Raw genomic sequence first — 55,817 nt, 5'->3', positions numbered from 1 at the left:
CTCAAGCACTATTCCGCCCTGGCGCGCCGCATGGCCGCTCGACCGGGCGTTCAGCGCGCCATGGCGCGCGAGAAGACCCCGCCTTTTCCTGTCTGACCCCGGAGACCCGCCATGCGCCGCACCGCTATCGTCACCGGAGCGTCCGGCGCCCTGGGGCGCGCCCTCGTGGCGCGGCTCAAGGCCGCCGATATCCTTGTCGCCGCCGTGGACGCGTCGCCGTCTTTCGAGATCGAGGCGGATCTGGTGCTGCCAGGCGTCGATCTCGCCGATGCGGCCTCGGCGGAGGCGGCCATCGAGGCGGTGGTCGCCGCTTTCGGAGCGGTCGACGGGCTGGCCAATATCGCCGGGGGATTCGTCTGGCAGCCCGTGGTCGGCAGCGAGGCGGAGACCTGGGACCGGATGTACCGCACCAACCTGCTCACGGCCGCGCTCGTCAGCCGGGCGGCGGTGCCGCATCTGTTGAAGCAGGGCGGCGCGATCGTGAACGTCGGCGCGGCGGCGGCGGCCGATCCGGCGACGGGCATGGCGCCCTATGCGGCCTCCAAGGCGGGCGTGATGGCGTTGACGCGCAGTCTCGCCAATGAACTGCGCGGGCAAGGGGTGCGCGTCAACGCGGTCCTGCCGACCATTCTGGATACGCCGGCGAACCGTCGGGACATGCCGGACGTCGATCCCGCCGGATGGGTCCGGCCAGAGCATGCCGCCGAGACCATCGCCTTCCTGTTGTCGGACGCCGCCATGGCGGTCAACGGCGCAGGCCTCACGCTCGCAGCCTCCTGAGGCGATTCAGCGCCTCGCCGTCCGGGCGCCTGTGCGCGCCCCGCTCTCACCTCTGACGGCTAGGCGGCTTCTGGCGGAGACGCTTCGACGGCGCGCATTCTGGCGCGCCTGATCTGGATCTCCCGGTTCGTGATGTAGAGGGTCGAGGCCACGATCACACCCGCCCCCAGATAGGTGTAGGCGTCCGGCAGTTCGCCGAACACGACCAATCCCGCGATGATCGACAAGACCAGTCTCGCATAGTCGATGGGGGCCAGGACGGCCGCCTCGCCGACCGCCATCCCCTTGATGAACAAGACCTGGTTGGCGGCGCTGAGCAGGCCGATCAGGAAGAGGGGGATCAGGTCGCCGACACTGGGCCAGCGCCAGTCGGCCAGGGCGAACGGCAGACACAGGATCTCCCCGATAATGCTCGACCAGACCAGGATGGAGCTCGCGGACAGATCTTTTGTAAGGGACTTCACGCCTGTGATCGTGCCGGCCAGGCAAAGGGCCGAGACGAGGGCCGCGACATGCGGCCAGCCAAGCGTGACCCCCGCGCCCCAGGGACGCATGATGATCAGGACGCCGACAAAGCCGACCGCCACCGCTGCGATGCGGCTGGGGCCGATGGTTTCACGAAGGAAGACCGCGGCCAGCAGCACGACCCAGAGCGGGCGCGTGAAGGACAGGGCGTTGGCCTCGGCCATGGGCACGGCCTCGTAGGTGTAGAGCAGCAGGATCATGCCGACGGTTGCGAGCAAGGCGCGTACGAACAAGGGCGGCATCGTCGCCAGCGGCACGAACAGCACCTGCCGCGGGCTGCGCAGCATGAAGGGGACCGCGACGATCAAGGATCCCGTCTGGCGATAGAAGTTCTGGACGTGGGAGGGATAGTCGCCGGCAAGGTGCTTCACCAGGACGGTCATGGTGACAAAGGTTACGCCGGACAGCAGCACCCAGATCGCGCCCTGGGCGTTGGGCGGCAGGCGCGAGAACAGGGTCTTCAAGCCGAAGCGTCCTCATAGCCCTTGAGGACATAGGTCATGCGGCCGCCAGCCAGCATCAGGCCGCTGAACAGATGAAGCTCGACGATCTGTTCTTCGGTGAAATGCGCCCGCAGGTGCTCGTAGATCTCGTCTCCGAGCGAGAAGTAGTCCCCGGCGAACAGTTCTGCAAAGCGCAGGGCGGCCTGTTCGGGCGGGCTGAACCGGGGATCCGACCAGTCGCTGCAGGCGACGATGTCAGCCTCGCTGACGTCGTCTGACTTGCGGGCGATCTGACACACGGGGCAGGTGGTGATCGAGGCGATCTTGAGCCGCACCAGTTCGCGCAACCGTTCGGGCAGCACCCCCCGTTCGTGGATTTCAGCCATCACGCCCAACCAGGCGGTGGCCGCCGCCGGTCGTCTCGCCCAGATCTGGACCGGCAGAGTGTTGGACAGCATCCGCGTCGCCGTCCCCTGGGCGATCGCAGCGCGCAAGGGATCGGGCAGGCTGTCGAGCGGCAGAGGGGCGACGCGAGCCATCGGTCAGCCCCTGTCTTCGCAGAACTCGAAGATCGCGCCGCCGAACTCGGCGGGGTCGACGCGAAGCAGGGCGCCGTCGACCGCCTCGCTGTGCTCGATCCGTTCGAACTTCACGCCCAGGGCGCGCAGGCGCTCCGCCTTGGCGTCCAGACCGTTGACCGAGATGCGGATGTAATGCGGGCCCGGCCCCCAGTTGTGCAGATAGCGTCCCGAAGGGCTGTCCCACTGGGTCGGCTGGATGACGTCCAGCGTCGCGCTGGTCCCCAGGTTGAAGCCGATGCGGGCGACCTTGTAGCCTTCCCCCTTCAGCTGCTCGACAGCGCCGGCGGGCCGGAGGTCCAGGTTGTGGTCGAGACGGCGAAGGACGTCGTCCAGATCACGGACGAGGAAGCCGCGGCCGACCACCCGGACCATGTCGCCGGGCTGGGGGTCGCGCGGGCGGGGCGGGGGCGTGGTGAAGGCTTCGGCCGGCATCTGGATCGCGGCCAGGGGAATGACCTCGATGCACAGCCCCCCGTCGACCGAGGGCTCATAGACCGGATTTTCCGGGGTGCAGCCGACCCACAACCGGTCGAACGGCATCTCAGGCGTCAGCTGCGCCAGGCGGAAAGGCTGACCCTTGCTGAGCAGGTGCTCGACGACGCCGCCGATATTGTCCGACACCAGGACGGTGGCGTGGGTCTTGATGGGGCGGAACGGACCCTGGAAGTCCTCGAGGCTCTTGAGGAAGCCCGGGAACATGGGGTCGCCGTGGTTGGGGAAGTCCAGGTGGCCCTGGGGCTCGACGCGGGTCGGCGAGACCGCGAGGGATTTGTGCACCCTCAGGAAGTGGGCGACATAGGGGTGGCCCGGAAAGGCCTGGCGCCAGTTGGCGTGGCCGTGAATGTCCAGCTTGCTGACAATCTGTTCGGCGGTGTGGTCAGCGTCGTGGACCATCAGGTCGCCGCTCAGCAGCAGGTCGTACAGGCTCATGTCGTTCTCCTTGCGTCGGCGGCGCGCGGGCGCTCGCGGATCGTGATCTTCAGTCTTTGACGAGAAGCAGGCTGCCGGCGAGGGGGCCGCCGCCGGAGGCGCAGACCGCGACGCGAGGGTCGCGAATCTGGCGGTCGCCGCCGCGTCCCCAGAGCTGGGTGCAGGCCTCGTGAACATAGCCCATGCCATGGGTCCGCCCGCCGGACAGCTGGCCGCCGTTGGTGTTGAGCGGCAGTGCGCCGTCCAGGGCGATGCGGCCCCCGCCCTCCACGAAGGCGCCGCTGCCCCCCCTGGGGCAGAGACCCAGGCCCTCGAGCCACATCATCGTCAGGATGCTGAAGCCGTCGTACAACTGGGCGGTGTCCACATCGGACGGCTTGAAGTCGGTGCGCGCCCACATGGCGTTGCCGGCGTCCGCCGTGGCGTTGGCGGTCAGGTCGACCTGGTCCCACAGATAGGGCTGGTTCATCGCCGCGCCTATGGCTTCGATGCGGACCGGCGGATTGCGCAGGTCCCTAGCCCGGTCCCGGCGGGTCAGCACGATGGCGGTGGAGGCGTCGCAATGGACGTCGCAGTCGAACATGCGCAGCGGCGTCGAGATCATCTTCGAGTTGAAATAGTCGTCCATCGTCATGGGCTTGCGCATGACGGCCTTGGGATTGAGCAGGGCGTTGCGACGCGCGTTGAGCGCGATCTGCGCCAACTGCTCCGGCGTCGTGCCGTACTTGTCCATGTGGGCGGCGGCGTACATGGCGGTGATGTTGACCACCGACAGGACATTGAACGGGGTGCACCACTGCCACATGAAGTTCCCGTCGCGCGGACCGGACTTGGCGGCGAGGCTCTGATCCTTGCTGCCGCTCGTGCGGTTGCTGGATTCCGTGATCGTGCGGAAGACCAGGACGTTGTTCGCCATACCCGAGGCGATGGCCATGGCCCCGTTCATCACGCCCGCCAGCGGCCCGGCCGCCTCATAGCCTCCGCTGAACCAGTTGCAGTCGAGGCCGAACATGCTCAGCACCGCCAGGGGACCGACGGGCGAGAAGCTGCTTCCGTTGGAATTGTCTCCCGGCCAGGAGCAGACGCCGTCGATATCCTTGGGCTGAAGGCCGGCGTCGGCGATGGCTTCCAGCGCCGCGTCCACGGTGAGTTGCATCGCCGAGCGGGAGGAGGGGCGGCCGACCTCGGACTGGCCTATGCCGACGATGGCGACGTTCTTTTCGAGGAACCGCGCTCCGGTCATGACGTCGCCCTTTCGAACAGAGGGATCCAGACGTCCTCGACCCTTTCGAAGACCACGCTCACGGGCATGCCCATCGCCACGGCCTCGGCCGGGCAGTTCACGATGTTGGACAGGAAGCGCAGGCCTTCCTGCTCCTCCAGTTCGACGATGGCGACGACATAGGGATCCGCGAGTTCGGGCGTCCAGGCCTGGCGGTTGATGGTGAAGGTCAGTACGCGGCCGCGTCCGGAAACGGGGACTGGGCCGACCTTCAGGCTGGTGCAGTCGCGGCAGACCGGGGCGGGCGGATGGAAGTAGCGCCGGCAATCGTCGCACCGATGCATGCGAAGCTCGCCGACCTCTCCGCCGGTCCAGAACGGTCGCGTCTCCGCGTTGAGCAGGGGGAGCTTTCTCACAGACGGGCCTCCGCAGCGGGGTGATGAGAATCCATCTAGCGCCCCGTGAAGGCGGGCGGGCGCTTTTCCCTGAAGGCGGCGGCGGCCTCCCGGCGATCCTCGGTCGACATCAGCAGGACGAAGAGGTCCTTTTCGAGCTTGAGGCCCGCGCGCAGATCCATCTCGAACCCGTCGCGCGCGGCCTCCTTGACATAGGCGCTGGCCGCGGACGGCCTGGCGGCGATACGTTCCGCCAGGGCCTGGGCCTCATCGATCAGGCTGTCGCCGGAAGCGGACAGTCGCGACACCAGGCCGATGCGCAAGGCTTCGGCCGCATCGATCCGGTCGCCGGACAGCAGAAGATCCAGCGCGGGGCCCAGGCCGACAATCCGCGGCAGGCGCTGCGTGCCGCCGCCGCCAGGAATCAGCCCCAGTCCGGTCTCGGGCAGGCCGAACACGGCGTTGGGCGCGGCCATCCGGATGTCGCAGGCCATGGCGATCTCAAGGCCGCCGCCCAGACAGTAGCCGTGGACGGCGGCGATCACCGGCTTGCGGACCTGGTCCAGGATCTCGATCCAGCCCGGCGTCATGTCTGCGCGAAGCGCCGGAAGAGAGGCGGCGTCGTTCTGGGACTTGATGTCGGCGCCGGCGCAGAAGCCGCGCTCGCCGGCCCCGCGGATGACGATCGCGCCGACTTCGGGGTCGGCGTCCAGGCGCACGAGGGCCTCGGAGGCCTCGCGGCGCAGGGCGGGATTGATCGCGTTGATCTGACCCGGACGATTGAGGATGATCCAGCCCACACGATTGACGTGTTCGATCTGGACGGCGGGGGCGAAGGCCTCGTCTGCCATGGTCGTCATGCTCCGACGAAGGTTTGAGGGGCGCGGGCGGCGGCGATCATTCGGCGACCCCCTCGGCGAAACGTTGCGAACGCCGCGCGGCGAACCAGGCGGCGAGGAAGTGAAGGCCGGACCACAGGCTGAAGATCATCACAGCGGCGATGCCGAACTTGAGCGAATGGGGCCCGCCGACCCGGTCGCTGACCACGCCGACGACCAGGGGGCCGACGCCGTAGCCGATGAGATTGGTCACAGCCTGGACCGAGGAGACGACCACGCCGCGCATGCGGGGTTCGACGCCCGTGACAAGGATGGCGTAGGCCGGGGCGGTGAAGGCGCGCGAGACGATTTCGAACACGATGAAGGCCAGGGCCACGACCAGCAGCGAGCCGCTCAGGGCGAAGACCAGGCCGGAGGCGCAAGCAAGGACGCAGGCCGTCATCGGCACGGCCGGCAGGGTCTGGACCCCCCAGCGCCTGACGACGCGGTCGCCGATCGGTCCGCCCAGGAGCGATCCCAGTGCGCCGAACAGGCCGACGCCGAGGCCGGCCATCAGACCCGCTTGCGGCAGGGTGAAGCCCTGGGTCCGCACCAGGAAGGACGCCGCCCAGACCGGAACGCCCGACATGGCCAGTGAGGCCAGGCCGACGCCGATGAAGGCGTGAAACACAGTGGGATTGGCGCAGACGAAGCGCAGGGTCTGCAAGGGGGTGGGGGCGGGCTCATCGGCCCGTCCGCCGAGGTCTCGCTCGCGGGCCGGCTCGCGCACGGTCAGGAAGATCAGCACCGCCAGGATCAGGCCCGGCACGCCGGCGACGAAGAAGGCGGCCCTCCAGCCGTAGTTGGCGGCGATGACGCCGCCGAGCAGGAGACTCGTGGCCGTGCCGAAGGCCGTGCTGGTCCAGAAGATCCCCATGGCGGTCGATCGACGCTCCTTGGGAAACAGGTCGGCGATCATCGACATGGCCGTCGGCGCGGCTGCAGACTCCGAGGCTCCGACCGCCAGGCGCGCCATGACGAGCGCCGGGTAGCTCTGGGCGAAACCGCAGATCGAGGTGCAGACGCTCCAGATCGCCACGACGGCGGCCAGCAGCTTGGTCCGATTGACCCTGTCGATCAGCCAACCCATGGGCAGGCCGGCCAGGGCGTAGGTCAGGCCGAAAGCCAGTCCTGTCAGCACGCCGAGCTGGCTGTCGGAGAGCTGGAACTCGGCCTTGACCGGTTCGATCAGGATCGACATCACCGTTCGGTCGATGGAGTTCGACACATAGACCAGCGTCAGGATGATAAGCGTATACCAGGCGCCCTTGGCGAGTGGCGCGGGCTTGGCGTTCGACATGGTCAGACCCCGACCTGGCGGGCGGAATGCGATGTCGCCCAAAGGCTGAATATGACGGGCACCAGATATCCTCCGCGCGCCTGAAACGGCGTCTCTTTAGGCGAAGCTAGATCAGCGTTTGTAATTCGGCAAGCGGAACAGATTTCTCGTATCAGAATTTATTTATTGTCAGCCACGGGGTGTTTGCATAGGGGGGAATGGCGGGCCGGCTGGCGCTCGCGGATTTTTCCCGGAGCGTGTCGTGCGAGCCCTTCAGAGCCTCAAGCCGGGCGGTCCGGACACGCTGGAGATCCGCGACGTCGAAGCCCCGGTTCCGGGGCCGGGCCAGGTCGCGGTCGCCGTCCACGCCTGCGGCGTCAACTTCCCCGACAGCCTGGTGATCGAGGACTGCTACCAGCTGCGGCCGACGCGGCCCTTCTCGCCCGGCAGCGAGCTGGCGGGCGTGGTGAGCGCGACGGGGGAGGGGGTGACCTCCCCGGCGATCGGCCAGAGGGTCTCGGCCTCCCTGCCGTTCGGCGCCATGGCCGAGACGGTGGTGGTGTCGGCGGATCGTTGCATCGTCATTCCCGATACCATGCCGTTTGACGAGGCGGCCGCGCTCCAGGTCACCTACGGCACCGTCTATTACGCCCTGCGCGGTCGCGCGGCCCTGCGTCCCGGGGAGACCCTGCTCGTTCTCGGCGCGGGCGGCGGCATTGGCCTTGCTGCGGTCGAGCTGGGCAAGGCTCTGGGCGCGCGGGTCGTCGCGGCGGCGTCCTCGGCGGAAAAGCTTGAGGCGGCGACCGCCCTGGGGGCGGACGTCGGCCTTGTCTATCCGCGCGAGATGGGCCCGTCGGACTCCCGGGCCTTCGCCGAGGCGATCCGGGCGGCTTGCGGCGGGACCGGCCCTGACGTCGTCGTTGATCCGGTCGGCGGCGCCTACGCCGAGCCGGCCTTCCGCTCCATCGCATGGGAGGGCCGCTATCTGGTGGTCGGCTTTGCGGCCGGCATTCCCTCCATGCCCCTGAACCTGACCCTGCTGAAGGGCGCGCAGATCATCGGCGTCTTCTGGGGGGCCTATATGGCGCGCGATCCCCAGGCCGGAGCGGCCGACATGCGCGCATTGATGGATCTGTACGTCGCTGGCAGGATCAGGCCGCAGGTCTGGGAGCGCTATCCCCTCGAAGAGGGTGGTCGGGCGATTTCACGCCTGGCGTCGCGTCAGGCGCGCGGGAAGATCGTGGTTGAGGTGGTTTGTTCTGGAAATAGAATGAAGGCCTGATATCAGAATTCTTCTGGACCGAGCCGAGCGGCGCGGCTAGTTTCCGTCCTGGTCCGGCGATGCCTGGTCAGGACCTCTGTGAGGCGGCGCGGCCGCTGGAATGGAACAGGCGGCCCCTGACTGTCGTCGAGAGGCAGGGCTCCGCAGGCGGCGGCCAAGCGCGTCTGCACCGAGGATGAACGGATGAATGCGATGATCGGCACGATGGAACAGGGATGGCGAACCGGCCTCCGCGACACCCCGATCGCGGCCCTGAGGCGGGCGGTCGCCGCGCACCCCGACAAGGTCTTCCTGGACTTCAGCGGCGAGACCCATACCTATGCGGCGTTCGACCGCACGAGCAACCGCTTCGCTCACGTACTTGAGGACCTGGGTCTGACGGCGGGGACGCCGATCGTGTCCATGCTCGACAACAATGTCGATGCGGTCACGACCTGGATCGCCGCCAACAAGATCTCCCTGATCAGCGTGCCGCTGAACACCGCCCTGATCGGCCAGTTCCTGCGCCACCAGATCGAGGACGCCGGGGCCAGTCTGATGGTGTGCGAAGCCCGCTATCTGCCCCGCCTCCTCGAGATCGAGAACCAGCTCACGACCTTGAAGACGGTGCTGGTCCGCGGGACCTGGGAGGCTGCGCCGGATTCAGGCCTGAACATCCAGCCTCTGGACGCCTATCGTGGAACCGACGACAGCGCCTTCGAGGTCCTGCCCGATCCGGGCGCCCTGAACGCCCTGATCTACACCTCGGGCACGACGGGTCCGTCCAAGGGCTGCATGATCACCGGCAACCAGATGTGCCATTTCGCGCGGATGCTGACGCGGTCTGCGCCCTTCGGTCCGGACGACATCTACTGGACGCCCCTGCCGCTCTTCCACATGAACGCCATCGCCACCGGCGTCGTCTCGGTGATGCTGGTCGGCGCGACCATCTCCTTTGCGCCCAAGTTCTCCGTGTCCGGCTTCTGGCCGGCGATTGAAAAATCCCGGGCCACGGTGGTGTCGATCCTGGGCTCGCTGGGCACGCTGCTGGCGCGCGCTGACGATCATGAAGCCATGGCCCGCTGCTTCGGCCAGGTCCACACGGTCAAGGGCAATCCCTTCCCCGAGGAGATCAAGGCGATCTGGCGAACCCGCTTCGGCGCCAGGAAGATCGGCTCCAATGTCTATGGCCTCACCGAAGGCCTGCTGACCTCCATGCCAGCCGACGGCGCCTATGCCGAGGGCTCGTCGGGCAAGGCGGCGCCCGAGCTCGACGTCCGCATCTTCGACGACCAGGACAACGAGGTTCCCATCGGCGTCGCCGGCGAGGTCGTGTGCCGGCCGCTGATGCCGGACATCATCTTCAAGGGGTACTGGCGTCGCCCCGAGGACACCCTGAAGGTCATGGGGAACCTGTGGTTCCACACGGGCGATATCGGCAAGTTCGACGAGAACGGCTTCTTCTACTTCGTCGACCGCAAGAAGGACTACCTGCGCCGGCGGGGCGAAAACATCTCCAGCTTCGAGATGGAGAGCTCGATCCTGACCCATCCGGCGATCGAACAGGTCGCTGTTCACGCGGTGCCGTCGAATCTGCAGGAGGACGACCTCAAGGTGACGGCCAAGCTCAAGCCGGGCGCCGCGCTGTCCGAAGCGGAGCTGTGTCGCTGGTTGATCGAGCGAGTGCCCTATTATGCGGTTCCTCGCTACATCGAGTTCCGACCGGAACTGCCGGTCAACCCGCAGGGGCGGGTGCTCAAGTTCCAGCTTCGCGACGAGGGCGCGACCGCGACGACCTGGGATATCGAAACGACGGACATCAAGCCGGCCCGCTAGTCAGCCGGCGAATGGCGACGCGCCATGCGGCGCGCGCTCCGGTCCTGGCTGCGGGCGTGCGTTCCATACCTCCGGCGCGCCCTGGCGGCCGCCGGTCCTCAGGAGGCTGAGATGCGGCTCTTGTCGTTTGAACTGAATGGCGCAGCGACCGTGGGCGTGCGGGTCGGCGAAGAGGTGGTGGATCTGTCGATCGCCGCGCCGCAACTGCCGCGGGACATCCGTTCGCTGCTGGCCGCCGGGCCCGAGGCGCTCGCCGTCGCCGAGGCGGCGGCCGCGTCGGCGAATGCGACGGCGCGGCGCCCTCTCGAGGGCCTGCGCCACCTGACGCCGATCCCTCGCCCGGACAAGATCATCGGCCTGGGCAAGAACTACATGAAGCATGTCGAGGAGATGGGGGCGGATGTCCCGACCTTCCCCGGGATGTTCCTTCGCACGCCGGATTCCCTGGTCGCCCACAATCAGGCTCTCTGGCGGCCCGAGGCGTCCGACACCCTCGACTACGAGGGAGAGCTGATGGTCGTCATCGGCCGGGGAGGGCGGATGATATCGCGCGAGGAAGCCCTGTCGCATGTCGCCGGCTACGCCTGTCACAATGACGGCAGCGTCCGGGCCTACAACTACATTCCCGCAGCCGTAACCGCCGGCAAGAACTTCCTCAGGACCGGCGGATTCGGGCCTGAGATCGTCACCGCGGACGAACTGCCGCCCGGCTGCAAGGGCCTGCGGCTGTCCACCTCCGTCAACGGCGAACTGCGCCAGAGCGCCGACATCGCCGAGATGCGCTGGGACGTGGCCCACCTCATCCATCTGATGTCGACGATCTTCACCCTCTATCCCGGCGACCTGATCGCCACCGGGACGCCGTCGGGCTGCGCCGCCGGCTCGCCGGACCCGCAGTGGCTGACGCCCGGCGATGTCGTCAGGGTCGAGATCGAGGGGGTCGGCGCCCTGGTCAATCCCATCGAGGACGCCCCCAGGGTCAGGACCGACCTCGAAGTGAGGCTCTAGCGCACCATCATCAGGCCGCCGTCCACCGCCAGGGTCTGGCCGGTGATGAAGCGCGAGGCGTCGCTGGCGAGGAAGACCAGGACGGGCGCCATGTCCGCGTCCGGATCGCCCAGCCGACCGCCAAGGGGGATCATCATCGCCATGCCCCGGTCGTGCGCCTCCAGCTGTTCGGGCGTCATTCCCGCCCGGGTGGCGTCGTACATGGGGGTCCACATACCGGGGGCGATCGCATTGACAGAGATTCCGTAGGGGCCCCACTCTTGGGCGATCGTGCGGGTCCAGGCCAGGACAGCGCCCTTCGAGGCGGCGTAGTGGGCGCAGCCGCGAAGGCCGAGCGCGCCGGCGGCCGAGGCGAAGTTGACGATGCGGCCGCCCCGGTCCTTCAGGTGAGGAAAGACCGCCTGGTTGGCGATCATGGTGCCCCGGGCGTTGACGCCGACGACCAGCTCCCATTCCTCGTCGGTGATCGCCTCTGCGGGGGTGTAGCGCTGCACGCCCGCCGCGTGGATCAGGACGTCCAGCCCGCCCATGGCCGCGACCGCACGATCGACCGCCGCGCGCGTCGATGCGCGCGAGGACACGTCGCAGGTCTCGTAGGCGAAGACGCTTGAGGGCGGGCTTTCGGCCGTATCCGCCGACGGCCCCGAGAGGTCGAGGCCCGTGACCATGGCGCCGGCCGCCGCCAGGGCGCGGGTTGCACTGGCGCCTATGCCGCGTGCAGCGCCGGTGACGATGATTTTCTTGTTCGCCAGGGTGGAGGTCTCGTCCATGGTTCTCTTCCTGCGGGCGGCGCCCGATAAGTATTTAAAGTCAAACAGCTGTGGCGTTTACTTCCGCCGGTTCAGGCTTTGCGGCTCTGCGCTCGACCCCCCCGGTCCGTTCTGGATTGTGAAGGCGTCATTCTTATCTGAGACATTTATTCTTGCGACAGATTTTAAATTCTGTTTAGTTTTTCCTCAACACGACGCCTTCAGGCAGTCGTGAAACACGGGGCGATAGACCCCACCGGGGAGGTTAAAGATGTCGATCACCAACGGCCGACGTGTGTCCAGATCTCTACACCGCAGCGCTCTGGGGCTGCTGGCCTGTACGGCCCTTACCGCGCCTGCCTATGCGCAAGACGCCGCGCCCCAATCCGGCGCCACCCAGCTTGATGAAATCGTGGTCACGGCGCGCCGCACGGAAGAGAATCTGCAATCCACCCCCGTGGCGGTCACCGCCGTCGGCGCGGAAGCGCTGGAGCGGAACCAGGTCGCAGACGTCACCGACCTGCAGCGCACCGCGCCGAGCCTGAGCGTGGCCACCGGCGCTCCAAGCGCCTCCGGGTTCGCCTTTGTCGCCATTCGCGGGCAGGGCAATCTGCAGGCCCTCGTCTCCAACGACCCGGCCGTGGCCATCTATGTGGACGGGGTCTATATCCCGCGTCCTTCGCAGGGGCTGACCGACCTGCTCGACCTGCAGCGTGTCGAGGTTCTGCGCGGACCCCAGGGAACGCTCTTCGGCCGGAACACCGTCGGGGGGGCGCTGAACATCATCAGCGCCGATCCGACGGGCGAGTTCGGCGGAATGATCCGCGTCGAAGCCGGCAGCTATGACCAGATGGGCGCGAGCCTGGTGCTCAACACTCCCATCACCGAGCGCCTGTCCGGACGGTTCGTGGCCAGCACCAGGGAGCGCGACGGATACGGCAAGAGCATCCCCCTCGGCCGGGACGTCTGGGATCAGAGCAGCACCTTCTTCAGGGGCAAGCTCAAGTATGAGGATGATCGCGCCCGGGTGGTCCTGTCGGGCGACTACAACAAGATCGAGGACAACGGCCAGTTCACGGCCCTGCTCGCCTATGCGCCCCAGGTCTTCGGACCGACCGGTTCCTTCGGTCCGTTCGGCCTGGCGCCGATCCTCGACGCCTCGCTTCACCGCGACGGCAGCTTCTACACCAGCTACGCCACCGGCTATTTCAAGCCCGTGAACAACCCGAACTTCGCAACCCTGCCTGCAGAGGTGCGAGCCCTGTATGACAAACCGCTCGGCAACCAGGTCGAGGCCTACGGGTTCGGGCTGGATGCGTCGATCGACATCGGTCCGGTGACGCTGAAATCGATCACCGGCTACAGGTTCAGCGACTCGGACGGGGTCATCGACACCGACGGAACGCCGGCTCCCATTCTGACCACCTGGGCGGGCTACTCCTCGGAGCAGTGGTCGCAGGAATTCCAGATCAGCGGCGCTTTCGGCGAACGCTTCAACTATATCGCGGGCGTCTACTATTCCGACGAGACGGGCGCCGAATTCAGTCGGTCGCAGAACTTCGGCTTCCTGCCCTACAACGCCGCGACGCGCCCCTATGCCGGACTGGCCGGCCAGAACTACGCGGACGTCACCAACACCTCCCTCGGGGTCTTCGGCCAGGGCTACTACCAGCTGACCGATACCCTGCGCATGGCCGCCGGCCTGCGCTGGACCTGGGACAGCCGCGACACCGTCCTCTACAATTACAGCACCTGGGGCGTGCCGGGCACCTGCAGCGTGGCCAAGCCCGACGTCGCCGGCGTCTGCGCCCAGACCCAGGAAGTCGAGTTCGACTATCCCGCCTGGACCCTGGGTCTCGACTGGCAGATGACCCCCGACGTCTTCGCCTATATCCAGACGCGCGGCGCCTCGAAGTCGGGAGGATGGAACACCCGGGCCGGCAGTCTGCCGGCGTTCGAGCCCGAAAACGTGCGCGACGTGGAAGGCGGACTCAAGGCGACCTGGTTTGATCGACGCCTTCGCACCAACCTGGCCGTCTTCCATACATGGCAGTCGGACGTGCAGCGCCAGGCTGCGGCCCTGACGCCGGCGGGGGCGAGCACCCAGTACGTCGTCAACGCGGGCGATGCGCGCGTCTACGGGGTGGAGCTGGAAGGCGCCTACCGTCCTTGGGCGGGCATGGAGCTGGCCGGCAATATCAGCCTGATGGACGGCGAGTACGAAAGCGGCACCTTCGTGGAGCAGCAGTCCGTGCCCGGCGCCAACCTGCCGGGCTGCGTCACGGCGCCGAGCGGCACCTCGTCCATCTGTCCTGTCGATCGGAGCGGCGAGGAGCTGCCGCAATTGCCGAAGCTTCAGTTCAGCGTGGGGGCGACCCAGGTCCTTCCCACGACGTTCGGCAGCGTGACCCTGCACATGGGCTACGCCTACCTCGGCGAGCAATACTACGGGCCGGTCACCGCCTCGCCGCTGCAGCCTGCGGTGACGCAGGCCCTCTACGCCGAGACGAACAAGCTGAATCGCACGCCTGGATACGGACTGTTGAACGCCCGCTTCTCCATGCAGTTCGACGCGCAGGACGTCGAGTTCGCGATCTACGGCAAGAACATCCTGGGCGAGCAGTACAACGTGCGCCAGCTGTCCGACCTCTACTCGTCCGGTCTCGGCTTCGCCACAAGCTTCATCGGCGAGCCGACCACCTACGGCGCCTCCCTGACCAAGCGCTTCTAGCGCCTCTCTCTTTCTATCTCTCTCTCTCGAAACTCTCGCCGCCGACCGGGCTTCCGGTCGGCGGTTTTTTCATGAACGGGCCTGAGGGAGGGGCTCTTTGCAACGGCAGGGGCTGGGGCAGGGACCGCGACGGGCTGGAGCCCGCGCCCGCCGCGGCGCCCGGAGGCGGCCTTGCCGGCGAGCCCCAGCCCAAGAAAAAGGGGCCTTCACCCTGAGGTGAAGGCCCCTGCGGAGCGGTTCGCGGTGTCGCGGGTCTGGAGGCCCTAGGGGGCGTCCCAGACCACATGGACCGCGTCGGGGCCGCGCAGCGATACGCCGCGGACGACCGGACGGGGGAAGGCGGGGTCCAGCCTCAGGTTCGGCAGCAGGTCGAGCAGGAGGCCCACGGCCTCCTCGATCTCCACCTTGGCCAGCCACATGCCCACGCACATATGGGCGCCGAAGCCGAAGCCGAAGGCCGCCATCTGCTTGCGGTCGATGTCGAAGACGTCGGGGTTTTCGAACACCGTCTCGTCCCGATTGGCCGAGCCGACGCAGGCCGAGATGATGGAGCCCTTGGGGATGACCACGTCCTGCAGCGTCACGTCGGCCTGGCATTCGCGCACCTTGAAGGTGGCGACGGCGTCATGGCGGACGCTTTCGTCCAACACCTTGCGCATCAGGGTCCGGTCGGCGCGAAGACGTTCGAGCACCTCGGGATGGTCGAAGAGGTGGGTCATCATGATCGCGAAGGTGCGCGAGGTGGTCTCGGAGGCTGCAGGCAGCATCATGCGGACGAAGTTGGTGATCTGGTGATCGTCGAGCGTGCGGCCCTCGAATTCCGCCCGGATCAGGCGGCTGATGAGATCCGGACCTTCGGCGCCCGAGGCCCGCCGCGCCTGGACGGCCAGGAGGGTGGGTTCGTACAGTTCCTGGAAGGCCTCGAAGGCCGCTCGCTTCGCCTCAGGATTATTGGCCATGCCGCCCAGCACCTTGAGGGCCTTGGTGGCGAAGGTCTCGAGGGCGGCCGGGTCGTTGTCCGGAAATCCCAGGACGGCGTAGACGACGTGAATCGGGAACATGACGCCGACCGTGCTCACCAGCTCGGCCTTGCCGAGCGGGATGAGCGGCTCGATGAAGGAGCGCTGGATCAGGGGGCGGATATAGGTTTCGCGCCACTCCTCCATCACCGCGGGGGTGAAGGAGGGCTGCAGAATGCCGCGCAGCTGGCGGTGTTCGTCGCCGTCCAGACCCGTGATCATCAGGCCGTCGAGGAAGGGGCCGAGGCCCGTCTCCATCAGGATGCCGCTGGTGAAGGTCTTGGTGTCGCGCAGCACCTTCATGACGTCGGCGTGCTTGAAGATGGTGTAGATCGGCCGGCCTGTATGGCCCGCGAAGGAGGCGGAGCCGAGTTCGGCGCAGATGTCGCCTTGCATGACGGGCTTGTTGGCGCGGTGTTCGCGATAGATTCTGTCGAGATCGCCGTCGTCTCCGGCGAACAGGGCGCCGACCTGGGCGAAGCCTTCGGCGAGGGAGGCGTTGGGTGCAGGCTGGGTGTTCATCGATAGTCCTTCCTGGGGTTCGGCCCGCCTCGCGAATGCGGGCGTGCTCTGTTTTGGATAGAGAATAATATTCTGAGGGACTTGTCCATCAGGCGATCGGCGTTCTTCAGTCCTTGTCGGGCTCATGGCCGTGAATGGCGGCGATCGCGGACGGGTCCGTGTAGTCGCGCCAGCGAACAAGCTTGCCGTCGTCGTCCAGTTCAAAGACGCCCGCGATGGAAAAGGCGGCGATCTCCCGACCGTCCGCGGCGACGAGGCGGTCGATCCGCTCGGTCAGGACGATGTTGCCGCAGGCGGCGATATGGACGGTGTCGACCAGGATCTTCGCATAACCCATGGCCGCTTCGAAGCGCGCGCCCAGGGCGAGGGCCTCATCGACGCCAATGGTTTCGGACAGGCCCATATTGGTCCATCGCGTGTCGGGCCGGAACAGGGCGCGCAAGGCCTTTTCCAGCGGCTCCGGACCTTCGGACCAGGCGTCGAGGAAGGCGCTGACGATATCGACGGGCGTGCGGTTCACGGGGCGGTCGCTCCTTGTTTTTGGCCTGTGGAACGGCGTTTGCGGCAGCGGAGCCCGGGGGAATGGGCTAGGCTTGCCGGTGCGAGCCATGATCCTCGCGCGACAAGGATTGCCCCCCGATGAGCCCTGCGATCTCCGCCATTCCCCTGACCCGCATCGATGGACAGACCGACAGCCTGGCGGACCACGCCGGCCGGGTCCTGCTGATCGTCAACGTCGCCTCGAAGTGCGGCCTGACGCCTCAATACGGAGGCCTGGAAGACCTCTACCGCACCCATCAGGCGGCCGGTCTCGAGGTGCTGGCCTTTCCCGCCAACAACTTCAACGGCCAGGAGCCGGGCGCTGACGACGAGATCGCCGGCTTCTGCCGGACCAGCTACGACGTCACCTTTCCCCTCTATTCCAAGATCAGCGTGAAGGGCGACGATATCCATCCGCTCTACGCCGCGCTGACGTCGCTGCGGCCCGAGACGGTGGGCGACGGCCCGATGCGCGAACGCCTGGCCGGATATGGCGTCCCCGTCGGCGCACCGGGCGAGGTCGTATGGAATTTCGAAAAATTCCTGATCGGCCGCGACGGTCAGGTCCTCGCGCGGTTCGCGCCGGACGTCGAGGCCGCCGATCCGCGGTTGACCGCGGCCGTCGAGGGCGCGCTGGCGGCCGGCTGAGGCCGCAGGGGCTTGCGGGTCGCGGAGGCGCTCACTGTCCTCCGCGACCCGCATCAACCCACCCGGGCCGTGATCTTGGCGTGCGGGCCGCGGACCTGGGCGGCCCAGGCCTCGGCGAGGTCGGCGAACTCATGATCCGCGTAGTCGACCTCGATCGCCTGCGCCTTCTGCATCGCCAGCAGCCTGCGCCATATGGCTTCGCGGTCGGCGGGCGGCCGCTGCCCCGTGCCGATGCAGGTGAGGGTGCGAAACAGGAGGTCGCCGATGTTCAATTCGACGACCCGCCCGGCGCCGGTGCCTATGGTGATCAGCCGCGCCCCCCATTTCGTCGCCTTGACGGCGGACAGGAAGGGCTGGCCGAAGACCAGATCCAGCACGACGTCGAATCCTTCGCCGCCGGAAGCGGTCTTCAGCTTTTCGACGTCGTCGCTTCCGCCCATGGCGACGGCGGCGTCGGCCAGGCCGCGTTCCATCAGCCTGTCGAGGCCGGCCCGGCTGCGCGCGGCGGCGACGACACGGCCGGCGCCGAGATTCCGGGCGAGCTGGAGGCCGATCTGTCCCAGAACCCCGGTGGCGCCGAGGATCAGCACGCGCTCGCCGGGCTGGATGTTCGCCGCTTCCAGAGGCACCAGGACGCCGGTGCCGGCGATGCCCATGGTGATGGCGGTGCGGTCGTCGACGTCGTCGGGAACATCCCAGACCTCGGCGGCCGGAACGAGCGTCTTTTCGGCCCAGGCGCCCCAAGGCGCGACGGATCGCTCCCCGAAATAGACCCGGCGCCCGTCTTCGGCGCGGCCGACGCCTTCACCGCGGATCACGCAGGGATACTGGACCCCGAGGCGATAGGCCCCGAGGACGTCCCAGCCGCCGAGGCCGGCGGTGTCCACCGTGATCAGGACGCAGCCGTCCTGCGGGGCGGGCTCGGGAAAGTCCTGGAGGACGGGGGCGGCTCCGTCGCCCGATATGACGCCTGCGCGCATGGAAAGGCTCCTGGTTCGGGGGGGGGAGGCGCGCGCCAGCCGGCGCCGAAGGATCGGCGCCGGCGGCTCGCGGCCGTCGGTTCAGAGGAAGATGGCGAGGTTGGGGAAGCCCAGAACCGTCTGGTCGACGATGATCTCGCGGCGGGCCAGCTTGATGCCGTCGTCGTAGCGACGCAGCAGATCGTGGCGGACGCAGCTGAGGAACAGCAGGTTGGTTTCCTCGAAACGGCTGCGGCTGCAGAGCAGATAGCTCTTCACCTCGAACTCGTCGGGATCGTCGGTGGAGTCCACGAGGATGTTGGTCACCAGCCTGCGGGTGCGCGAGGGGGGGTCTTCGGCCCAGGCGCTGCGGGTGTCGGTGATGCGGCCGACGCGGCCCCGGATCGAGGCGTAGGTCTCGTCGAAATGCATCACCGTGCGCACGATGGACTGTGCGTGCTGGTGCAGGGGGCGGGTCTGGCGCACCGGGCAGGTGTAGCGCAGGTCGACATCGAGCCGGGCCACCCATTCGGCCAGACGGATCTCGTCCAGCAGCCAGGCCTCCTCGTACAGGAACTCGGTGATCTCATTATAGGCGGGAGAGCCCACCGGCACGCGGTTGGGGCGGAAGGGGGCATCCGAGGCGACGCTGACGTCGGTGGGGATGACGGCGTTCATGGTCATGGTGTTGTGATCCTGATGATGGCGGCGATGATGATGATCAAGCGGGGGCGTTCATCAGTTCGCGATAGGCCAGCCACCAGTTCCACTGGGTGTCGTCCTTGGTGAAGCCCTCATAGACCAGGGCGGGGCCCGGCCAGTCGGGGCGGGGAGGGGTGGTGCAGACCGCCTGGTACTTCATCGTGATGTTGCGGGCGGCTGCGCCCTTGGCCGTCTGGGTGATGTGCGGCCAGGTGTCGGAATCGTCCTGTTCCACCATGCCGGAGGTGCCCAGCATGCGCACCGCGAACTGCAGCGCCTTCTGCTTGTGTTCTTCGGGCGCGTCCTTTTCGGCCAGGATGTAGTTGCAGAACTCCAGTTCGTCCGGACCCTTGGGAATATAGGTGTGCAGCGACGTCAGGCCGATGATCTCGCCGTCGGGTTGCGGCACGTAGATGAAGGCGATCAGGACGTTGGGGAACATGCCTCCGACCTGGGGCGGGCTGTCGACCAGAAGGCCCAGCTGTTCCGGCGACAGGTTCCGGATCAGCTCGGGAAGCATCTCCTTGGTGATGCCGGGCGGCGGCACGATGGCCAGCTTCTCCTCCAGCGTCAGATTGCCGTCGCGGAAGCCCGCCGCCTGCTTGAACTTGTTGGCCACGGGCATGCAGCGCAGGGAGTGGCCCTGGAGCGAACTGACTTCCGTGCCGTACATGGAGGTGGTCAGGTCGCCGTCGCCGAACTTGGCGAACTCGCCGAGCCAGCGGTGCAAAGTCAGGGTGTGGAAGCCGTCGGAGGCGGATTGCTCGCAGGCCGTCTTCCAGTTGGCCTTGATCGTGAAGCGCTGCGGCGGGCCGAGGGCCTCCAGGCCCTTGTCCGTCCGGCAGAACAGCATGTCGTAATACCACTTCATCTCGCCGAGGAACTCGTCGAACGAAGGGCCTTCCAGGTTCCAGGTGGCGAAGATCAGGCCGCCGTAGAGATGGCTCCGCGCCTGGGTCAGGCCGAGCTTCTCCTTGGGCAGGATGTCGCCGTGCATCTTCTCGCCGGCCACCGGGGCGCCGATGAAGTCGCCGTCATTCTTGAAGGCCCAGCCGTGGTAGATGCAGGTGTGGACCTTGGCGTTGCCGGCGTCGGCCGTGCAGACGCGCATGCCGCGGTGGGGGCAGACGTTCAGCATCACCCGGATCGAGCCGTCCTTCTGGCGCGTGATCAGAACCGGGTCCGACCCCATCAGGCGGGTGATGAAGTCGCCGGGATTGGGAATCTCGCTTTCGTGGCCCAGCAGCAGCCAGGTCTTGCCGAAGACCTTGCGCATCTCGATGTCGTAGAGCTCGGGGTCCGAGATCGCCCTGAGCTGAACTTCCCGCGTCTCGATATTGATCAGGTCGTCGATGGTCGTCCCGTCCGAAAGTGTCGTCCGTGTCCGGTCCAGCATGTCTTTCCTCCTGGGCGCTGAGCGCCACATAATTTTGAACAGAGGTGGCATTTCTGTATAGAAAATGCAACTCATCGATTTGTTGAGGAACGACGGGCCGCAGGCCCCCGGAGAAGTCCCAAAGGGACGCCCGGCACGGAGGAAGAAGATGAGTGCAACTGCGATCGCGCATCGCGTCGTCGCCGACCGTAGCGCCTGCTGCGGCTACGGGACGTGCGTGGAAATCTGCCCCGAGATCTATCAGCTCGAGGGCGGGCTGGTGGTTCTGACCACCGAACTGGTCCCGCCCGAGCTGCTCGAGCGCGCCATTGAAGGCGCCGAATCCTGCCCGCAGGCGGCCATCGTTGTGGAACCTGTCGAAGGATGACCGCCCCGTCAGTCGCGGCGAGCCCGACGGCGCGCGTCCGCAGCGATCGCAGGCCGCCAGGCCTGCTGTCTCTGTCGCTGATGGGCATTCCTCTGACCGCCCTGTCCCTGCCGCTGGTGGTGATGATTCCCGAGCATTACGCCACGGTTCTGGGGCTGCCCCTGGCCGTCATCGGCGTCATTTTCACCAGCGTGCGCGTCTTCGACATCGTGGTCGATCCCCTGCTGGGCGCGGCGATGGACCGGACCCGAAGCCGCTGGGGCCGCTACCGGCCCTGGCTCATCTTTGGCGCGCCGGCGCTGATGCTGGCGGTCTATCTGCTCTTCATGGCCCAGCCCGGCGTGGGGCCGCTGTATCTGCTCGCGACCCTGACGGCCGCCTTCCTGGGCTGGTCCATCCTGTCGCTGGCCCAGCTGGCTTTGGCTTCCGGTCTTGCCACCAGCTACGACGAGCGATCGCGCGTTTACGCCTGGCTGCAGTTTGCTTCGCTGCTGGGCATTCTGACGGTCATGGGCTTTCCCATCCTCCTGTCGAAGCTTGGCGAAACCGGCCTGGAGCCGACGCGCCTCATGGGCTGGATCATCATCCTGCTGATGGCGCCCGCCGTGGCCCTGGCCGCCTGGCGGGTGCCCGAGGCGGCGGCCGTCACCCAGCGTCACATCGTCGGCCTCAAGGATTATCTGGCCGTGGTGGGGCGCAAGGCGGTGTTTCGCATCGCCGCCATCGACCTGTTGTTCGGGCTCGGTTTCGGTACGGCCTCGGCGATGCTGGTCTTCTTCATCACAGCGGCCAAGGGGCTGGATCGAAGCGCGGTCGGCGTCGTCCTCATCGCCCAGGTCGTCACCGCCATGATCACCGTGCCGGCCGTCGCCTGGCTGGCGCGTCGGCTCGACAAGCATTTCGTACTCGGGATTTCGGGCGTCCTCGCTGCGGTCGTCAGCGTGGTCTTTGTCTTTCTGCCTGACGGGAACCTCCTGGCCGCCTCCCTGGGCATGATGGGCTGGGGACTGTCGTTCGGCGCCTTCAACCTCCTGCCGCGGGCGATGATGGCGGACGCGGGCGACGAGCTTCGGCTGGACTCGGGCTCGGACCAGACCGGCGTCCTCTATGCTCTGCTGATCAGCAGCTGGAAGCTGGGCGGGGCGTTGGCCGTCGGCCTGTCCTTCGCGGCTCTGGCCCTGGTCGGCTACAAGCCCGCGCTGATGGCGACCAATACGCCGGAGGCCATATCCGGTCTGGAGATGGTGTTCGCCGGTCCGTCGGCGGTTCTGTTCCTGCTCGGCGCCTGGCTGGCCTTCACCTACCCCCTGACCCGTGACAAACACGCCGCCATCCGCGCGGCGCTGGACGCCCGAGACGCGCGGGCGGCACAGGAAGGAGCCCCCCTGTGACGCGCCGGCTGGAGGGACGGGTCGCCCTGATTTCCGGCACCGGCGGCGGCCAGGGGCGGGCGGCGGCCCTCAGGTTCGCCGCCGACGGCGCCGTCATCGTCGGATGCGACGTCAACGCCGAGGCCGACGCCGAGACCCTGCGGCTGGTCGCCGAGGCCGGCGGCGCCATGACGACCATGGTCTGCGATCTCGGCGATCCGGAGGGCGCGGCGGCCTGGATCGCCAGGGCCGTCGCCGAGCACGACCGCATCGACATCCTCTACAATAACGCCTCGGCCGCGCGGTTCGGCTCGATCGCCGAACTCTCCGTCGAGGACTGGCGCTTCACCATCCGCAACGAACTCGACCTGGTCTTCCTGAGCATGAAGTTCGCCTGGCCCTATCTGGCCAGGCAGGGCGGAGCGATCATCAACGTCGCTTCGACCGCCGGATGGCAGGGGTCGCGCGGTAACGGCACCGCGGCCCACAACGCCACCAAGGGCGGGGTCATCGCCCTGACGCGCCAGGCGGCGCTGGAGGGGGCCGCCCACGGCGTGCGCGCCAACAGCATCAGCCCGGGCTTCATCATCACCCCCGGCACGCGCGCCTTTGTCGAGAATCCGGCGGTGCGCGCCCAGCTGACCAGCGGAATTCCGCTCGGCCGGCCCGGCGAACCGGAAGACGTCGTCGGCATGGCCGCCTTCCTGGCCAGCGACGAGGCCGCCTTCATCACGGGCGCCGACTTCATCATCGACGGCGGCACCACCGCCTGCTGAAAAACCTGCAAGACAAGGATCAGGACAATGGATATCCGCGGCATCGGCTATCTCGGCTTTGAGAGCCCCAATATCAGCGCCTGGCGCACCTATGGCCCCGAGGTGCTCGGCCTCGCTGTCGCCCCGTCGCCTGAGGACGAGCCCGAGTCCCTCTATCTGCGCATGGACGACCGCCGCTATCGGTTCGCCTTCCAGCCCGGCCCCATCGACAAGCTGGCCTATATCGGCTGGGAATGCGTCAACCGGATCGCCTTCGAGAAGGCCGTCAAGAAGCTCGAAGACGCCGGCATAGCCGTGGAACACGGGACAGACGATCTGCGGGCGCGCCGCGCCGTGCGCGACGTGGTCCGGTTCAAGGATCCCGTGGGCTACCAGTACGAACTCTTCTACGGCCAGAAGGGCGAGCCCGACTCCTTTATCCCCGGGCGTCGCCACGGCGGCTTCAACACCCATGGCCGGGGCTTCGGCCATGTCGTGGTGATCACTCCTGAATACGGTCCGGAGCTGGATGATTTCCTGATCAACATCATGGGCTTCCAGTGGTACGGCTCGGGCGCGGGCAAGGGCAAGACCGGCTTCTACCGCGCCGGGCTCAACAACCTGACCAGTCATGACATCGGCTACGGCCATGCGCCGGGCCGGATGGGGGTCCAGCATATGGGCCTGCTGACGGGCGATCTGCGCGACGTCGGCGAGACCTGGGACATCGTCAACAAGCGCGGCATCCCGGTGCAGATGACCCTCGGCCAGCACACCCAGGATCCCCATTTCTCCTTCTATCACTTCTCGCCGTCCGGCTTCGCCGTCGAGGTGATCGCCGAAACCCATCCCTGGCCGGGCGATCCGTTCGAACTCAACGCCGAGCGTCTCAGCTACTGGGGGCATGAACTGGTCGGTCCGATTCTCGGGACGACGGTCCGTACGCCTGAGGAACTGCTCTGATGGGATTGCTCGACGGCAAGGTCGCCCTGGTCACCGGCGGCGGCGGCGGCATCGGCAGAGGCATCGCCCGCAAATTCGTCCGCGAGGGCGCCTCGGTCATGGTGGCGGAATACAACGACGACTACTGCGCGACGATCCGTCAGGAGTTGGTCGAGGAGCTCGGCGGTCAGGCCGAGGTGCTCAAGGCCGACGTCAGGGTGAAGGAACAGATCCAGGGCGCGGTCGAGGCGACCGTGGAGCGGTTCGGCGGCATCGACATCCTGATCAACAACGCCTTCACCCTGAGCCCCAAGGTCCTTCTCGAGCACAAGACAGACGAGATGCTCGACGCGACCCTGCACTCCGGCCTGTGGGCCGGCTGGTGGGCGATGCAGGCTGCACGGCCGCACATGATCGCCAGGGGCGGCGGCTCGATCGTCAACTTCTACTCGATCGACGTCGAAACCGGGGCCTGGCTGAACTCGGACTACAGCATCACCAAGTCCGCCCTGCGCGGCCTGACCCGCAGCGCGGCGCACGAGTGGGGCCGGTTCAACATCCGGGTCAACCTGCTGTCGCCGGCGGCCATGGGCACGGTGTTCCAGAAGATGGCGGCGGACTCGCCGGGGTTCGCCGAGCGGGTCGCGGCGATGAAGCCGCTTCAGCGCAATGGAGATCCCGAGGAGGATATCGCACCGGTGGCGGTCTTCCTGGCGTCGGACATGGCCCGCTTCGTCACCGGCGAACTGATCAATGTCGACGGCGGCCTGCATATGCCGGGGTATCAGTCGCGGCCTGGCAACGTGGCTGAAATGGAACAACAGGGCGGCTGAAGCCGACGACGAGAGGGAGGCGAGGGTATGGCGTTATTGGATGGGAAGGTCGCGCTGGTCACCGGCGCGGCGGGGAGCATCGGGTCAGAGACGGCCCTGGCCCTGGCCGAGCAGGGGGCGCGGGTGTTGTTGACCGATCTCCGGGCGGCCGAACTTGAGGCGGTGACCGAGCGGCTGAAAGGGCAGGGGCACGACGTCGCCTGCAAGGCCGGCGACCTTTCTAGCGAGGACGACATCCGGGCGGTGGTCGAAACCTGCGCGAAGATCTTCGGCGGCGTCGATATTCTCGACAACAACGCGGGGGCGACGGGCTTTTCCTCGCGCGACCTCGACATCCCGGACATGCCGGTCGAACTCTGGGACCAGGTCCAGGCGATCAACGCCCGCGGCCCGATGCTGTTCTGCAAATACGCCATTCCCTCCATGCTGGAGCGGGGCTCGGGATCGATCATCAACATCTCGTCGGGCCAGTCCCTGTCCGGCGACGTGAGCAATTTCGCCTACGCCGCCAGCAAGGCGGCGATCAACGCCCTGACCCGGCATATGGCCACGGCCTATAGTCCCAGGGGGGTGAGGGTGAACGCCATCGCTGCGGGTCTGATCATCCAGCCCGGTATGGAGCAGCGGCTGCCGGCCCATATCCAGGACATCTTCCTCAGTCACTGTCTGGTGCCGCGACTGGGCGTGCCGCGCGACATCGCCAACATGGTGGTCTTCCTGGCCTCCGAGCTGAGCAGCTATGTCACCGGCCAGATCCTCTCAGTCGATGGCGGCTTCACCGCCCATCTGCCCAGTGTCGCCGACATGCGTCCCACCATCGAGAGCATGAAGAAGGCGCCGGGCCAATGGACCTGAAGGGAAAGACGGTCGTTCTCACCGGCGCCTCGACCGGCATCGGCGCGGCGACGGCGCTGGAGCTCAGCCGGGCCGGCTGCAACCTGGTCCTGACCAGCCGCCGCCTGGAGAAGCTGGAGGCCCTGGCGTCGACCCTGCCTGGGCCCAGCGTCCTGCTGGCCGCCGACATCGCCGAGGCCGGGACGCCGGAGCAGTTGCTGGCCCTGGCCAAGGAAGGGTTCGGACGCGCCGACGTGGTCGTCAACAATGCCGGCGTCATGGCGGTCGGGACGATGGACACCATCGACCTGGACGCGGTCAGCTACATGATCCGTGTGAATTTCGAGGCGGTGGTGCGCAGTTCCTACGTCTTCGCCCGCGAATTCCGCAGCCAGTCGTCGGGTGCGATCATCAATGTCTCCAGCATCAGCGCCTATCTCATCTCGAGGGCGGGCGGGGTCTACGGCGGGCTCAAGCACGGGCTGGAGGCCTTCACCCAGTCGCTGCGCATCGAACTGGCGGGCACCGGCGTCAAGGTCGGCACCATCGCGCCGGGTTCGACCTCGAGCGAAATGTTCGACAAGATGATGGCCGCAGCCAAGGTCGAGAACCCGGTCGCGCTCGATCCCGAAGACATCGCTCGCGCCATCCGCTTCATGCTGGAGCAGCCGGACCGGGCGAACATCGCCCGGCTGGCGCTCTATCCCCAGGGAGAGGCCTACTAGGTCACTCGGCGGCGAGCGCGGCCTCGCGCGCTCGCCCCAGATCCTGCATCTCGCGTTTCAGCGTGGGGTAGTAGGCGATCGCGCCCTGGAGCCCGCCCGACACGTCGATCGAGGCCGCGCTGAGGAAGCTGGCCAGGTCGCTGGCCAGGAAGAGGCAGACATGGGCCACCTCCTCGGGTCGGCCGAAGCGGCCCAGCGGCACGATCTTGACCACCATCTCAAGGAACTCCTCGCGGCTGATGGTCGAGGGCATCTCCTTGTAGTGCCGATCCCACTGACCGGTGTCGATCCAGCCCATGTTCAGGCTGTTCACGAGAATATTGTCCTTGGCCAGTTGCTGTCCCAGGAGCTTGGACAGGGCGATGCCGGCCGCGCGATTGGTCACCGAGGGAATGCCGTCGGGCGTCGGCAGGGCCCCGGCCAGGGCGTTGATGTTGATGATGCGGCCCCATTTCTGCTTGCGCATGTGCGGAACCACCGCCTGCACGAAGCGGAAATGAGCGACCTGGATATTGTCGGCGTGGTCGAGGATGTCCTCGGGCTCCAGGGTCTCAAGGCTTCCGCCCTTGCCCTGGCCGGCGTTGTTGACCAGCACGTCGACCCCGCCCCAGGCCTCGGCGACCTGAGCCGTAAAGGCGCGCACCGCAGCAGTGTCGCGCACGTCCAGGGGCACCGCGATCACCTCGGCGGCCCCGAGGGCCCGCAGGTCTTCGGCGACGGCCTCCAGGGTGTCGGCGCTGCGCGAGCAGATCGCCAGGCGCACGCCTTCCCGGGCGAAGGCCGTTGCGACGGCCCGACCGATTCCGCGGCTGGCGCCGGTTACGATCACCCGTTTGGCGCTGAGATCGATATGCATGTGCGACGGTCCTCCAAGGCATGAAACAGGCGGATCTTCCTGTAATTTTCTATACAGGATTGGCTATTATGTATCGAAATATCGTCCTGACAGGCGGGCGCGGTTTGCGTGATCGGTCCCGACCGGATACGGTCCCGCCTGAACTCCCGGAGCAAGATACGTATGACCGTCAGCGCCAGAAGGGCTCGCCCGGAGGCTCCGGTCGAGCGTTCGGCCCTCACAGACGCCGCACCGCCGGGCGCGCCTGCGCGCAAGCGCCGTGCGGATCCGCGCGCCGCCAGAACGATCGAGAACATCATCACCGCGGCTCAGAACGTGATGATGAACCACGGCACGCCGCGGATCACCGCCCAGGAGGTCTGCGACGCCGCCGAGATTTCCCGCGGGACCCTCTATCGCTACTTCCCCTCGATGGAGGCGGTGCTGGAGGCCGTAGTCCTGCGTCTTCGCACCGAGACCGACGAAGAGCTCAGCCACGCCATGGCGGGCTGCAAAACGCCGGCGGAGCGGTTCGCCGCCTTTCTGAAGTACAGCGTCTCCAACAATGAAACTCACCGCGGGGCTCAGTTCCTGCATGTCGAGCCAGCCTTCGTGCTGCAGTATTTCGAGTCGAACTTCGACCATTTCATTGCGCGGGTTCTCACGGCGCTGGAGTCGGTGTTCGACGCCTGGGAGCGCGACATCGGCGTGGTGGTGGACCGGAGCGCCATCGCCGAAATGATGGTGCGGCTGGCGCTGAGCGAAACCATTGTGTCGGCGCGCGACGGCAAGCCCCTGGCGCTGCGCCTTCAGGCGACGATCGACGCCGTCCTCAGGGCTCTGAAGCCGGCCTAGGCTCTCGCCGTCACGTCCCGCGGCGGAACGCCGCCGTTCAGGTCGGGGTCTTGGGGCCGACGACATTGCGCAGGGCGCCAACGCCCTCCAGCACGACCTCGACGAGGTCGCCCGGGTTCAGATATCGCCCGGAGCCCTGACCGACGCCTTCGGGCGTGCCGGTGAACAACAGGTCGCCGACGCCGAAGCTCACCCGGGCCTGGACGAAGCGGATCAGTTCCGAAACATCCCAGGTCATGTCTGCTGTGGTTCCATCCTGACGGACTTCGCCGTTGATCGTGGTGGACAGGCGCAGGGCGGGGCTGCCGGCCGGGAACTCATCGCGCGTGACGATCCAGGGGCCGACCGGGGTGGCCCGGTCCTGGCTCTTGGCGGCGTAGAGATCCATGCCGATGCCCGGCGGGCCGCTGCGTTGCAGGTCGCGGGCGCTGACGTCATTGCCGGCGGTATAGCCGAGGACGCAGGCGAGGGGGGCGTCCAGGTCGATCTCGTCCGTGCCGATCACCACGACCAGTTCGCACTCATAGTCGAGCTGTTCGGTGAGGGGCGGGTACCGGATGGGATCGTTCGCGCCGATCAGGGCGCCGAAGGCCTTGAGAAAGGCGATCGGCTGGGCAGGCGCAGCGACGCCGAATTCGACCAGATGCTTGCTGTAGTTGGCCCCGGCGATGACGACCTTGCTGGTGCGCTCGCACGGCGCGAGCAGCCTCAGCGTCGACAGGGCGCGGGCTGGGCCCTCGAACCTCAGGGCGGCTTCGCCCTCGCCGCGCGTGACGCCGGGACCCCAGTCGGCGATCCCGCCGGAGATCGGACGGGCGGCGTCAGCCTCGGGGTCGACGACGGCCCAGAAGGGGGCGCCGCCGTCGCTGCATAGGGCCAGTTTCATGCGGTCAGTCCTGAATTCTTCAGCCCGTCGCGCAGGCGCCCGGCGACGGCGCGAGCGCGCTCGCCTTCCTTGCAGGCGAGACGGGCCATCAGCGGCGTATTGTCGAAGATGGGCGCGTCCGCCGGCTTGCGGCCCACGAGCATGAAGTGGGTATGGACGGCGTTGTCGCCGAGCGAGATCACCGAGGTCTTTTCGAAACCGGAGGCTGAGAGGCCGGCCGAGAGGGTCTTGATCAGCGGCCCGAAGCCGGCGGCGGCGGCGTCCGAGATCGAGCCGACGCCCTGGTCGTGGTCGCGGGTGAAGACCATCAGCACGCCGGCTGCCTCGCGCATGGCGACCACGCCCCAGTGTTCGCCGTCGAGCACCAGGTTCTCGGGCGGAGCCGTCTCCAGCATCGTGCAGATCTTGCAGTCGGCATGGCGGGGCATCGGAGGTCCTGACGGTTGCAAGCAGCAGCGGAGGGGGGCGGGTCGGCTGACGACGGCTCGGGGCCGCCGTCAGCCGACGGGGTCAGGCGGCGACGAGCGTCTTGGCGCGTCCCATCTTGTCGAGGTCGATGTGGAGCAGGTCGACGGCGTTCTTCCAGCGCACCTTCTCGAGGTCTTCGGCCGACATCCGCAGGCCGGTCGTCAGATCGCCGCGGATGGCGTCGGAGCCGCCGAAATTGGTGCCGTAGACCAGGCGGTCTGCGCCGATCACCTCCACCAGGGCCTGGCGCATCGGCAGTTCGTGCAGTTCGGGGTCGAACCAGAAGTTCGGCAGGTATTCCTCGAGATCCTTCTTGTTGTGGACCACGTCGAGGTTCTTGATGGTCTGCGCCAGTCGGCCCAGCTGATAGGGCACGAAGCCGCCAGCGTGGGTGATGTAGACCTTCAGGTTGGGGAAGCGGTCCAGGACCCCGCCGCAAATCAGATACCAGAAGCATTTGGTCTCGTCGTAGTTCATGCCGACGATGGCCGTGGTCTCGTACTTGTCGGTGTTGGCCTTCGGCCCCCAGGTCACCGACTGGTTGTAGCCGTGCACGAACATCGGCAGGTCAAGGTCGCACAGGACCTCCCAGATCGGGTCCATGCGCGGGTCGTCGAACTCCATGCCGCCGAAGTTGGAGCCGCCGGCGCTGAGGCCCTTGGCGCCCAGTTCCGTGCAGGCGCGACGGATCTCCTTGGCGGCGTTGACGGGGTCCTGGAGGGCGGCGGTGGCCCACATCATCAACCGGCCGTCCGAACGGTCGCAGTAGTCGGCGAGGGTGTCGTTGACCTTGGTGGAGAAGCGGTTGGCGAAGGCGGGGTCGGCCCAATACATGTAGCAGTGCGAGGGCACCGACAGGACCTGGGCGTCCTGGCCGAGGGCGTCCATCCCCGCCAGGCGGTGCTTCGGATCATTCCACTTGGACATGAATTCGGCGACTTCCATCGTCTCGCCGCGATTGACGGCGGCGCGTCGTTCCGGAGAGCCGAGGGAGAGGATCCATTCCCCCACGCGCAGGCGGATATGGCCGTCGTCGTGTTTCTCGAAGAAGGGGCCCCAGTGGGGGTCCTGATTGTAATAGCCGGGCAGCGGGGCGTGGGCGTGAAGATCGATCAGCATGTGATTTCCTCCTGTCGAGGTCCTCTGGGGCCTCGTTGAACCATTGTGCGCGTCGCGGGCGGCGCGGTATTTTTTGAACGGATCGATAAAAGATGTTCAGTCATTCTCTATCGCGAATGGCGTTTGGCCGTCAAAGCAAACCTTAAGCGGCGACCGGCGCGAAAATTCGGCCCGTCTACCTTTGAAATCATAGACTTGAAGGCGATGCGCTCATGTCGAGCTTGAGAAGTCTGATGGCGTTGCCGCTGCGAATTTTCTCTCTATCGCTGTCCGACAGATCAATCCCGTCGGTCAGGTCGCCATAGTCGTAGGCCCCGCCGAAATTGGTGCCGTAGACCAGTTGGTCGGCCCCGACGACCTCGGCGACCGCGCGGCGCAGGGCCGGATGGTGGACGTCCAGGTCGAAGTAGAAGTTCTTCATGTAGTCCATCAACGGACGCTGGTTTCGGGCGTCGGGCGCCATGACCCCGTTCAGCTCCGAGAGGCGGCCCAGCTGGAACACCGACATGCCTCCCGCATGGGTGATGTAGGTCTTCAGGGTCGGGAAGGCGTCCAGCGCTCCGCCGCAGATCAGGTACCAGAAGAACAGGGTCTCATCGACGCAGTCGCCGACGATGGAGGTGGTTTCAAACCGGTCCTCATGATGACGCTCGCCCAGATAGATCGACTGGTTGAAGCCGTGGACCATGATGGGCACGTCGAGTTCGACCAGCTTGGCCCAGACCGGAAACAGTCTTTCGTCATAGGTCTGGATGCCGTCGAAATTGGTGCCGCCCACGCACAGCCCCTTGGCCCCCAGCACCCGCACGGCGCGGTCGATCTCCTCCACCGCGGCTTCCGGATCGGCGAGATTGGCGTGGGCCCAGAAATCAAACTTGTCTGGCATGACGCGGCAGAAGGCTGAGAGTTCGTCGTTGCAGATCCGGGCGTACTCGGTCCCGAATTCGCCGGCCCAGTACATGAAGGCGTGGGAGGGGGTGGACAGCACCAGCTTGTCGACGCCGCGCTGTTCCATCACGGCCAGGCGCGCCTCATGGGTCATTCGCGCCAGGAGGTTGGCCTCGGCCTCTGCATCGGTCGCCGCCTTGGCCGGCTGTTTGGTGCCGAGCGAGAAATGCCCCACCGTCAGCCCTTGCGGCTTCATGAAAGGGCCCCAGAACGGATGCCGATTCAGCATGCCTGGGGTGAAGAGGTGCGCATGGACGTCGATCAGCATGGTCTGCCTTGCGTGTCTGTCATTGAAATCTTATTCTCACTTTCGAATGACAACTTGCAAGACGCGTGGCGATATCCTTTTGCATGTCGGGGGAGGGGCAGAGTCTGAATGATGTCCCAGTACGCGGCGGGAGGGCCCGATCGACGCCTCCTGGCGGTTGGAATCGTCGGATCCGCCTTCTGTCTGAGGCTGGTGTTCGCCAGTCTTTCTGTGCGCCTGCCCGAGGTCGCCCTGGCGACGGGTCTGGCGCCCTGGCAGGTCGGCCTGCTCACGACCCTGCCGGTTCTGTGTCTTGGCGTTTTCGCACCCCTTGCGCCGCGGCTGGCGCGACGGTGGGGCATGGAGCGCAGCCTGTTCGGCGCGCTCTTGGTGATCGCCCTGGGCACGGCGTGCCGGGCCCTCGGACCGGTCTGGGCCCTGTTTTCGTTTTCGATCCTGACCGGCGCCGCCATCGCCACGGCCAATGTGCTGTTGCCAGCGCTCGTGAAGCGCGATTTTCAGGCCCGCTCCGCCTGGCTGACGGGGGCCTATGTCACGGCCATCTCCGGCGGCGCCGCCCTGGCGGCTGCGGTCACCATTCCCGTCGAGACCGCGCTGGGCGGGGGCTGGCGAATGAGCTTGGCGATGTGGGCCGCGCCGGTCGTCGTCGTCTGCCTGGTCTGGCTGCCTCTGGCGCGGCGCGGGGCTCCAGGCGCGCGGGCTGAGGCCGCGCCGGTTCCAGGGCTTTGGCGTCACCCCCTGGCCTGGAGCGTGGCCCTCTTCATGGGGTTTCAGTCGGCCCTGGCCTTCTGTGTTCTGGGGTGGTTGGCGCCCATCCTGCGCGAGCGGGGCCTCGACGCCGAGACCGCCGGCCTGGTCCTCTCCGTTCTGATCCTGGTCCAACTGGCCACCTCCCTGACTATACCCGCGGCGGCTGCGCGGCGGCCGGACCAGCGGGGCCTGGCCCTGGTCCTGTCGCTGGCGGCGACGGGAGGGCTGCTGGGCCTGTTGCTGGCGCCCCTGTCGGGCGTCTGGGTCTGGGCAGTCGTCCAGGGACTGGCGCAGGGCGGCCTGTTCTCTCTCGCCCTGACCCTGGTGCTCCTGCGCTCGGCCGACAGCCAGACGGCGTCGCAGCTGTCCGCCATGGCCCAGGGCGTCGGCTATGTCCCGGCGGCCTTGTCGCCGCTCGGCGTCGGTCTGTTGCACCAGTGGACCGGCGGGTTCGAGGCCGTGGCCGGATTGGTGGCCGTGATCGGCCTCGGCCTTGTCGTGTCCGGCCTGATCGCAGGCCGGGATCGGGTCGTCGCGCCCGCCGCCCTGACATCACCTCGCTAGACACGGAGCTTGCATGACCCCGTCGCTTTCACCGGACCCGGCGTCCGACAGGTTCAAGGGCAGGGTGGCCGTCGTCACCGGCGCGGGCGGGGGGATAGGCCGGGCCGCGGCCCTCCTGCTGGCGCGCCAGGGCGCGCTCGTGGCGCTCAACGATCTGAACCCGGACCTGGCGGCGGCGGCCGTCTCCGGGATCGAGGCCGCAGGCGGCCGGGCTCTGGCTTTGCCGGGCGACGCCGCCGACGAGGCCTTCGCCGCCGAGGCGGTCGCCGATGTCATGCGGGTCTGCGGCCGCATCGATGTCCTGGTGAACAATGTCGGGATCTCGGTCGTGGCCCCCGCGGAGGACTTCATCGCCTGGGACCGGGTGGTGCGCACCAACCTCTATTCCCAGTTCTACTGGTCGCGGGAAGTCGCCAAGGCGGCGATGATCCCGGCCGGGCGCGGGGCGATCGTCAACGTGGCCTCCATCGCCGGCCTGGCGGCGGTGCCGAACCAGATCGGCTATGTCGTGTCCAAGCACGGCGTGGTCGGCCTGACCCGGTCGCTGGCCGTCGAGTGGGGGCGTCACGGGATCCGCGTCAACTGCGTCTGTCCCGGCATCACGGCCACGGATTTGACGACCGGGGCGAGCGGGATGGATCCAGAACGGCTCAGGGCCCGCATCGCGCGCGTGCCCCTGGGACGGATGGGCGAAGCCGAGGAGCAGGCCCAGGCCATCGCCTACCTGGCGTCGGACGAAGCTGGCTACGTTTCCGGCCTGATCATGAATGCGGACGGGGGCCAGTTGGCGCTGCATTCCGGCGTGATGACGTGACCGTGTCCCCGCAGGCCAGGTCGGCCTGAGGGGAACGGAGAACGCCGCCTCGCCGGAGCAAAGCGGCGTTTCCGCCTCAGGGGCCGGCTGCGGTCAGGTCTGCGGGGCCGCCTTGCAGCGCCAGTTCGCCGCGTCGTAGACGGCGCCTGGCGCGCCGGCCTTGGCGGAATCGAACACCGCGACTTCGGGGTAGCGGCAGAGCAGGAAGTCGCGTGAGGATCCGGTCGGCGGCGGCACGAGCACGCCCGACACCGTCTTGGTCGCAGGATCGGCGAACAGAAGCTGCAGGCGCTCGGCGCCGCGGTGCGAGACGACCGGACCGGGGGCTTCGCCCTTTTCCACCCAGTTGATCAGTTCGGTCATCAGGACGTCCGGCGCATCGCCGGGTCCGGTGCCCGACCCGCAGTGGCCCATGCCGGGGATGCGGTAGAAGCTGGCGAACTGGCGCAGGTCATCCATGCCGCCGACCGATCGGGCGGCGTCGGCGTAGTATTGCTCCATCTCCGTATCGATGCAGCAGGGATCGCTGACCCCGTTCCACATCAGCACCTTGCCGCCGCGGTCGCGGTAGGGGGCGAGGTTGGCGCTGTAGGGGGCGCCGAAATCCAGCTTGCGGGTCGCTTCCCACCAGGCGTCGATGGTCGCCTGGTCGTTCAGGTCCATGGTCATCACGTCGAAGTCGGGGCCGAACAGCACCTTGGCCAGCGAGCTGCCGATCACATAGCCAGGCGAGGAGCGGGCCATGTTCTCCACCGTGGCCGCGTCGGACCAGGGCGGGGGGACCTGACCCATGAATCCGGCCCACACACTCATGTTGGAGATGGGGAAGCCGACCTTGATGAGGCCGGAGGGGCTGCGCGGACCGGCGACGATGGCCTTGATGCTCTTGAGCTCAGGCTGGGTCAGGCAGTCGGGACGATCGCCGTCCTGGCAGGCCAAGGCGTCGAAGTCGAAGCTGCACTTGGTATGGTCCTGGATGATGTCGTCCTTGGCGCCGTCGATTTCGTCGCAGGCGGCGGTGACCTTGGCGTCGAGCATGACGAACTTGGCGGGCGAGACCCAGGACCCCGGCTCGCGCGCCATCTGCTGAGCGGCGTTGATGAAGGCGAGCATGGTCGCCGAGCTGCGTCCGCCAGGGGCGCCGAGCAGGACGCCGTCATAGTCTTCGGGGTGGCGTTCGATGGCTTCGGTCGACATGCGCCCGCCGCCGGAGCAGCCCGAGGTGTAGCGATAGAACAGCGCGCCGCCATAGTAGGCGCGCGTGATCTGCTGGGTCGCCACCGCAGTGACGTGGGCGCCCCGGTCGATATGGTCGCGCGCCTGGGCGGGATCGGACAGGAAACTCCAGTCGAGGATGTGGCCGGTATGGCCGGTGTCGGTCCCGGCGACGGCGAAGCCCTGGACGAGCGGATTGCCGGCGGGGATCTGGGAGTCCGAAGGGACGTAGCCCGCCGCGCCGCCCATGCCGATGAAGTAGTAGCGGTTGCGCCAGTTCTCATCCGGCAGCTGGAGCCGGAAATTGACCTTGTTGGGGCCCGGGTTGTCGGTGACGACATAGCCCTCGACGCGGCAGTGCGGCACGGGGGCCGCCGTCGGGGTCGCCGAGGTGATCACAGTGTCGGCCGGCGCTGCGGCCTGGATGGCCGCGGTTTCGCAGGTCCCCGCCGAGGCGGCGGAGCCATGAAACAGGACGGCGGCTCCCGCGGCGGCGCCGCAGACGAGAAGCCTGGATTTCACAGATAAGGTCACGCTAGTCCTCCCTTGGGTGTTGTGGTTCGGGCCGTCCCGGCGGTCGGGGCGGATGCGGGCGGCGGGTCGATGACGCGCCGGCCTGCGATCAGGCGACGACGACCCGGGCCGACGCCAGATTCTCGAGCTGACGCCGCGCCGTCGGATCGCCCTGGCGGTTCAGGCGCACGCGGCAGGTGACGAAATAGACGCCCGGCCGGTCGAAGCGGGTCGTGGTCCTGAGGGTCAGTTCGGTCTGTCCGGGCGGGACCTCCGCTTCGAGGGCGAAGGCGCCTGTGGCGTCCAGGTCCCATTGGGCCTGGGTGAAGGTTCCGGCGCCTTCAGGCGCCTCGGCCTGCGCGGTGAAGGTCACCGGCTGGCCGACCTTGGCGTCGAAGCGGACAGCGCCGTCGACGGTGACCGCGACGACCGGCTGGACGCCGCCGCGCGCCTTGGCTGAAGACGGCAGGCTGACCTTGCCGTCGGCGAACACATAGGCGGTCTCGGCCGGCGGGACGCCCTGTTCGACCCAGGCTGCGAGATCGACCAGGCCCTGTTCTATGATCGGCATGTAGTTGATCAGCCAGGTCGAGGTGGCGCGTTCGGCGCAGCTGGGCAGGAGCATGGGCGGAACGTGTTCGGCGTTCTGCGTCCATTGCAGGCGGAACTTCTCCCGGGCCGCCTCCGGTCCCTGGGCGTTCTCGACCGCGCGTTTGTAGATCACGCCCTGGGGCGGCCACAGCGAGGCGTCGTGGGTGTGGTGGATCCAGAGCAGCCTGCCAGAATACTGGCCGGAGTAGGGCACGCCCATGAGGGGCGACTGGGCCGGCACGCCGTGCTGCGGATAGACGGGGCGGCCGTCGACGCGAAGGAAGTCGTTCAGCGGGTCGTCCGAAATATGGTGCCGGTAGGCATAGCAGAAGGCCAGGAAGGCGTGGTTGTCGAGGCGGACCCTGTCGCCGACCTCGACCCCGCGAAAGCGCAGGATATTGGCGTCGGCGCGGCCGTCGCAGAACCAGATGTCGCCGACGGCGCGGGTGCAGAACAGTTGGCGGCCCGCCGCGTCGCCGCTCTGGATCAGGACGCCGCAGCCGGTGCTGTAGCCGCCCTTGAGGCCCTTGACCTCGATCGCCACCGGCAGGTCCCAGGCCCCGGAACTCGACGCCATCAGCAGGATCATGGCCTTTGCATCGGCGTATTCGGGCGCGCTGAATTCTTCGCCCATCAGGTCCTGGGCCGTGATGATCCGGCTGATCGGCAAGTCGACGTCGATGAGGTCTTCCGCCACCACCTCCGGGCGGTCGTGCCCCACATAGCCGGGCGTGTCCCAGAAGCGTGCGAAATAGTCGGCGTCCTCTTCCAGAAGCATGCCGGCGATCGAGCACCAGAGCCAGATCTGGCCCATGGGCTTGGCGATCATGAACTCGTCGCCGCGCGGGTAGCCGAGGCGGTAGAGGTTGGCCAGTTCCTCGCGCTCGTGCTGGGAGAGGCCGACAAAGGGGTCGCCGCTGCCTCCGGGCGCCATGGCGTCGATGACCCCGTCCAGCTTGTCGCCGCGCAAGAGGCGCTGGACGTTGAACATGCTTCCAAACGAGAAGGGCTGTTCGCTGCGGACGCGCGAATTGGTGCCGTGCGGCTCCACATTGCCGCCGCCCATGAAGGGCAGGGCGCCGTCGTAGACGCCGTCGCCGTACTCGAGGCAGAGGGGCGAGCGGCGCCCTCCGCCGCTGCCGCCCCAGACATAGCTGTAGTCGGGCTCGCGGCCGAAGACCTGGCGGCAGACGTATTTGGAAAAGCGCGCGCTCTCGACGCTGGCGCGATAGCCGTAGAGCCCGGGATCGATCCCGGCGCGGGGATCGACGTCGTCGCCGATGTGGCCCGAGTTGGATTCGACCATGTAGCCGCCGAGCTTGACCATCATGTCGAGGCCGCCGAGCAGGGCGCCCATCGCGCCGGCGAAGGCTTCTTCATGGCCGGCGTGGGCGCCTTCGAGCGGATGATACATCCGACCTCCCCATTCCTCCTCGGCGGGGAAGTAGAAGGTGAAGCGGGTGTCGGTGTTCTCGAAGCCGCCATGGATGTTGCGATGGGGATAGGGCGCCTCGCGCCATTCGTCGCGGTCGATGTAGGGCGCGCCGAAATAGGGGTCCCGGACGGCGTAGCCGCGGGTGTCCAGGGCGGGTGTTTCAGCCGGGTCCGGCATGGGCGCTCATCCTAATGTGTGACTGGTTTTGGTCCTGGCTCTCCGGCCGGTCGCCTTATCTATCCGCGTGTTCTGAAATCAGTCAATCATTCTCTCATCCGAATTCACGTCAATGCGTGACCTCAAGCCGGAACAAGTGGCTTTCGCGGTGAAACGAGCATTCTGACTTCAGACGAATGTTCTTGCCGATATTCTGCACATGTGAGACTGATTTGTTCAATGCACGGCAGGGGGATCCTCTCACCAGCGCCCAAAAATGGGCGCGGCCGGCATCGGAGGGAACGATGACGCACCACGCTTCTGGCGCTAATTCCGCGCGCCCAATTCGCAGGATCGGCCTGTCCGGCCTGCTGTTCGCGACCTGTATGACCGCGCCTACGTTCGGATTCGCGCAGTCGCCGACGCCTTTAACTAGTGACCCTAATCAGGTTTCCGCCATCGACGATGTCGTCGTCACGGCGCGTCGTCGTGAGGAGCGGCTGCAGGAGGTGCCCCTCGCCGTGACCGCCCTGAGCCAGGAGGTCCTGGAGGAGAAGGGGGTTCGCGACGCCAACGACCTCGGCCAGGTCGCGCCCGGTCTCAGCGTTCAGAACACCACCGCCAACCGCAACAACATCACCTATTCGATCCGGGGACAGGGCCAGGCGTTCGGCCAGAATTCACCGGGCGTCGTTCCCTATTTCGCGGAGGTGCCGTCCTTCGGCGACGCAATTTTCGATCTTCAGGGCATCCAGGTCTTGAAGGGGCCGCAAGGGACCCTGTTCGGACGCAACACCACCGGCGGCGCCGTCCTCTTCGCGCCTCGCGCGCCCAGCGAGGCGTTCAACGGCTATGTCCTGGGCCGTTTCGGAGACTATGAGCGTCGCGACCTCGAGTTCGGTCTCGGCGGCCCGATCCTGGGCGACAAGCTGATGTTCCGCGTAGCCGGCCAGGTGCTGCGCCGCGAGGGCTATACCGACAATGTCACGACCGGCGACAAGCTGGACGACGAGCATCGTGAGGCCTGGAGGATCAGCCTGACGGCGCGTCCGTTCGAGGGTTTCGAGAACACCTTCCTGTATCAGGACGTCAATGTGGACGAGGCCGGGTCCGGCCTCTCTCTGGCGGTCATCGCGCCCTCCTATTCGAACCAGCCCATCTACGGCCAGCTCCAGGCCGCGCTTGCGGCCCAGAAGGCGCGCGGCCCTCGTGCGATCGCCACCAACTACGAGCCCGACTACATGAAACTGGACAGTCAGGGATGGATCAACACCACCACCTGGGTGCTCAATGATCATCTGACGTTCAAGAACATCTACAGCCAGCGACGCTCCACCGCAGGTCAGTCCTACGACCTCGACGGCAGCCCGGTGACGGTCCTGCACGTGACCAATCCCCTCGGCAGCAAGTCCAAGTACACCAGCGAGGAATTCCAGGCCCAGTTCAACGTCTGGAACATCGACGGGGTGGTCGGCTATTTCACCGAGGATGCAGAAACGCCTCTCAACTACGGCTTCGACACGCGCCAGTTCGTTCGCATTCCAGGGCTGTTGCCGGACGGCGGCGTCATCCAGGCCGTCAATATCGCCCAGTCCTCGTCGGGCAGCGAAGCCATCTACGGCCAGATCGACTGGGCCGTCACCGACAGGCTGACCCTCACCGGCGGGCTGCGCAAGACGACGGACGAGAGGTCCAGCGGGCCGTCCCAGACCTTTGTCCTCTTCTCGCCGCTTCAGCCCTATCCGACCGAGCTGGACGCGGGCGCGGGCGCCAGGATGTACGTCTCCTTCGACGCCACGACCTGGAACCTGGCCGCCAACTATCAGTTCAGCCGCGACCTCAATGTCTATGCGACCGTTCGCAAGGGCTTCAAGAGCGGGGGGTTCAACGGCACCGCGATCAATCCCGCCGACCGGTTCTTCCAGCCCGAGGAGGTGACCGACTACGAGGTCGGCGTGAAGGGGCTTTCCGCCCTGGGCGGCTGGCAGGTGCGCTACGCCGTCGACGTCTTCTACGACGACTACACCAATATCCAGAGGTTCGTGAACCTGGCCACGGTGCCGGCCTCGACGGTGACCCGCAACGCCGCCGCCGGCTCCATCGCCGGGCTGGACCTTGACCTCACCGTCGCGCCGTCCGACTGGTTCAGCGCCTCGCTCCAGTACACCTATCTGGACGCCAAGTACGACAGCTACACGGACGCCCTGCTCGGCGACCTGTCGAACAGCAAATTCCCCAATACCCCGGAGCACCAGGTGAACTTCACGCCGCGGATCGAGATCCCGCTGCCGCGGGGCATGGGCGAGCTTTCGGCCCTGGCCAGCATCTACCACCAGAGCGGCATCGCCACCGATCCCGCCAATGTGCCCAACGGCAATCCTCTGGTCGCGCTGTCCAGCCAGGGCACCAATCTGGAGGGCTATACCCGCATCGATCTGCGGGCGGACTGGCGCAACATCAGGGGGACGGGCGTCAGCGCGGCCGCCTATGTCCGCAACGCCACCGACGAGACCTACGTCACGGGCACCAATAATCAGCTCACAAGCGAGTTCGGCGTCGCCACCTATCTGTACGGGCAGCCCCGCTTCTTCGGGGTGGAGCTGAGGTACGCCTTCGGCTCCTGACCGCCGGTCGGCCGCCCGGCCGAGCGCCGCCGAACGACATTCCCTTCCCGCTGGCCCAGGGATCGGATATCGATCGGCGGCGCTTGCGTCGCTTCGATCCCCCGGGGGCTCCGAAGGGACGGCGTCGTCTCCCACATGTCCGCCGACCGAGACGCCGGAACGGCGGACGGAAGTAGAGCAGGAATGGCCACCGATCCCGCCGCAGTTCAGCTTGCAGACACTCTTGCGGACATGATCCGGGGCGCCGGATTGAGGGCCGGCGCCCTGGTGGCGTCCGAGCAGGACCTGCGCGCCCGCCACGAGGTCGGGCGTTCGGTGCTGCGTCAGGCCGCCCGCATCCTCGAGGCGCGCGGCGTGGCCTTCATGAAGCGGGGAATCGGCGGAGGGCTCATCGTCGCCCCGCCGGATCCGGAGCCCGCCGGGCGGGCCCTCGCCATCCTGCTGGAAAGTCGGATGCAGGGGCCCTATGCCGCCGACCGGCTTCTGAAGGCCGTCGACACCCATGTCTTTCTGACCTCGACGCCCCGCCTCGACCCTGACGAATGCGATCAGGTGCGCCAGCTCGCCCGGCGGCTGAAGCGCGACTCCGAAACCAGCCTGCCGCCCATGGGCGAGATCCGCCAGCTGCTGAGCGCTATTCGCGGCCTCGTGAAGGACCCTCTGGCCGGCCTCGCCTACCAGACAATCGCCGAGTACGGGCAGGACATGGCGCCCTATAGCGTCCTGGCGGGCGGCCTGGCCTACCGCGGCGCCTGGTGGGGCTCCCTTCTCGAGATGATCGAGGCGCAGATCGCCGGCGACGTCGGAGCCCTGTTCGAACTCCGGGAGCGCCAGCTGGCCCTGGTTCGTGACAGCCAGGCGGCCTGGAGCGCCATCGACCGCGACCAACGGCAGGTGCCCGTGATCGAGGGCGAACTGCCCGACGGGAGCGGCCATCCGGCCGACCGCCTGGCGCGGGAGCTGCTGCGCGATGTGCGGCTTCTGGGCTGGTCGGCCGGAGCCCGGATCGGCGGCGCCGGGGATCTTGTGGCGCGATACGGCGTCACGGTGAGCACCCTGCGCCAGGCCGTCCGCATGTTGGAGCAGCATTCCGTTGTCCGCATGGAGCGCGGTCGCGCCGGCGGCCTGGTCGTGGCCGTCCCCGAGCCCGCCGCAGCGATGGGACGCGCTCTCGACTATCTGGGCCGGACGGAGATCGATCCCCAGGATGCAGCCTCCCTGCGGCGCCATCTGGGCCTCAAGGCGCTCAGCGCCATCGCCGAAATGCCGACGGAGCGTCGCGCCCTGGCGCTGGAAGGGGATGGGCCCGGCCTGTCGCTCGCCCGGTTCGGCGCGCTTTCGGGCGACGCCGCCATCGAGATCTTCAGCGCTGTCGTCGATGCGATCGCGCCGGTCGCCGACCACGACCGTCACGGCCTTGGCCCGTTGATCGCCGGAGCGCTCGTCGCCGGGGATGCGGCGCGCGCGCGGCGTCTCTTCCTGTCCCACGAGCAGCGCGTCTCGCGGAGGCGACCGTGACCTCCGCCGCCCGCGAAGAGGGCCTGCTCGCGCCCCTGCGCGTCCCTGTGTTCCGACGCATCTGGTCGGCGAGCCTGCTGTCGAACTTCGGCATCCTGATCCAGGGAGTGGGGGCCGCCTGGAGCATGAGCCGCCTGACCGACGACGCCATGATGGTGGCCCTGGTCCAGACCGCCCTGATGCTTCCCATCATGCTCTTCGCCCTGCCGGCCGGTGCGATTTCAGACATGTTCGACCGGCGCCTGGTCTGCATAGGGGCGCTGACCTTCGCGCTCGCCGGGGCGGTCGGCCTGTGCGTGGTCACGCTTCTGGGGCTCCTGACGCCGCCGATCCTGCTGGCCTTCTGTTTCGTCGTGGGCAGCGGGATGGCCGTCTTCGGTCCCGCCTGGCAGGCCTCGGTCTCCGAACAGGTGCCGGGGGAGGCCCTGCCGTCGGCCATCGCGCTCAACGGGATCAGCTATAATGTCGCCCGAAGCTTCGGGCCGGCCATCGGCGGCGTCCTCGTCGCCGCGGTGGGGGCGATCGGCGCCTTCGTGGTCAATGCCGCCTTCTATCTGCCCTTGCTGGTGGTTTTGGTGCTGTGGAAGCGTAAGCAGGAACCGGCGCGACTGGCGCCCGAAACCTTCTGGCGCGCCCTCGTGTCGGGCGTGCGCTTCATCCGCTACGCCCCGTCCCACCGGGCCTTCATTGTCCGAACCCTTTTGTTCGGCCTGATCGGCGGCGTCGTTCCCGCCCTGATGCCGCTGATCGCGCGCGAGCTTCTGCAGGGCGACGCGCCGGTCTACGGTCTGCTTCTGGGCGCCTTCGGACTAGGGGCGGTGATCGGCGCCGTCATGCTGCCGTCGATCCGCCGCCGCTTTAAGACGGAAACCTCCAGCCGCCTTTCAGCCGTCGTCATGGGGGCGGCGATCATCGTCGCCGCCGTCAGCCGCCATGAGGCTGCGACCCTGCTGGCGCTTCTGGCCGCGGGCGTGGCCTGGACCAGCGTGCTGACGCTCTACAGCATCTCCATCCAGGTCTCTGCGCCGCGTTGGGTCGCCGGGCGGGCCCTGGCCATCTTCCAGGCGACGATCGCCGGCGGCGTAGCCCTCGGCGCCTGGGGCTGGGGCCGCTGCGCCGACCAGATCGGCGTGGGCGACACGCTTCTGGTCGCGGGGCTGCTGATGACGGCCTCGGCCTTCGTCGGGTTTTGGCTGCGGCTGCCGGACATGTCCCTGCCGCTCGAAGATCGACGGCTCGATCGGGCCGGACCTGCTGTCGGCCTCGACATCACTGCGCGCAGCGGTCCCATCGTCATCGAGATCGACTATGTGGTGCCGGCGCGCAATGCGCGCGCCTTCTACGCCGTGATGCAGAAGGTGCGCCGCTACCGCTTGCGCACCGGCGGCTACGGATGGTCCATCGCCCGGGACATCACAGACGTCACGCGCTGGACCGAGCGGTTCCACGCCCCCACCTGGAACGACTACCAGCATCTGGTCCATCGCGGAGAGGGCTCGGGACGGGAGGGGCTGGACGAAAGCCGGGCGCTTCTGGATCCCGCGGCGCCGGTCCAGGTCCGGCGGCTGCTGGAGAGACCGGCGGGCTCGGTGCGGTGGCGGGACGAAACCCCGGATCTCGACGTCGGTCCTGAGTCTGCCGGGACGACGCCCTGATCCTGGTCGAGCGGGAGGGAGCCGACGCCGAGGTCGGGCCGAGGCTTCAGGCGAGCGTCAACGCAGGGGCAGGGCGGTCGTCATCTTGGCGGCGCCCAGGGACATGGTCGAGTTGATCTCCTGCACGGTGGGCAGGGTGAGCAGGCGGCCGAAGGCGAGCTCGCGATAGTCCTCCACGGTGCCGGTGATGATCCTGAGCAGGAAGTCGAACGGTCCCATGGTGGGGTGGATCTCGATGACCTCCGGCAGCCGGGAGACGGCGTCGATGAACTCCGTGAGGTTGGTCCGGCCGTGGGCCGACAGCTTGACGTTGGCGAAGATCGTGGTGTGGAGGCCGAGCTTTTCGGCGACCAGGCGCGGCCTGGCGTCCACGACATAGCCCTCGGCCTTCAAACGATTGAGGCGGCGCCAGCACGGGGACTGCGAGAGCCCGACGCGGTCCGCCAGTTCTGACGTCGTCAGGGGGAAGACCCGCTGGACCACATCAAGGATGCGTCGGTCGATTTCGTCCGGTTCAAAGGCCGTCATGGGCGCGCTCTCGAAAACAGCTGGCGAGGATTCCTAATCCATAATCTATTTCAGTAATAGATTTTCATTTCGATCTTAGAACTTTTTGGCGCGATTTCGAGAACGGGGCGCCCGGCGGGATGGGCCACTATCCCAGCTCAACCTCGGTCGAGATCATGCAAAACCGTCCTTCTCTGCGCCTTCACATTCCCGAGCCGGTCGCCCGTCCTGGCGATGCGCCCGCCTTTGACCGCTCGCTCATTCCCGAGCCGGGCGACACCCGTCGCCCCGAGACGACCTCGGCGGAGGCGGACATGCGCGACCTGCCGTTCGGCCTCGTGCGGGTGCTCGATGACAGCGGGGAGGCGTCGGGCCCCTGGAATCCCAAGCTTCCGACGGAGACGCTCCTGGCGGGCCTTCGCGCCATGCTGCTGACCCGCGCCTTCGACGAGCGCCTGTTCAGGGCGCACCGCCAGGGCAAGACGAGCTTCTACATGAAGTCGACGGGCGAGGAGGCGATCGGCGCCGCCCAATCCCTCTTCCTCGACCGCGACGACATGTGCTTCCCCACCTATCGGGTGCTGAGCTGGCTGATGGCGCGGAACTATCCGCTCATCGACCTGTGTAACCAGATCTTCTCCAACGAGAAGGACCCCCTCAAGGGGCGCCAGCTCCCCATCCTCTATTCGGCGCGCGACTACGGCTTCTATTCGCTCTCGGGCAATGTCGGCAGCCGGTTCGGCCACGCCGTCGGCTGGGCCATGGCCTCGGCCTTCAAGGGCGGGCAATCCATCGCCCTGGCCTATATCGGCGAAGGCACGACCGCGGAGGGCGACTTCCATGAGGCCCTGACCTTCGCCAGCGTCTACCGGGCGCCGGTGATCCTGTGCGTCACCAACAACCAGTGGGCCATCTCCAGCTTCTCGGGCATCGCCGGGGCTGATGAGACGACCTTCGCAGCCAAGGCCCTGGCCTACGGCCTGCCGGGTCTGCGCGTCGACGGCAACGACTTCCTGGCCGTCTGGGCGGCTACGGAATGGGCGGCGGAGCGGGCGCGGATGAACCTCGGCGCCACCCTGATCGAACTCTACACCTACCGGGCCTCGGGCCACTCCACCTCGGATGATCCGACCAAGTACAGGCCGGCCGACGAGGCCGAGGCCTGGCCCCTCGGCGATCCGGTGGAGCGGCTCAAGACCCACATGATCGGCCTGGGCCTCTGGGACGAGGACCGCCACGCCGCCCTGCAGGCCGAGCTCGACGCCGAGGTGCGCGCCGCCGTCAAGGAGGCGGAGGCCGTGGGCACCCTCGGCAAGTCCAAACCCAGCGTGAAGGAGATGTTCGAGGGCGTCTTCAAGGACCCCGACTGGCGGGTCGTCGAACAACGCCGCGAACTGGGAATCTGAACCATGCCGACGATGAACATGATCCAGGCGTTGAATTCGGCGCTCGACGTGATGCTGACCGAGGATCCCAACACGCTGATCTTTGGCGAGGACGTTGGCTATTTCGGCGGCGTCTTCCGCGTCACCGACGGCCTGCAGAAGAAACACGGCCTGACCCGCTGTTTCGACGCGCCGATCTCCGAGGGCGGGATCGTCGCCACGGCCATCGGCATGGGGGCCTTCGGGCTGCGGCCCATCCCTGAAATCCAGTTCGCCGACTATATTCTGCCGGCCTTCGACCAGTTGGTGTCGGAGGCGGCGCGCCTGCGCTATCGCTCCAACGGCGAGTTTTGGGCCCCGATCACGGTGCGCTCGCCCTATGGCGGCGGCATCTTCGGCGGCCAGACGCACAGCCAGAGCCCCGAAGCCATCTTCGCCCACATCACCGGGCTGAAGACGGTCATCCCGTCCAATCCCTATGACGCCAAGGGCCTGCTGATCGCTTCGATCGAGGACGACGATCCGGTCATCTTCCTGGAGCCCAAGCGCCTCTACAACGGTCCCTTCGACGGGCGTCACGAACAGGCGCTCAAGACCTGGGCGGGCGATCCCATGGCCGAGGTGCCGGCCGGTCGCTACACCGTGCCGCTCGGTAAGGCCGCCATCGTGCGCGAGGGGACCGAGGCGACCGTGCTGGCCTATGGCACCATGGTCCATGTCGCCCTGGCGGGGATCGAGGACAGCGGCGTGGACGCCGAACTGATCGATCTTCGCTCCATCGTGCCTCTGGACGTCGACGCCATCGTCGCCTCGGTCAAGAAGACCGGACGATGCGTCATCCTGCATGAGGCGTCGCGGTTCGGCGGCTTCGGCGGCGAGCTTTCCGCCCTGGTCCAGGAGCGCTGCTTCTATCACCTGAAGAGCGCCGTCCAGCGGGTCGCCGGCTGGGACACGCCTTATCCGCACGCCTTCGAGTGGGATTATTTCCCCGGTCCCGCCCGGCTTGCGGCGGCCCTCAAGCGCACGATGGAGGACTAGGCCATGGGGCGTTATCTGTTCCGATTGCCCGATGTCGGCGAAGGCGTCGCTGAGGCCGAGATCGTCGCCTGGCTGGTCAAGGTCGGCGACGTTGTCGAGGAAGACCAGAACCTGGCCGAGGTCATGACCGACAAGGCGACGGTCGAGATCAGCTCGCCGGTCGCGGGCGTGGTCGTCGCCGTCCACGGCGAGGTGGGCGGCATGCTGCCCGTCGGCGCCGTCCTGGTCGAATTCGAGAGCGAAGCGGGCGTGGAAGCGCCTGCCGCTGCGGCGCCTGTTCCGCCTGAAGCGACGATCGACGCCGCCTCGTCGCCAGCCCCGGTCCCGGCCCCTGCGCCGGCCCTTGCGGAAAGGACGGACGCGCCGTCCGGCGCCTTGCGTCGCAGCGCTTCATCGGGTCGTTCTGCCGGGGAGGCGCCGCTGGCTTCGCCCTCGACCCGGCGGCGCGCCCTGGATCTCGGCGTGTCCCTGATCCAGGTCCCCGGCACCGGGCCGGCGGGCCGGATCACGCCCGACGACCTCGAGGCCTATCTGGTGGCGGACGGCGAGGGCGGCGCCCGCTCGTCCCTGGTCGCTCGCACCGGAGTGAACGACACCCGTATCGTCGGCCTGAGGCGCAAGATCGCAGAGAAGATGCAGGAGGCCAAGCGCCGCATCCCGCACATCAACTATGTCGAGGAGTGCGACCTGACCGAGCTGGAGGCCCTGCGTCTCGACCTCAACCAGCACCGGACCGAAGATCAGCCCAAGCTGACCCTGCTGCCCTTCATCATGCGCGCCATGGTCAAGGCCTTGCCGGACTACCCGCAGATCAACGCCCGCTATGACGACGACGCGGGGGTGCTGCACGCCCACGAAGGCGTGCACATCGGCATCGCCACGCAGACGCCCAACGGGCTGATCGTGCCGGTCGTGCGTCACGCCGAGGCGCGCGACCTCTGGGACTGCGCCCGCGAGGTCGCGCGGCTGGCCAAGGCCGTGCGCGACGGAACAGCCGCGCGCGAGGAACTGTCCGGCTCGACCATCACCCTGACCAGCATGGGACCGCTCGGCGGGATCTCATCCTCGCCGGTGATCAATCATCCCGAGGTGGCCATCCTCAATCCCAACAAGCTGGTGGATAGGCCGATGGTGCAGGGGTCCTTCGTCACGGTGCGCAAGATGATGAACCTGTCCTCCGCCTTCGATCACCGGATTGTCGACGGCTACGACGGCGCCCTGTTCGTACAGCGGGTCAAACGCCTGCTCGAACACCCCGCCCTGATCTTCATGGACTGATGCGATGACCGAGACCCTCAGACCCAAGGTCCTCGTCGTTGGCGGGGGACCGGGCGGCTATGTGGCCGCCATTCGCGCCGGACAGCTGGGGCTCGACACGGTTCTGGTCGAGACCGGGCGTCTGGGCGGCACCTGCCTGACGCGCGGCTGCATTCCGTCCAAGGCCCTGATCCACGCCGCCGGCCTCTATGAGGAAGCCGTGGCGGCGTCGGGGGAGGCGGGGCGGTTCGGCATCCGATTGAGCCAGCCGCCGAGTCTGCGCTTCGACGAGACCATGGGCTGGAAAGACGGTGTCGTCGATCGGCTGAGCGGCGGCGTGAGCGGGCTTCTGCGCAAGGCCAAGGTGAGGGTCGTCACGGGATGGGCGAGCTTTTCCGACGCCAAGACCTGCACGGTAGAGACCACCGGCGGCGGCGTCGTGATCCAGGCTGAACACGTCGTCCTGGCGACGGGATCGACCCCGGTGGAGCTGCCCTTCCTGCCTTTCGGCGGCCGGGTGATTTCCTCGACCGACGCCCTTTCCCTGACGGAGGTTCCGACGGCCCTTGCGGTGGTCGGCGGCGGCTATATCGGGCTGGAGCTGGGGATCGCCTTCGCCAAGCTGGGGTCGAAGGTGACCATCGTCGAGGCGCAGGATCGCATCCTTCCATTGTACGACAGGCGGCTGACCGAGCCGGTGTCGCGATGGTTGACCAAGCACGGCGTCGCCGTTCACCTCGGCGCCAAGGCCTTAGGACAGGATGATGCGGGGCTGCTGATCCAGACGGCCGACGGAACTGAACCGCTCCTGGTCCCGGCCGACCGCATCCTGGTCACCGTGGGCCGCCAGCCGCTGACGAAAGGTTGGGGGCTGGAGCAGATGGGGCTGGCCGTGGAAGGCCGGTTCGTGAAGGTCGACGACCGCTGCGCGACGTCGACGACCGGGGTCTGGGCCATCGGCGATCTCGTGGGCGAGCCCATGCTGGCCCACAAGGCGTCGGCCCAGGGCGAGATGGTCGCCGAACTCATCGCCGGTCACAGGCGCCGGTTCGATCCGGTCGCCATCGCCGCCGTCTGTTTCACCGAACCCGAGATCGTCAGCGTCGGCCTGACGCCCGATCAGGCGCCCGAGGGCGTCGAGACCATCGTCGGTCAGTTCCCCTTTCAGGCCAATGGCCGGGCCCTGTCGATGGAGGCGGGCGACGACGGCGGCTTCGTGCGGGTCCTGGCGCGCAAGTCCGATCACAGGATCCTGGGGCTTCAGGCCGTCGGCCGCCATGTCTCGGAACTGGCCGGAGAGTTTTCAACCCTGATGGAGATGGGGGCTGTGCTCGAGGACGTCGCCGGCGTCATCCATGTCCATCCCACCCTGGGCGAGGCCGTCCACGAGAGCGCCCTGAAGGCGCTCGGCCACGCCCTTCACATCTGATGTCCGAGCACGCTTCATGAGTATTCCCTTCGCGCCCCAATCCATGGAATTCGGCCTCGGCGAGAACGCCGACGCCATTCGTGAAACCACCGCGCGCTGGGCCGCCGACCGGCTGGCGCCGCTCGCCGCCGAGATCGACGAGAAGAACGAGTTCAAGCGCGAGCTGTGGCCCGAGATGGGCGAGCTGGGCCTGCACGGCATCACCGTCGAAGAAGAGTTCGGCGGCTTAGGGCTGGGCTACCTCGAACACGTCGTGGCGATGGAAGAAGTGTCGCGCGCCTCGGCCTCGATCGGCCTCAGCTACGGCGCCCACTCCAACCTTTGCGTCAACCAGATCCGTCGCTGGGGCACGCCCGAGCAGAAGCAGAAATACCTGCCCAAGTTGATCAGCGGCGAGCACGTCGGCTCCCTGGCCATGTCAGAGGCCGGTTCGGGCTCTGACGTCATGTCGATGCGCACCCGCGCCGACAAGAAGGGCGACCGCTACGTCCTGAACGGCACCAAGTTCTGGATCACCAATGCCCCCTCGGCTGACACGCTTGTCGTCTACGCCAAGTCCGACCCGGAGGCCGGCTCCAAGGGCTGCACCGCCTTCATCGTCGAGCGCGGCATGAAGGGCTTCTCGGTCTCCAAGAAGCTGGACAAGATGGGTATGCGCGGCTCCGACACCGCCGAGCTGGTGTTCGAAGACTGCGAAATCCCCGAAGAGAACGTCATGGGCCCCGTCGGCGGCGGCGCCGGCGTGCTGATGAGCGGTCTGGACTATGAGCGCGCTGTCCTGTCGGGCGGGCCGCTGGGCATCATGCAGGCGGCGCTGGACGTGGTCCTGCCCTACGTCCGCGAGCGCAAGCAGTTCGGCAAGCCCATCGGCAGCTTCCAGCTGATGCAGGCCAAGGTCGCCGACATGTACGTCGCCCTGAACAGCGCCCGCGCCTATGTCTACGCCGTGGCTCGCGCCTGCGATCAGGGCAAGACCACCCGCTACGATGCTGCCGGAGCGATCCTGCTGGCCTCGGAAAACGCGGTGAAGGTGTCGCTGGAGGCCGTTCAGGCCCTGGGCGGGGCCGGCTACACCAGGGAATGGCCGGTCGAGCGTCTGGTCCGCGACGCCAAGCTCTACGACATCGGCGCCGGCACCAATGAAATCCGCCGCTTCCTGATCGGACGCGAGCTGCTGGGCTCATGAGCGCTCCGGTCCTCGTTTCGAAGCTGCTCACGAACAGCGATCAGTTTAAGAGCAATACAGCCCACAACCGCGACCTCGCCGAGACCCTCCGCCGCGCGGTGGCGAAGGCCGGCCTGGGCGGAGGGCAGGGCGCGCGCGACCGTCATGTGGCGCGCGGCAAGCTGTTGCCGCGCGACCGGGTCGAGCGCCTGCTGGACCCCGGCTCGCCCTTCCTCGAGGTCGGCCAACTGGCGGCCAACGGCATGTACCGCGATGAAGCCCCCGGCGCGGGTATGATCTGCGGCGTCGGCCGGGTGTCGGGCCGCGAAGTCATGATCGTCGCCAACGACCCGACGGTGAAGGGCGGCGCCTACTTCCCCATGACGGTGAAGAAGCATCTGCGCGCCCAGGAGATCGCCGAGCAGAACAACCTGCCGTGCGTCTATCTGGTCGATTCGGGCGGCGCCAACCTGCCGCATCAGGCCGAGGTCTTCCCCGACCGCGACCACTTCGGCCGCATCTTCTTCAATCAGGCGCGGATGAGCGCCAAGGCGATCCCGCAGATCGCCTGCGTCATGGGGTCGTGCACGGCCGGCGGCGCCTATGTCCCGGCCATGTCCGACGAGACGGTGATCGTGCGCAACCAGGGCACCATCTTCCTGGCCGGTCCGCCGCTGGTGAAGGCCGCGACCGGAGAGGTCATCTCGGCCGAAGAGCTTGGCGGGGCCGAGACCCACGGGCGCAAGTCCGGCGTGGTCGACCATGTGGCGGACAATGACGAACACGCCCTGACCATCGTGCGCGACATCGTCTCGCACCTGCCGCGGCAGGGCGGGGCGGACCTCGAGCTGGCGCCCGTTCGAGCGCCGCTCTATCCGGCTGAAGACCTCTACGGGGTTGTTCCCCAGGATGTGCGGGCCCCCTATGACGTGCGCGAGATCATCGCCCGCCTCGTCGACGGGTCGCAGTTCCACGAGTTCAAGGCCCTGTACGGCGCCACCCTGGTCTGCGGCTTCGCTCACATCTGGGGGGCGCCGGTCGCCATCTTGGCCAACAACGGCGTCCTGTTCTCGGAGAGCGCCCAGAAGGGCGCGCACTTCATCGAACTGGCCTGCAAGCGCAAGATTCCGCTGCTGTTCCTGCAGAACATCTCGGGCTTCATGGTCGGCGGCAAGTATGAGGCCGAGGGCATCGCCAAGCACGGCGCCAAGCTGGTCACGGCCGTCGCCTCGGCCGAGGTGCCCAAGTTCACCGTCCTGATCGGCGGCAGCTTCGGCGCCGGCAACTACGGCATGTGCGGCCGGGCCTACAGCCCGCGCTTTCTCTTCACCTGGCCCAACAGCCGGATCTCGGTCATGGGCGGCGAGCAGGCGGCCTCGGTCCTGGCCACCGTCCACCGCGACGCTGACACGTGGACGGCCGACGAAGCTGAGGCCTTCAAGGCCCCGATCCGCCAGAAATACGAAGACGAGGGCAATCCCTACTACGCCACCGCCCGCCTCTGGGACGACGGAATCATCGACCCGGCCCAGACCCGCGACGTCCTCGGCTTGGCCATCAGCGCCAGCCTGAACGCCCCCATCCCGGAGACGCGCTTCGGCGTGTTCCGGATGTGACGGAGAGGATGTCGTTGGAAAGCCTGGCTGGACTGGCGGATGAGGAGCTCGAGCTGGCGCGTCGTCATCTGGGCAAGCTGATCGCGGACACCAATCAGGCCATGGCCCGGTGCGGCCCGGGACCGGGTTGGGATTCCCTGCTCGAGCGTCTGGACGAGGCCATGGCCGACTATGTGGGCGAAACGCACCGCCGGGCCGGGGCGGCGTCGCACGCCGCTCCCGCAGCGGGATTGAGGTTCTGATGTTCAAATCCCTTCTGGTCGCCAATCGAGGCGAAATCGCCTGCCGCGTCTTCCGCACCGCCCACCGCATGGGCTTGCGCACGATAGCCGTCTATTCCGAGGCTGACGCGAACGCCCTGCACGTGCGCGAGGCGGACGAGGCGGTGTTGATCGGCCCGGCGGCGGCGCGCGAATCCTATCTGGATGCGGGCAAGGTGCTGGCGGCGGCCAAGGCGACTGGGGCGGAGGCCGTTCACCCCGGCTACGGTTTCCTGTCCGAGAACGCCGACTTCGCCGAGGCCGTGATCGCCGCCGGCCTGGTCTGGGTCGGGGCTCCGCCGTCCGCCATCCGCGCCATGGGTCTGAAGGACGCCGCCAAGGCCTTGATGATCGCCGCTGGGGTTCCCGTCACGCCTGGCTACATGGGAGAGGACCAGGGGCCCGAACGGCTCAGGGCCGAGGCGGACGCCATTGGCTATCCTGTCCTGATCAAGGCGGTGGCCGGTGGCGGCGGCAAGGGCATGCGCCGGGTCGACGCCGCCGAAGACTTCCTGGACGGGTTGCAGTCCTGCCGGCGCGAGGCCGCGGCCGCTTTCGGCGACGATCGCGTCCTGATCGAGAAATACATCCTGTCGCCCCGCCATATAGAGGTGCAGGTCTTCGGCGACCTCCACGGGAACGTCGTGCATCTGTTCGAGCGCGACTGTTCGCTGCAGAGGCGGCACCAGAAGGTGATCGAGGAGGCGCCGGCGCCCGGCATGACGCCCGAGGTGCGCGAGGCGGTCTGTGCGGCGGCCGTGAAGGCGGCCCAGGCCGTGGGCTATGTGGGGGCCGGCACCATCGAGTTCATCGCCGATGCGTCCGAGGGCCTGAGGGCCGACCGCATCTGGTTCATGGAGATGAACACCCGGCTTCAGGTCGAGCATCCGGTCACCGAAGCGATCACCGGCCAGGACCTGGTGGAGTGGCAGTTGCGCGTGGCCGCCGGCGAAGTCTTGCCGAAGCGACAGGAGGAGCTGGCTATCGACGGCTGGGCCATGGAGGCGCGGCTCTATGCGGAAAACCCGAGCGCCGGCTTCCTGCCTTCGATCGGCCGCCTGGACCGCCTGCGCCTGCCCGAAGGGGTGCGGGTCGACACCGGCGTCCAGGAAGGCGACGAGGTCACGGCCTTCTATGATCCCATGATAGCCAAGCTGATCGTCCACGCCCCGACGCGACAGGCCGCCGCCGTCAAGCTGGCCGAGGCGGCCGGACGCGTGGAGGTCTGGCCCGTCCGCACCAATGCGGCCTTCCTGGCGCGCGCCGCCGCCGACGAAGGCTTCGTCGCCGGACGCGTGGACACCGGCTTTATCGAGCGCGGCGTCGACGCCCTTGTCCCCGGCGTCGAGCCTTCGATCGCGGTCCAGGCCGCGGCGGCGGCGGCCCTGATCCCCAGGCCCGACGGCGGGGCCTGGACGGACCTGGCCGGTTTTCGAGCCAATGCTCCCGCCCAGGGCCTGGTTTCTGTCTCCATCGCGGGGCAGGCCTATCGGATCGAGGCGGCGCGGACTTTGCAGGGACGGGTTGCAACGGTTGGGGGGCGCGAGATTCTCTTCATTCACGGCGAGGCCTGGCCGTTCGGACCGGGCCGTGTCGAGGCCAGGGGGGAGAGCGAGCGCCTCTCGGACGGGGTCGTCCTCAGCCCGATGCCGGGCAAGGTCATTGCGATCGAGGTCGAGGCGGGCCAGAGGGTCAGCCGCGGTCAGAAGCTCCTGACCCTGGAAGCCATGAAGATGGAACATGGCATGGCGGCGCCCTTCGACGGGCGGGTGGTCGACCTGGCGGCCGTCGCCGGCGAGCAGGTCGCCGAGGGCGTCGTCCTGGTGCGCATCGAGGCGGATCCGGATTGATCCCTCGCCTTCAATCCCGCCCTCGTGGCTCGGGCCGCACGGAGCGGCGGGCGCTTCTCTAGGTCCCGAGTTCGGCCATGCGCGCCTGATGGCGTTCGAAATGGCCCGGACGAAGCTCCACCCAGACGCCCCGCGCGACGGCCAGGTCGCGGTCGCTTCCCTGCAGGCGCAGGACGCCGGTCAGATGGTTGCGGCGTCCTTCCCGCGCGGCGATTTCCAGGTGGATCTCGAGCGGCTGTTCGACGGGCACGGGCAACAGGTAATCCACGGTGAGGGTGGCCGTGACCGACTTGACGCCCGTATGAACCAGGAAGCGGCCCAGGACGTCGTCGAACACGGCGGCCGTCCATCCGCCATGCGCCACGCGCGGACCGCCTTCGAAGGCGGCGGGACAGGCGAGGCGGACGCGCGCGGCGGTTTCGCTCAGGGCGACGAAGTCGTCCGCGCCGAAGCGGCAGGGCGTCCGGCTCATCTGGCAGCCGCGGCAGGGCGAAACGAGGTCAGCGGTCATCAGGGGGTCCAGCGCAAGCTTTGATTGAGTTTACTCTATTGAGACTATTCTTCTGTCACTAGAAGAATGTGGCAAGGAAGGGTTGGTGGATTCTCGTCGTTTCGACGCGGCGCGGGTCGGGTGACGACGCTCTTCAGCGTGCATGAGGGCTTTCAGGAGAGACTATGGCGGAATCGACAACAGCAAGGGCGTTGGACGCTGACGACGAGGTCGAGACGAACCTGACGGGGGAGGCTGCGGATGCGAACGAGCGCATGGTGCTGGTCAAGCCCGTCTCGAACGCCATCCGGATTCTGAAGTATCTGGTGGAGGCTGGCGGGCCGACCCGCTCCGTCACCATCTCGCGCGCGCTCGGCATCAACGCCAGCACCTGTTTCAATATTCTTCGCACCCTCGTGGTCGAGGAGATCGTCGAATTCGATCCCGTGGCCAAGACCTATACGGTCGGCATGGGCCTCACCGCCCTGGTCGGCGAGCTTCTGACCGAAGGCCAGAGGGTCGCGGCCGCCGCGCCGCTCATGGCGGAGATCGCCGCGCGCTTCAACATCACGGTGACGCTGTGGAAGCGGCTGGGCGTTGACAAGATCGTCCTGGTGAAGAGCGTCGCCAGCCCTGCGGACGTGCGCATTGAAATGGCTGAGGGGCAGCGCCTGCCCATCCTGATGGCCGCTACCGGACGCGCCATGGCGCCCTATCTCGGCTGGACCCTCAAGGCGCTGAAGGCGTCGTTCAAGTCGCTGCGCTGGCAGGCGCCGCTGACGTTCGAGGAATACTGGGCGCAGGTCGAAGCGGCCCAGGCGCGGGGGTGGGCGGTCGATCGCGGCTATTTCACGCGCGGGGTCCAGACCGTGGCCGCGCCCGTGTTCGACCGCGCGGGCGAGGTGACCTTCACCATCGTCGGGGTCATGCTCTCCGAACAGTATGAAGACGCCGCCCTCGGCGAGATCGGCGAAGCCCTGCGGGACGTGTCGCACCGTTTGACGCGCGCTCTGACCTGATCCTCTTCGCCGATCGCAACCGGATCGCCTGAGGAAGCCCTTCCATCCTGGGAGTCACAAGCTTGCACGCTCCGGGCAGGGCAGGGGCGCCCGCTGTTGCGCCGCCATCTCCAGTGGTCCGATCGCGCCGCGGCCAGGTCAGGCGCAATCAGGCGTGGACGTGAAGATTGTTCTTCATATAGAATGCTATTCTGAAAATAGCGTCGCTGGCGGTCGGGCTCTCCCGGAGCGGCCGGCAGCGTCGAAAACGCGGAGGAGTGCGCATGACTGTCGATGACCTGATCCTTGTGAGCGTGGACGATCACGTGATTGAGCCTCCGGGGGCGTTCACGCCGCACTGGCCGGCGCACCTGAAGG

The 55,817-nt window shown here is 67.4% G+C and carries 51 protein-coding genes (1 of these 51 running past the window's edge); 29 read left to right on the top strand and 22 right to left on the bottom strand.

The features are described from left to right. A protein-coding gene (locus HNP51_RS17535) for a glutathione S-transferase family protein (protein ID WP_178828835.1) crosses the window boundary here: on the top strand, positions 1 to 96 show its 3' end. Its footprint begins 540 nt before the window's first position; 96 of the gene's 636 nt are visible here — the last part of the coding sequence; its start codon lies off the left edge, out of view; it ends in the stop codon at positions 94 to 96. Between the two features lie 15 nt (positions 97 to 111). Continuing rightward, positions 112 to 780, top strand: coding sequence for an SDR family NAD(P)-dependent oxidoreductase (locus HNP51_RS17530; RefSeq protein WP_184273750.1), 669 nt, complete (start codon positions 112 to 114; stop codon positions 778 to 780). Between the two features lie 59 nt (positions 781 to 839). Here HNP51_RS17530 and HNP51_RS17525 read toward each other — a convergent pair whose 3' ends face one another. The 7 genes from HNP51_RS17525 to HNP51_RS17495 are packed head-to-tail and all read right to left on the bottom strand — an operon-like array spanning position 840 to position 7,054. Beyond that, positions 840 to 1,769 (bottom strand): DMT family transporter, encoded by a 930-nt coding sequence (locus tag HNP51_RS17525; RefSeq protein WP_255500541.1) that lies wholly within the window; start codon positions 1,767 to 1,769, stop codon positions 840 to 842. Further along, positions 1,766 to 2,287, bottom strand: coding sequence for a carboxymuconolactone decarboxylase family protein (locus HNP51_RS17520; protein ID WP_178828837.1), 522 nt, complete (start codon positions 2,285 to 2,287; stop codon positions 1,766 to 1,768). Before HNP51_RS17520 ends, HNP51_RS17525 begins: the two co-directional genes overlap by 4 nt. A gap of 3 nt (positions 2,288 to 2,290) precedes the next feature. Beyond that, complete coding sequence (locus tag HNP51_RS17515; RefSeq protein ID WP_221415995.1) at positions 2,291 to 3,259, bottom strand: lactoylglutathione lyase; 969 nt, start codon at positions 3,257 to 3,259, stop codon at positions 2,291 to 2,293. Between the two features lie 49 nt (positions 3,260 to 3,308). Next, on the bottom strand, positions 3,309 to 4,502 hold the full coding sequence (locus HNP51_RS17510) for a thiolase family protein (protein WP_184273747.1): 1,194 nt from the start codon (positions 4,500 to 4,502) through the stop codon (positions 3,309 to 3,311). Continuing rightward, a complete protein-coding gene (locus tag HNP51_RS17505; protein WP_184273745.1) occupies positions 4,499 to 4,897 on the bottom strand; it encodes an OB-fold domain-containing protein in 399 nt (132 codons plus the stop codon). Before HNP51_RS17505 ends, HNP51_RS17510 begins: the two co-directional genes overlap by 4 nt. Positions 4,898 to 4,932: 35 nt before the next feature. Continuing rightward, entirely contained in the window at positions 4,933 to 5,736 is an 804-nt protein-coding gene (locus tag HNP51_RS17500; protein WP_260398578.1) for an enoyl-CoA hydratase/isomerase family protein, read from the bottom strand. 37 nt (positions 5,737 to 5,773) lie between these two features. Then, on the bottom strand, positions 5,774 to 7,054 hold the full coding sequence (locus HNP51_RS17495; protein WP_184273742.1) for an MFS transporter: 1,281 nt from the start codon (positions 7,052 to 7,054) through the stop codon (positions 5,774 to 5,776). Positions 7,055 to 7,295: 241 nt separating this feature from the next. Here HNP51_RS17495 and HNP51_RS17490 point away from each other — a divergent pair, with 241 nt between their 5' ends. The 3 genes from HNP51_RS17490 to HNP51_RS17480 all read left to right on the top strand — a co-directional run bounded on the left by HNP51_RS17490 (position 7,296) and on the right by HNP51_RS17480 (position 11,138). Then, positions 7,296 to 8,315, top strand: a complete 1,020-nt coding sequence (locus HNP51_RS17490; protein ID WP_184273739.1) for an NADPH:quinone oxidoreductase family protein — start codon at positions 7,296 to 7,298, stop codon at positions 8,313 to 8,315. Between the two features lie 183 nt (positions 8,316 to 8,498). Further along, positions 8,499 to 10,130 (top strand): AMP-binding protein, encoded by a 1,632-nt coding sequence (locus HNP51_RS17485; protein ID WP_184273736.1) that lies wholly within the window; start codon positions 8,499 to 8,501, stop codon positions 10,128 to 10,130. 111 nt (positions 10,131 to 10,241) lie between these two features. Then, positions 10,242 to 11,138: a fumarylacetoacetate hydrolase family protein gene (locus HNP51_RS17480; RefSeq protein ID WP_184273733.1), complete on the top strand. Its 897-nt coding sequence runs from the start codon at positions 10,242 to 10,244 to the stop codon at positions 11,136 to 11,138. Here the strand turns inward: HNP51_RS17480 and HNP51_RS17475 are convergent. Beyond that, entirely contained in the window at positions 11,135 to 11,908 is a 774-nt protein-coding gene (locus tag HNP51_RS17475; protein WP_178828817.1) for an SDR family NAD(P)-dependent oxidoreductase, read from the bottom strand. The two genes, HNP51_RS17480 and HNP51_RS17475, sit on opposite strands and share 4 nt — an antisense overlap. Positions 11,909 to 12,158: 250 nt before the next feature. Here HNP51_RS17475 and HNP51_RS17470 point away from each other — a divergent pair, with 250 nt between their 5' ends. Continuing rightward, entirely contained in the window at positions 12,159 to 14,618 is a 2,460-nt protein-coding gene (locus HNP51_RS17470) for a TonB-dependent receptor (protein WP_184273730.1), read from the top strand. Positions 14,619 to 14,881: 263 nt separating this feature from the next. Here HNP51_RS17470 and HNP51_RS17465 read toward each other — a convergent pair whose 3' ends face one another. Together HNP51_RS17465 and HNP51_RS17460 are read right to left on the bottom strand one after the other, a co-directional pair. Then, complete coding sequence (locus HNP51_RS17465) at positions 14,882 to 16,159, bottom strand: cytochrome P450 (RefSeq protein ID WP_184273727.1); 1,278 nt, start codon at positions 16,157 to 16,159, stop codon at positions 14,882 to 14,884. A 106-nt stretch (positions 16,160 to 16,265) separates the two neighbouring features. Continuing rightward, on the bottom strand, positions 16,266 to 16,679 hold the full coding sequence (locus HNP51_RS17460; protein WP_178828814.1) for a limonene-1,2-epoxide hydrolase family protein: 414 nt from the start codon (positions 16,677 to 16,679) through the stop codon (positions 16,266 to 16,268). Positions 16,680 to 16,798: 119 nt separating this feature from the next. On the opposite strand from HNP51_RS17460, the gene HNP51_RS17455 reads away from it, so the two are divergent. After that, a complete protein-coding gene (locus HNP51_RS17455; protein ID WP_184273724.1) occupies positions 16,799 to 17,347 on the top strand; it encodes a glutathione peroxidase in 549 nt (182 codons plus the stop codon). 53 nt (positions 17,348 to 17,400) lie between these two features. On the opposite strand, the gene HNP51_RS17450 is transcribed toward HNP51_RS17455, so the two are convergent. The 3 genes from HNP51_RS17450 to HNP51_RS17440 form a co-directional block, all read right to left on the bottom strand. Then, positions 17,401 to 18,327 carry a zinc-binding alcohol dehydrogenase family protein gene (locus HNP51_RS17450; protein ID WP_184273721.1) on the bottom strand — a complete coding sequence of 309 codons (927 nt, stop codon included), beginning with the start codon at positions 18,325 to 18,327 and terminating at the stop codon, positions 17,401 to 17,403. 81 nt (positions 18,328 to 18,408) lie between these two features. Continuing rightward, a complete protein-coding gene (locus HNP51_RS17445; RefSeq protein ID WP_218650511.1) occupies positions 18,409 to 18,990 on the bottom strand; it encodes a 3-phenylpropionate/cinnamic acid dioxygenase subunit beta in 582 nt (193 codons plus the stop codon). Positions 18,991 to 19,027: 37 nt separating this feature from the next. Next, entirely contained in the window at positions 19,028 to 20,404 is a 1,377-nt protein-coding gene (locus HNP51_RS17440) for an aromatic ring-hydroxylating dioxygenase subunit alpha (protein ID WP_184273718.1), read from the bottom strand. A gap of 148 nt (positions 20,405 to 20,552) precedes the next feature. On the opposite strand from HNP51_RS17440, the gene HNP51_RS17435 reads away from it, so the two are divergent. From HNP51_RS17435 to HNP51_RS17405, 7 genes are read left to right on the top strand one after another with little or no spacing between them, the layout of a single operon-like run. After that, positions 20,553 to 20,771 carry a ferredoxin gene (locus HNP51_RS17435; protein ID WP_178828810.1) on the top strand — a complete coding sequence of 73 codons (219 nt, stop codon included), beginning with the start codon at positions 20,553 to 20,555 and terminating at the stop codon, positions 20,769 to 20,771. Further along, the gene (locus HNP51_RS17430) at positions 20,768 to 22,162 is read left to right on the top strand and encodes an MFS transporter (protein WP_184273715.1); all 1,395 of its coding nucleotides are present in this window, start codon (positions 20,768 to 20,770) and stop codon (positions 22,160 to 22,162) included. The genes HNP51_RS17435 and HNP51_RS17430 overlap by 4 nt, the downstream gene beginning before the upstream one ends. After that, the gene (locus tag HNP51_RS17425; RefSeq protein ID WP_184273712.1) at positions 22,159 to 22,917 is read left to right on the top strand and encodes an SDR family NAD(P)-dependent oxidoreductase; all 759 of its coding nucleotides are present in this window, start codon (positions 22,159 to 22,161) and stop codon (positions 22,915 to 22,917) included. The genes HNP51_RS17430 and HNP51_RS17425 overlap by 4 nt, the downstream gene beginning before the upstream one ends. A 27-nt stretch (positions 22,918 to 22,944) precedes the next feature. Then, positions 22,945 to 23,859, top strand: a complete 915-nt coding sequence (locus HNP51_RS17420; RefSeq protein ID WP_184273709.1) for a VOC family protein — start codon at positions 22,945 to 22,947, stop codon at positions 23,857 to 23,859. Then, positions 23,859 to 24,671, top strand: a complete 813-nt coding sequence (locus tag HNP51_RS17415; protein ID WP_184273706.1) for an SDR family NAD(P)-dependent oxidoreductase — start codon at positions 23,859 to 23,861, stop codon at positions 24,669 to 24,671. Before HNP51_RS17420 ends, HNP51_RS17415 begins: the two co-directional genes overlap by 1 nt. Positions 24,672 to 24,698: 27 nt before the next feature. Next, the gene (locus tag HNP51_RS17410; RefSeq protein ID WP_184273703.1) at positions 24,699 to 25,526 is read left to right on the top strand and encodes an SDR family NAD(P)-dependent oxidoreductase; all 828 of its coding nucleotides are present in this window, start codon (positions 24,699 to 24,701) and stop codon (positions 25,524 to 25,526) included. Then, on the top strand, positions 25,517 to 26,230 hold the full coding sequence (locus HNP51_RS17405) for an SDR family oxidoreductase (protein WP_178828804.1): 714 nt from the start codon (positions 25,517 to 25,519) through the stop codon (positions 26,228 to 26,230). Before HNP51_RS17410 ends, HNP51_RS17405 begins: the two co-directional genes overlap by 10 nt. A gap of 1 nt (position 26,231) precedes the next feature. Here the strand turns inward: HNP51_RS17405 and HNP51_RS17400 are convergent, their stop codons facing one another. After that, positions 26,232 to 27,086 carry an SDR family oxidoreductase gene (locus HNP51_RS17400; RefSeq protein WP_184273700.1) on the bottom strand — a complete coding sequence of 285 codons (855 nt, stop codon included), beginning with the start codon at positions 27,084 to 27,086 and terminating at the stop codon, positions 26,232 to 26,234. A 162-nt stretch (positions 27,087 to 27,248) separates the two neighbouring features. Between HNP51_RS17400 and HNP51_RS17395 the strand changes: the two genes are divergently transcribed. Beyond that, on the top strand, positions 27,249 to 27,920 hold the full coding sequence (locus HNP51_RS17395) for a TetR/AcrR family transcriptional regulator (protein ID WP_184273697.1): 672 nt from the start codon (positions 27,249 to 27,251) through the stop codon (positions 27,918 to 27,920). A gap of 37 nt (positions 27,921 to 27,957) precedes the next feature. Here the strand turns inward: HNP51_RS17395 and HNP51_RS17390 are convergent, their stop codons facing one another. The 4 genes from HNP51_RS17390 to HNP51_RS17375 all read right to left on the bottom strand — a co-directional run bounded on the left by HNP51_RS17390 (position 27,958) and on the right by HNP51_RS17375 (position 31,609). After that, positions 27,958 to 28,806: a fumarylacetoacetate hydrolase family protein gene (locus tag HNP51_RS17390; RefSeq protein WP_184273694.1), complete on the bottom strand. Its 849-nt coding sequence runs from the start codon at positions 28,804 to 28,806 to the stop codon at positions 27,958 to 27,960. Continuing rightward, positions 28,803 to 29,234: a hypothetical protein gene (locus tag HNP51_RS17385; protein WP_184273691.1), complete on the bottom strand. Its 432-nt coding sequence runs from the start codon at positions 29,232 to 29,234 to the stop codon at positions 28,803 to 28,805. The genes HNP51_RS17390 and HNP51_RS17385 overlap by 4 nt, the downstream gene beginning before the upstream one ends. An 82-nt stretch (positions 29,235 to 29,316) precedes the next feature. Beyond that, positions 29,317 to 30,393 carry an amidohydrolase family protein gene (locus HNP51_RS17380; RefSeq protein ID WP_184273688.1) on the bottom strand — a complete coding sequence of 359 codons (1,077 nt, stop codon included), beginning with the start codon at positions 30,391 to 30,393 and terminating at the stop codon, positions 29,317 to 29,319. 187 nt (positions 30,394 to 30,580) lie between these two features. Then, positions 30,581 to 31,609 carry an amidohydrolase family protein gene (locus HNP51_RS17375; protein WP_184273685.1) on the bottom strand — a complete coding sequence of 343 codons (1,029 nt, stop codon included), beginning with the start codon at positions 31,607 to 31,609 and terminating at the stop codon, positions 30,581 to 30,583. 111 nt (positions 31,610 to 31,720) lie between these two features. Here HNP51_RS17375 and HNP51_RS17370 point away from each other — a divergent pair, with 111 nt between their 5' ends. After that, positions 31,721 to 32,923 carry an MFS transporter gene (locus HNP51_RS17370; protein WP_184273777.1) on the top strand — a complete coding sequence of 401 codons (1,203 nt, stop codon included), beginning with the start codon at positions 31,721 to 31,723 and terminating at the stop codon, positions 32,921 to 32,923. A 13-nt stretch (positions 32,924 to 32,936) separates the two neighbouring features. Continuing rightward, complete coding sequence (locus HNP51_RS17365; protein WP_184273682.1) at positions 32,937 to 33,737, top strand: SDR family NAD(P)-dependent oxidoreductase; 801 nt, start codon at positions 32,937 to 32,939, stop codon at positions 33,735 to 33,737. Between the two features lie 93 nt (positions 33,738 to 33,830). Here the strand turns inward: HNP51_RS17365 and HNP51_RS17360 are convergent, their stop codons facing one another. Beyond that, positions 33,831 to 35,486, bottom strand: coding sequence for a tannase/feruloyl esterase family alpha/beta hydrolase (locus tag HNP51_RS17360; protein ID WP_184273679.1), 1,656 nt, complete (start codon positions 35,484 to 35,486; stop codon positions 33,831 to 33,833). Between the two features lie 88 nt (positions 35,487 to 35,574). Continuing rightward, positions 35,575 to 37,668 carry a tannase/feruloyl esterase family alpha/beta hydrolase gene (locus tag HNP51_RS17355; protein ID WP_184273676.1) on the bottom strand — a complete coding sequence of 698 codons (2,094 nt, stop codon included), beginning with the start codon at positions 37,666 to 37,668 and terminating at the stop codon, positions 35,575 to 35,577. Between the two features lie 365 nt (positions 37,669 to 38,033). On the opposite strand from HNP51_RS17355, the gene HNP51_RS17350 reads away from it, so the two are divergent. From HNP51_RS17350 to HNP51_RS17340, 3 genes are all read left to right on the top strand, one after another. Next, positions 38,034 to 40,271 (top strand): TonB-dependent receptor, encoded by a 2,238-nt coding sequence (locus HNP51_RS17350; protein WP_184273672.1) that lies wholly within the window; start codon positions 38,034 to 38,036, stop codon positions 40,269 to 40,271. A 135-nt stretch (positions 40,272 to 40,406) separates the two neighbouring features. After that, on the top strand, positions 40,407 to 41,789 hold the full coding sequence (locus HNP51_RS17345; RefSeq protein WP_184751205.1) for a GntR family transcriptional regulator: 1,383 nt from the start codon (positions 40,407 to 40,409) through the stop codon (positions 41,787 to 41,789). Then, the gene (locus HNP51_RS17340) at positions 41,786 to 43,444 is read left to right on the top strand and encodes an MFS transporter (protein ID WP_184273665.1); all 1,659 of its coding nucleotides are present in this window, start codon (positions 41,786 to 41,788) and stop codon (positions 43,442 to 43,444) included. The genes HNP51_RS17345 and HNP51_RS17340 overlap by 4 nt, the downstream gene beginning before the upstream one ends. 57 nt (positions 43,445 to 43,501) lie before the next feature. Here HNP51_RS17340 and HNP51_RS17335 read toward each other — a convergent pair whose 3' ends face one another. Beyond that, on the bottom strand, positions 43,502 to 43,972 hold the full coding sequence (locus HNP51_RS17335; protein WP_178828594.1) for an Lrp/AsnC family transcriptional regulator: 471 nt from the start codon (positions 43,970 to 43,972) through the stop codon (positions 43,502 to 43,504). A gap of 155 nt (positions 43,973 to 44,127) precedes the next feature. On the opposite strand from HNP51_RS17335, the gene HNP51_RS17330 reads away from it, so the two are divergent. From HNP51_RS17330 to HNP51_RS17295, 8 genes are read left to right on the top strand one after another with little or no spacing between them, the layout of a single operon-like run. Next, positions 44,128 to 45,357: a thiamine pyrophosphate-dependent enzyme gene (locus HNP51_RS17330; RefSeq protein WP_184273662.1), complete on the top strand. Its 1,230-nt coding sequence runs from the start codon at positions 44,128 to 44,130 to the stop codon at positions 45,355 to 45,357. A gap of 3 nt (positions 45,358 to 45,360) precedes the next feature. Beyond that, on the top strand, positions 45,361 to 46,374 hold the full coding sequence (locus tag HNP51_RS17325) for an alpha-ketoacid dehydrogenase subunit beta (protein WP_184273659.1): 1,014 nt from the start codon (positions 45,361 to 45,363) through the stop codon (positions 46,372 to 46,374). Between the two features lie 3 nt (positions 46,375 to 46,377). Beyond that, the gene (locus HNP51_RS17320) at positions 46,378 to 47,652 is read left to right on the top strand and encodes a dihydrolipoamide acetyltransferase family protein (protein ID WP_184273657.1); all 1,275 of its coding nucleotides are present in this window, start codon (positions 46,378 to 46,380) and stop codon (positions 47,650 to 47,652) included. Between the two features lie 4 nt (positions 47,653 to 47,656). Next, on the top strand, positions 47,657 to 49,060 hold the full coding sequence (gene lpdA / locus HNP51_RS17315; RefSeq protein ID WP_184273654.1) for a dihydrolipoyl dehydrogenase: 1,404 nt from the start codon (positions 47,657 to 47,659) through the stop codon (positions 49,058 to 49,060). A 16-nt stretch (positions 49,061 to 49,076) separates the two neighbouring features. After that, entirely contained in the window at positions 49,077 to 50,246 is a 1,170-nt protein-coding gene (locus HNP51_RS17310) for an isovaleryl-CoA dehydrogenase (RefSeq protein ID WP_184273651.1), read from the top strand. Beyond that, on the top strand, positions 50,243 to 51,841 hold the full coding sequence (locus tag HNP51_RS17305; protein WP_184273648.1) for a carboxyl transferase domain-containing protein: 1,599 nt from the start codon (positions 50,243 to 50,245) through the stop codon (positions 51,839 to 51,841). Before HNP51_RS17310 ends, HNP51_RS17305 begins: the two co-directional genes overlap by 4 nt. An 8-nt stretch (positions 51,842 to 51,849) precedes the next feature. Then, the gene (locus HNP51_RS17300; protein WP_184273645.1) at positions 51,850 to 52,083 is read left to right on the top strand and encodes a hypothetical protein; all 234 of its coding nucleotides are present in this window, start codon (positions 51,850 to 51,852) and stop codon (positions 52,081 to 52,083) included. After that, positions 52,083 to 53,951 carry a biotin carboxylase N-terminal domain-containing protein gene (locus tag HNP51_RS17295; RefSeq protein ID WP_184273642.1) on the top strand — a complete coding sequence of 623 codons (1,869 nt, stop codon included), beginning with the start codon at positions 52,083 to 52,085 and terminating at the stop codon, positions 53,949 to 53,951. Before HNP51_RS17300 ends, HNP51_RS17295 begins: the two co-directional genes overlap by 1 nt. 58 nt (positions 53,952 to 54,009) lie before the next feature. Here HNP51_RS17295 and HNP51_RS17290 read toward each other — a convergent pair whose 3' ends face one another. After that, positions 54,010 to 54,462, bottom strand: coding sequence for a PaaI family thioesterase (locus HNP51_RS17290; RefSeq protein ID WP_184273639.1), 453 nt, complete (start codon positions 54,460 to 54,462; stop codon positions 54,010 to 54,012). Positions 54,463 to 54,626: 164 nt separating this feature from the next. Between HNP51_RS17290 and HNP51_RS17285 the strand changes: the two genes are divergently transcribed. Then, positions 54,627 to 55,460: an IclR family transcriptional regulator gene (locus HNP51_RS17285; RefSeq protein ID WP_184273636.1), complete on the top strand. Its 834-nt coding sequence runs from the start codon at positions 54,627 to 54,629 to the stop codon at positions 55,458 to 55,460. Positions 55,461 to 55,817 lie beyond the last annotated feature (357 nt).

The organism is Brevundimonas bullata (genome assembly GCF_014207965.1).
Lineage (GTDB): Bacteria > Pseudomonadota > Alphaproteobacteria > Caulobacterales > Caulobacteraceae > Brevundimonas > Brevundimonas bullata_A.
The sequence above is the reverse complement of the archived record's forward strand: the minus strand, read 5'-3'. Positions and strand labels throughout refer to the sequence as shown.

What these genes read in the sequence shown, in the direction of transcription:
- HNP51_RS17480 (WP_184273733.1), top strand. Translation starts at nt 10,242, where the DNA reads ATGCGGCTCTTGTCGTTTGAACTGAATGGCGCAGCGACCGTGGGCGTG.
- HNP51_RS17305 (WP_184273648.1), top strand. Translation starts at nt 50,243, where the DNA reads ATGAGCGCTCCGGTCCTCGTTTCGAAGCTGCTCACGAACAGCGATCAG.
- HNP51_RS17430 (WP_184273715.1), top strand. Translation starts at nt 20,768, where the DNA reads ATGACCGCCCCGTCAGTCGCGGCGAGCCCGACGGCGCGCGTCCGCAGC.
- HNP51_RS17475 (WP_178828817.1), bottom strand. Translation starts at nt 11,908, where the DNA reads ATGGACGAGACCTCCACCCTGGCGAACAAGAAAATCATCGTCACCGGC.
- HNP51_RS17375 (WP_184273685.1), bottom strand. Translation starts at nt 31,609, where the DNA reads ATGCTGATCGACGTCCATGCGCACCTCTTCACCCCAGGCATGCTGAAT.
- HNP51_RS17355 (WP_184273676.1), bottom strand. Translation starts at nt 37,668, where the DNA reads ATGCCGGACCCGGCTGAAACACCCGCCCTGGACACCCGCGGCTACGCC.
- HNP51_RS17330 (WP_184273662.1), top strand. Translation starts at nt 44,128, where the DNA reads ATGCAAAACCGTCCTTCTCTGCGCCTTCACATTCCCGAGCCGGTCGCC.
- HNP51_RS17450 (WP_184273721.1), bottom strand. Translation starts at nt 18,327, where the DNA reads ATGCGCGCAGGCGTCATATCGGGCGACGGAGCCGCCCCCGTCCTCCAG.
- HNP51_RS17380 (WP_184273688.1), bottom strand. Translation starts at nt 30,393, where the DNA reads ATGCTGATCGATCTTCACGCCCACGCCCCGCTGCCCGGCTATTACAAT.
- HNP51_RS17530 (WP_184273750.1), top strand. Translation starts at nt 112, where the DNA reads ATGCGCCGCACCGCTATCGTCACCGGAGCGTCCGGCGCCCTGGGGCGC.
- HNP51_RS17385 (WP_184273691.1), bottom strand. Translation starts at nt 29,234, where the DNA reads ATGCCCCGCCATGCCGACTGCAAGATCTGCACGATGCTGGAGACGGCT.
- HNP51_RS17470 (WP_184273730.1), top strand. Translation starts at nt 12,159, where the DNA reads ATGTCGATCACCAACGGCCGACGTGTGTCCAGATCTCTACACCGCAGC.
- HNP51_RS17395 (WP_184273697.1), top strand. Translation starts at nt 27,249, where the DNA reads ATGACCGTCAGCGCCAGAAGGGCTCGCCCGGAGGCTCCGGTCGAGCGT.
- HNP51_RS17495 (WP_184273742.1), bottom strand. Translation starts at nt 7,054, where the DNA reads ATGTCGAACGCCAAGCCCGCGCCACTCGCCAAGGGCGCCTGGTATACG.
- HNP51_RS17290 (WP_184273639.1), bottom strand. Translation starts at nt 54,462, where the DNA reads ATGACCGCTGACCTCGTTTCGCCCTGCCGCGGCTGCCAGATGAGCCGG.
- HNP51_RS17400 (WP_184273700.1), bottom strand. Translation starts at nt 27,086, where the DNA reads ATGCATATCGATCTCAGCGCCAAACGGGTGATCGTAACCGGCGCCAGC.
- HNP51_RS17455 (WP_184273724.1), top strand. Translation starts at nt 16,799, where the DNA reads ATGAGCCCTGCGATCTCCGCCATTCCCCTGACCCGCATCGATGGACAG.
- HNP51_RS17390 (WP_184273694.1), bottom strand. Translation starts at nt 28,806, where the DNA reads ATGAAACTGGCCCTATGCAGCGACGGCGGCGCCCCCTTCTGGGCCGTC.
- HNP51_RS17295 (WP_184273642.1), top strand. Translation starts at nt 52,083, where the DNA reads ATGTTCAAATCCCTTCTGGTCGCCAATCGAGGCGAAATCGCCTGCCGC.
- HNP51_RS17405 (WP_178828804.1), top strand. Translation starts at nt 25,517, where the DNA reads ATGGACCTGAAGGGAAAGACGGTCGTTCTCACCGGCGCCTCGACCGGC.
- HNP51_RS17285 (WP_184273636.1), top strand. Translation starts at nt 54,627, where the DNA reads ATGGCGGAATCGACAACAGCAAGGGCGTTGGACGCTGACGACGAGGTC.
- HNP51_RS17435 (WP_178828810.1), top strand. Translation starts at nt 20,553, where the DNA reads ATGAGTGCAACTGCGATCGCGCATCGCGTCGTCGCCGACCGTAGCGCC.
- HNP51_RS17465 (WP_184273727.1), bottom strand. Translation starts at nt 16,159, where the DNA reads ATGAACACCCAGCCTGCACCCAACGCCTCCCTCGCCGAAGGCTTCGCC.
- HNP51_RS17365 (WP_184273682.1), top strand. Translation starts at nt 32,937, where the DNA reads ATGACCCCGTCGCTTTCACCGGACCCGGCGTCCGACAGGTTCAAGGGC.
- HNP51_RS17320 (WP_184273657.1), top strand. Translation starts at nt 46,378, where the DNA reads ATGGGGCGTTATCTGTTCCGATTGCCCGATGTCGGCGAAGGCGTCGCT.
- HNP51_RS17510 (WP_184273747.1), bottom strand. Translation starts at nt 4,502, where the DNA reads ATGACCGGAGCGCGGTTCCTCGAAAAGAACGTCGCCATCGTCGGCATA.
- HNP51_RS17325 (WP_184273659.1), top strand. Translation starts at nt 45,361, where the DNA reads ATGCCGACGATGAACATGATCCAGGCGTTGAATTCGGCGCTCGACGTG.
- HNP51_RS17445 (WP_218650511.1), bottom strand. Translation starts at nt 18,990, where the DNA reads ATGACCATGAACGCCGTCATCCCCACCGACGTCAGCGTCGCCTCGGAT.
- HNP51_RS17520 (WP_178828837.1), bottom strand. Translation starts at nt 2,287, where the DNA reads ATGGCTCGCGTCGCCCCTCTGCCGCTCGACAGCCTGCCCGATCCCTTG.
- HNP51_RS17310 (WP_184273651.1), top strand. Translation starts at nt 49,077, where the DNA reads ATGAGTATTCCCTTCGCGCCCCAATCCATGGAATTCGGCCTCGGCGAG.
- HNP51_RS17440 (WP_184273718.1), bottom strand. Translation starts at nt 20,404, where the DNA reads ATGCTGGACCGGACACGGACGACACTTTCGGACGGGACGACCATCGAC.
- HNP51_RS17300 (WP_184273645.1), top strand. Translation starts at nt 51,850, where the DNA reads ATGTCGTTGGAAAGCCTGGCTGGACTGGCGGATGAGGAGCTCGAGCTG.
- lpdA (WP_184273654.1), top strand. Translation starts at nt 47,657, where the DNA reads ATGACCGAGACCCTCAGACCCAAGGTCCTCGTCGTTGGCGGGGGACCG.
- HNP51_RS17415 (WP_184273706.1), top strand. Translation starts at nt 23,859, where the DNA reads ATGGGATTGCTCGACGGCAAGGTCGCCCTGGTCACCGGCGGCGGCGGC.
- HNP51_RS17485 (WP_184273736.1), top strand. Translation starts at nt 8,499, where the DNA reads ATGAATGCGATGATCGGCACGATGGAACAGGGATGGCGAACCGGCCTC.
- HNP51_RS17410 (WP_184273703.1), top strand. Translation starts at nt 24,699, where the DNA reads ATGGCGTTATTGGATGGGAAGGTCGCGCTGGTCACCGGCGCGGCGGGG.
- HNP51_RS17500 (WP_260398578.1), bottom strand. Translation starts at nt 5,736, where the DNA reads ATGACGACCATGGCAGACGAGGCCTTCGCCCCCGCCGTCCAGATCGAA.
- HNP51_RS17335 (WP_178828594.1), bottom strand. Translation starts at nt 43,972, where the DNA reads ATGACGGCCTTTGAACCGGACGAAATCGACCGACGCATCCTTGATGTG.
- HNP51_RS17420 (WP_184273709.1), top strand. Translation starts at nt 22,945, where the DNA reads ATGGATATCCGCGGCATCGGCTATCTCGGCTTTGAGAGCCCCAATATC.
- HNP51_RS17350 (WP_184273672.1), top strand. Translation starts at nt 38,034, where the DNA reads ATGACCGCGCCTACGTTCGGATTCGCGCAGTCGCCGACGCCTTTAACT.
- HNP51_RS17345 (WP_184751205.1), top strand. Translation starts at nt 40,407, where the DNA reads ATGTCCGCCGACCGAGACGCCGGAACGGCGGACGGAAGTAGAGCAGGA.
- HNP51_RS17370 (WP_184273777.1), top strand. Translation starts at nt 31,721, where the DNA reads ATGTCCCAGTACGCGGCGGGAGGGCCCGATCGACGCCTCCTGGCGGTT.
- HNP51_RS17515 (WP_221415995.1), bottom strand. Translation starts at nt 3,259, where the DNA reads ATGAGCCTGTACGACCTGCTGCTGAGCGGCGACCTGATGGTCCACGAC.